Here is a 57671-nt window from a genome sequence, read left to right as displayed (position 1 = left end):
ACTTGACCTTGATGGTCCAGTTCTGGGAATCGGAGGTATCGATCGACTCTGCCAGAGCATTGACAGGCTTGCCGCTGGGGTCGTAGGCACGAAGGCCTTCAAACAGCAGCTCGACGACGCGACCGCCATACACCTCGTTGGTGTTGGCCGGCAGCAGCGGATTCTGCGGTTCATTGCTGTATGCGGTGATGACCTTGTTGGGATCGGCTGCAGCAGAGCTGTTCGTGTTGCTGCCGGAGCCGCCGCCGCAACCGGTCACTGCGAGGGCGATTATCGCCGCTACGCCTAGAGCTTTGGAAGTGCGCGAGAAACGCATTCCGCCTCCTATGAGTCGTGGAGTTGATCAGGGGAAATTTGTGATGACCCCCAGGCGCAGACGCAGTTTTCCTACTGTGACGTTGCCTACATGTGTGTGTAAGCCTACCCACATTGTGTCCGGATGTTGGGACTCGCTGGCCAAACTGTAACCGTTCCGCAACCTCCAGATGCCTAAACTGGCGGGAATTTCAAGTCAAAAGCTACTGGGTGGTAATATTCGCTGTCTGACAGCAGGACAAGCCTGTTTTTGGGCAAAAAAAACCCCGGTTGAGGCTGAAGGCTCAGCCGAACCGGGGTTCGTGGGCGAGTCGAGCGTCTAGTGCAAACCCGCCGACTGTTCAGGCTGCAGTACGCGGGCCAGGCATTGCGAACGAGGAGGAACTCCACGGGTCACCGCATTTAGAATTCGATCCGGCTGACCAGGTCCAAACACTTTCCGCAACCAGCGGTAGAGCCAGCATTGTTCCCTACCCGATCAGGTAGACCATGCCGCGGCCCGCGTCCGCGAGATTGGTGACGAAAACCCGCGCCCGTCGAAGATAGCCAACGGAATACTGGACGTCCGAGGCCCTATCGATGTGCGGCGAAACCGGCAGCCGCAGACTTAACTCAGCCTCAGAGATAATGTTCAAGTCCTGAGCAATAGCCACCACATCGGACGGAGTCAGTGCCTGCACCCACGGCTCCCAACCGTCGTCATGCATAGTCACACTTCCTTCAAACATACGAAACGCAGGTCTCGCCACCACTACAGACCCCAAAGGGGCAGTGAAGGCCTGCAGTTGCCGCCACGCCTTGTCCAGGTAGAGCATGTCGCGCTCAGGCACCGATTGCTCGAAGGTGGTACTACTGACCCCAGCCCCCGGTTCAAGACCCCAAGCATCAGCTAACGGATCCGCCGACAAGACACTGGACGGGTCGGACAGCACCTGGTCAGTGATGGCGCCGTCGAAGGCGTATGCGTAGTATCTGATTCCCATTCTCCAAGTATCGCCAGGGCGCCGCCTGCAACGAGCAGGCCCGTGGCGTTATGTGGACAACTCGTGAAATACCCATGTTATCGGCGTGTTGAAGTGGATCGGGCACAATGGGTAGCCCGCTTGGCTGCCCTAGACGTTGAAGCGGAACTCCACCACGTCGCCGTCGGCCATGACGTACTCTTTGCCTTCGATGCGGACCTTGCCGCGGGACTTTGCCTCAGCCATGGAACCGGCGTCGATGAGGTCCTCGAACGAGACAACCTCAGCCTTGATGAAGCCGCGCTGGAAGTCGGAGTGGATCACGCCGGCGGCCTGGGGTGCGGTGTCGCCCTGGCGAATGGTCCAGGCCCGGGTTTCCTTGGGGCCAGCCGTGAGGTACGTCTGCAGGCCGAGGGTGTGGAAACCAACGCGTGCCAACTGGTCAAGGCCGGATTCGCTCTGGCCGTTCATTTCCAGCATTTCGCGGGCTTCTTCCTCGTCCAGTTCAACGAGGTCGGATTCGAGTTTGGCGTCGAGGAATACGGCATCTGCGGGAGCGACGAGGGCACGCAACTCGTCCTGCTTTTCCTGGTCACCGAGAATGCCTTCATCGGCGTTGAAGACGTAGATAAAGGGCTTTGCAGTGAGAAGTCCGAGCTCCTTGAGGTGGCCCATCTCCAACTTGTCGCTCTTAATCGAAGAGAAGATGGTGTCGCCGCGTTCCAGCACAGCCTGGGCAGCCTTAATGGCAGCGAGTTCCGCAGCATCGCGCTTCTTGATCTTGACTTCTTTTTCGATACGCGGGATCGCGTTTTCGATGGTCTGGAGGTCTGCCAGGATCAGCTCGGTATTGATGGTCTCCATGTCGGAGCGCGGATCAACCTTGCCGTCGACGTGGATGACATCAGGATCGTCAAATACCCGAACAACCTGAGCGATGGCCTCTGCCTCGCGGATGTTGGCCAGGAACTTATTGCCCAGGCCTTCGCCCTCGGACGCACCCTTCACGATGCCGGCGATGTCCACAAAGGACACAGGAGCGGGAAGCAACTTCTGGGAACCGAAGATCTCCGCCAGCTTGGCCAGACGGGGATCCGGCAGGCTAACGACACCGACGTTCGGTTCGATCGTTGCGAAGGGATAGTTCGCAGCAAGCACCTGGTTGCGGGTCAGTGCGTTGAAAAGAGTTGATTTGCCGACGTTGGGCAGTCCGACGATGCCAATAGTAAGAGCCACGAGCATTTATTCTACCCGTTGCCGCGATGACCATGCTTGTTCGCTCCTGAAGCCAACGCCGTCGACTGCCCTGCGCTAAAACTGTCGGACCCCTGTGACAGGGTTGCCACATGGATGGATTTGGATTTGTTTTGGCATTGCTCATGTTGCTGATCGGAGCGGCGGTGGGACTCAGCAGTGCATATGTGGTCTTTCGACGCCGGACGGCCGGGTTGGAGGAGGACTTCGACGCCGTTTCGTCGCGCCTTTCGGAGGTAACTGCCCAGCTCGCAGCAGCCGACGCCGAACGCCGGCTTCTGTTCGCACAGAACCGGGAGCTGAGTGATTCAAGGACCTCAGACGGCAGCGTGCTGCGGGCCTTGGGGCCCGTGGCCGAGAAGCTCACTGCGGTACAGCAGCAGGTCTCGCTCCTGGAACGCGACCGGGTGGAGCAATATGGTCAGCTGGCACAGCAACTTCAGGACGCCAGGTTGTCCGACGAACAGCTTCTACGCTCCACACATGCCCTCGCTTCTGCACTCCGATCCAATAGTGCCCGCGGTCAGTGGGGCGAGGTTCAGTTACGCAGGGTTGTCGAAGCCTCCGGGATGCTCCGCCACGTGGACTTCCACGAGCAAGTGCACTCCGGCCGGAGCGAGAACACCCTGCGTCCGGACCTTGTGGTGCAATTGCCGGGCGGCAAGCAACTTGTGGTGGATGCCAAGGTCCCGTTGGCGTCCTATCTGGCGGCGCAGGAACAGGTACACGGTGAAGGCTCAATGGGTGAATCGGTTGGGCCAACGGCCAACCAGGATTCCAAGACGCTCCTGGCACAGCACGCCAAGGCACTCAAAGCCCACATCGATGCCCTCGCAGCCAAGAAGTACTGGGACATTCCGGGCAACTCCCCGGAGCTCGTCATCTGTTTCCTCCCCGCGGAGTCGATTTTGGCTTCAGCCCTTGAAGCCGATCCCGCTTTGTTGGAGTACGCCCTTTCCCGGAACGTCGTCCTGGCCTCTCCGGGAACACTGCTGGCGGTCCTCAAGTCCGTCGCCTTCACGTGGCGGCAGGATGTCCTGACGGACAGCGCCCACGAACTCTTCGAACTGGCCAAGCAGCTCTACGAACGGATGGGCACACTGGGCGAGAACGTCGGGAAGCTCGGAAGTTCGCTGAAGACATCTGTGGATCGCTATAACGCGATGGTCGGGACACTGGAAGCACGCGTACTTCCCACGGCGCGAAAACTCAACACCATGGACGACGCCGGACTCGCCACACCCATGTCCGTGGAAGCAGTCCCCCGGGCCTTGGCTGCCCCCGAGCTGCTCGCCATGGACTCCCAGGATTCAGCAGCCCAAGAGGAGTCTGCGGCTTAAAAGGAAAGGCCCGCTGTCGCAGCTTCCCAAGGGGAGGCTGCGACAGCGGGCCTGCTAAATCCATCGAGGATAAATACGTCTAGGAGGTGGGACGGTTCCCGCGGCCACCAAGGGCCCGACTCACGTCGCCAGCCTCCTTCAGCGTGGCCCGAAGCTCCTTCGGCAAAGAGAAGAGAAGGTCTTCCTCGGCCGTGACTACTTCCTGGACTTCGCCATAGCCGTAGTCCGCCAAAAGCCGGAGGACGTCCTGCACGAGCACTTCGGGGACGGAAGCTCCGGAGGTCACGCCCACCGTGGCTACGCCCTCGAACCAGCTTTCATCCACCTCGTTCGCGAAATCCACGCGGTATGAGGACCGTGCGCCGTACTCAAGTGCCACTTCAACGAGGCGCACCGAGTTGGACGAGTTGGCCGAACCCACCACAATGACCAGGTCAGCCTGGGGAGCGATCTTCTTGATGGCCACTTGGCGGTTGGTGGTGGCATAGCAGATATCGTCGCTGGGCGGGTCCTGCAACGTGGGGAACCGGTCCTTAAGCAGGCGCACGGTCTCCATGGTCTCGTCCACGCTCAGGGTGGTCTGCGAGAGCCAGATGGTCTTCTCGGGATTCCGCACGGTGACTTTGTCTACCTCGTGAGGGCCGTTGATGATCTGGATGTGCTCCGGGGCCTCGCCGGCCGTTCCTTCGACTTCCTCGTGGCCCTCGTGGCCGATGAGCAGGATGTCGTAGTCCTCCTTGGCGAAGCGCACCGCTTCACGGTGGACCTTGGTAACAAGGGGGCAGGTAGCGTCAATGGTGCGAAGACCGCGGTCTTCGGCGGACTGGACTACAGCAGGAGACACGCCATGTGCCGAGAAGATCACCAGGGCGCCTTCAGGAACCTCATCCGTTTCTTCGACGAAAATGGCGCCTTGCTCCTCGAGGGAGCTGACGACGTGCACGTTGTGGACGATCTGCTTGCGGACATAAACGGGAGGTCCATAGTGTTCCAGGGCTTTCTCAACAGCAATGACAGCCCTGTCCACGCCGGCACAATAGCCCCGGGGAGCCGCCAGCAGAACCTTCTTGGGTCCAGTAACCGGCGCCGCCGCCTGAACCTCTTCCGGTGATCGCCGTCTGCGGGGCACCGTGGGCATCGGAATGGAAACTGCTGTGCTGGTCATCCCTCCATGCTACCGGCCCGGCCCCGGCCCGCTGGCAGAAGGTGACCGCCGTCTCGCCGACAGGATCCAGCCGATGACACCCAATGCCAAGACTGCACCGGACACCACAGCAGCGATGACGATCCACTCACCGAAGCCTGTCCGGACGGCCGAAAAGAACTCCTGCTTGAACAGTTCTGCAACACCGTTACCGCTGGAGAGGCTTCCCATGAGTCCGCCCGCCAGATCCACCATCGCGGACCACAGCGCAACAAGCACCAAGCCGCCGAGTCCGAGGGAGACCATCACTATGGAGCGGCGACGTGCTGCAGCGAGGGCCAACAGGACCGACACCACTGCCCCCAACGCGGCGAGCCACCAGAGCGGTGCGAAGGCCGCCAGCCGCTCAACCAGTTGCTTTTGGGACGGTTCACCCATGGTCACTAAACTTTCTGCCGGGACCTCAATCTGTAGTCCGCTGGCGGAGGACAACCGGTCGCGGATAAGCCTGATGAGTGGGCCAATGTCCAGGAGCAGGGCTGTATGGGATACCGTCTCCTCCGCCTGCTTCCCGCCTTCGAAGTTCAACCGATGACTGTTCCTGGCCGTTTCTTCCCAGGCTTTGGGATATTCAGGCCATGACTGCATTCCGGAAGCGGCTTCCCTGAGGGCATCCGCCGCCACTGATTTGAGTGGTTCCGGAAGATTTACGGAGGACTCGAAGTTCCCCACTGCAGCTGTAGCAAGTCGGCTCTGGAACTCGGGATCCTTGCCCAACGCGCCGGCCAGGTGGACGAAGCCGTCCTCCTTGACCACGTTGACGTCCGCCCAAGCGGCCGGAACTGCGACGGCCGTGAGCATCAAGGCGAGGACCACTGCCACCGCGGAAATGAAACTGCGCAAAAGTCATCCTCGGGGTAAGGGGCCAGTGCCACCATCCTAGGTCTGTCCACAGGATAGAAAAAATGTCGGGCTTCACTGCTAAAGCTATGGATAGAGTTGGAAGGCCGGCCCAGGGACCGATTGGCCGCGACCACGGCCGCACAGCTAGCGAGGATATATACACATGCAGGTAAACGCACGGATAACCCATGGCAGCTGACGCGACCCCGGAATCGACACTGCCAGGTACCGCTGCGGAGACCAGCCCGGATAACCCTTGGCCCCTGCAGTTGCTGTCCAGGAAGCTAAAGGCCCACATCGAGCGCGCTCCCGCGGCGTGGATCGAAGGTCAGGTCATCGAACTCAACCGCCGTGGCGGGAACGCCTTCCTGACACTCCGGGACGTCGATGCTGAGATTTCCCTGCCGGCATCCGTATGGTCCACGGTCCTCGATCGCCAGAAGATACCCCTGGAACGTGGTTCCCGGGTGGTCGCCCTGGTCAAGGCCGACTTCTGGGTCAAGACCGGACGACTGAATATGTCCGTCAAAGACATCCGGCCCGTGGGCCTGGGTGATCTCCTGGCCAGGATCGAGCGGCTGCGTCAGGCCCTTGCCGCGGAAGGCCTGTTCGCCGACTCCCGCAAACGGAAGTTGCCCTTGCTCCCCCACCGGATTGGGCTCATCACAGGGCGGGATTCGGATGCCAAAAAGGACGTCCTCCGCAATGCGGCACTGCGCTGGCCAGCCGTTGAGTTCGACGTTCGCGAGGTAGCTGTCCAGGGCAATACGGCCGTTGCACAGATCATTGCCGCGCTCCGTTCATTGGATGCCGATCCACACGTGGACGTCATTGTCCTCGCCAGGGGTGGCGGCGCTTTGGAAGATCTTCTGCCCTTCAGCAATGAAGACTTGATCAGGGCTGTGGCTGCGGCAACAACGCCGGTGGTCAGCGCCATTGGCCACGAAGCTGACCGTCCCATCCTGGACGACGTAGCTGACCTGAGGGCTTCCACACCCACCGACGCCGCTAAACGCATCGTTCCTGATGTCACTGAGGAACTGGCCATGGTCCGCCAGGCCCGGGACCATCTTCGTCGGAGCATTGGCAGGATGGTGGACAGGGAGACGGACAGGCTCCACGCCTTAAGGTCGCGGCCGGTCCTGGCAACGCCGGACACCATCGTGGCAGTCCGCTCAGAGGACATCACCCGTCTTCAGCGGAGGTCGCATGCTGCCGTCAGCACAGCCGTGGTCCGCGCGCTTGACCAGGTCCACCACCTGCGTGCCCAGGTGCGCGCGTTGTCTCCACAAAAGACCTTGGACCGGGGCTACGCCGTTGTCCAGATCGTGGGTGAAGACCAAGCTGGACACACAGTGGTCAGTAACCCGGCGCAGACTCCGGACGGCACGCCGCTGGCCATCCGTGTCGCCGAAGGCCGCTTCAGGGCTGTGTCCACTGGACAAGCACAACTCGTCGAGCGCTGATTTCACGGCAGCTGCACGCCACAAACACTGCTTGGCACAAACACTCACCATCGAACGCGAAGGACCACCATGACAGAGAACAATCCCGCAGCACCTTCACCGGATTACTTGGATTCCCTCAGTTACGAGGAAGCCCGAGAACAACTTGTGGCGGTGGTCAGCCGGTTGGAAGCAGGCGGAGCCAGCCTTGAGGAATCGCTGGCGCTGTGGGAGCGGGGCGAGGCGTTGGCAAAACGTTGCGAGGACTGGCTTGAGGGCGCCCGTAAACGGCTGGCAACAGCCAGGGACGCAACCAACGACGGCGGAGCTGCCGCCAGCACAGACTAGACGGCCCAGACTAGACGACACAGACAAGCCGGCTCTGGGATCAACCGGCTCCGGAGCTACCCGCCTCCGGGCAACCAGCTCACCCGACGAAAACGACAGCTCTGCCGTTCAGGATTCCTCCACAAGCGCACGTTCAGTAGCGACGTCGAAATCCGCCTTCGGCCACTCCAGGGACAAGCCCTCCAGGGCGTCCAAAAGCAGCTGCTGGACTGCGATCCGCGCGTACCACTTCTTGTTTGCCGGAATAACGTGCCAGGGGGCGATGTCCGTGGACGTCTTCTCAAAGGCCGTGTTGTAAGCATCCATGTAGTCATCCCAGAACGCCCGCTCCGCGAGATCACCCCGGTTGTACTTCCAGTGCTTGCTGGGATCATCAAGCCGCGCGAGAAGACGCTTCTTTTGCTCGTCCTGGCTGATGTTGAGCATGACCTTGACGATGGTGGTTCCCTGCTGGACCAGCCTGGATTCGAAATCATTGATAGCGGCATAGCGCCGTTCCAATTCCCTGGCGTCCGCCCATGCATGGACTCGGTGGATCAGGACGTCCTCGTAGTGGGAGCGGTCGAAGACTCCCACCATTCCAGCGGCTGGCGCCTCTTTCTCGATGCGCCATAGAAAGTCGTGCGACTTTTCCTCGTCAGTGGGTGCTTTGAATGCCGTCAACTGCACGCCCTGTGGATCCATGGCGCCCACGACGTGGCTGACGATCCCGCCCTTGCCGGCCGTGTCCATGGCCTGAAGAATCAGCAGCAGCCGCTTATTGCTGCCGAACTTACCCTCCGCGAAAAGCTTCTCCTGCAGTTCAGCGAGCCTGGCGTCCTGAGCAGCCAGCAAGGACTTGCCGTCGGCCTTTGCGCCGACAAAGCCCGGCGTGGCCTTGGGATCCACGCTGGCCAAGGAAAAACCGGGCCCAACCCTCAGTTCATCGGCTGGACTCTTGGCGAACTCAACTGCGACGGACATGGCTTGCCTTTCTGCCTGGACGCGACCTCATGACGCGGCCATGGACCTCAGGCTAGTTCCCCGGGTACCTCGACAGGAAGTCCGCCATGCGGCCAATTGCCTCTTCAATATCCTTGACGTTGGGCAGCGTCACCATCCGGAAGTGGTCCGGCCGCACCCAGTTGAAGGCACGCCCGTGGGAGACCAGGATCTTCTGTTCCTTCAGCAGGTCCAGGACGAATTTCTCATCATCCCGGATGTGGTAAACCTCTGGATCCAGTTTGGGGAAAAGGTAGAGGGCGCCCCTGGCTTGCTGCGTGCTGACACCGGGGATCGCGTTCAGGAGATCGTACGCTTTGTTGCGCTGCTCCAGGAGCCTGCCACCGGGCAGGATGAGATCGTTGATGCTCTGGTAGCCGCCAAGCGCTGTTTGTATGGCGTGCTGTGCCGGGACGTTGGCGCATAGGCGCATATTGGCCAGCAGGTTGATGCCTTCAAGGTAATCGGCAGCATCCTTCTTCGGACCGGAAATGGCCATCCAGCCAGCGCGGTAGCCGCAAACACGGTAGGCCTTGGACAGTCCACTGAACGTCAAGCACAGGACGTCGTCCCCAGTCAGTCCGGCAAGGTTTACGTGGACAGCGTCTTCGTAAAGGATTTTCTCGTAGATTTCATCGGCAAAGAGGACCAGGCCGTGCTTTTCGGCCAAAGCAACGATCTGTTTGAGCGTGTCCTCGGGGTAGACGGCGCCCGTGGGGTTGTTCGGATTGATGACCACGATGCCCTTGGTTCGGGGCGTGATCTTGGATTCGAGGTCCTCGAGATCAGGTTGCCACCCCGACTCCTCATCACAGAGGTAGTGCACGGGGCGACCCCCAGCCAGGGCAACGGAAGCCGTCCACAGGGGGTAGTCCGGCGTGGGAATCAGGACCTCGTCGCCATCTTCAAGGAGGGCCATGAGGGACATGGTGATGAGCTCGCTGACCCCGTTGCCGAGGTAGATGTCATCAACGTGGATGTTCTGGATTCCGCGGGTTTGGTAATACTGGGATACCGCCGTCCGGGCGGAGAAAATGCCCCGGGAATCGCTGTAGCCCTGGGCATTGGGCAGGTGGCGGATCATGTCCACCAAAATGGCGTCGGGCGCTTCAAAGCCAAAGGGAGCCGGGTTTCCGATGTTCAGTTTGAGGATCCGGTGACCCTCCGCCTCCATCTGCTGGGCGGCCTGAAGAATCGGTCCACGGATGTCGTAAAGGACATTATGAAGCTTGGTGGACTGCTTGAAATTCGCCATTCCTCAAATATGCCACACCGGGGATGGACTTCAGTTGAGACTTAACTCACAGATACGACGACGGCGGTGACAGCCCCGCACGGGTCCGTCACCGCCGTCGTACGCGGTTTGCGTCGATCGCTACTTAACGATGCCCTTGTCTTTCAGCCATGCGGCTGCGGCATCCTTGGGGCTCTGCTTTTGGTCGCCGCTGACTGCGCGGTTCAGGTCCACGAGATCATCGGTGGTCAGGATCTTGGACACGTTGTTGAGTGCGTCCTTGGCCTTGTCCGTCATTTTGGCCTTGTTGTAGAGCGGCAATACTTGCTGGGCCTTGAAGTTGTTTTTGGGATCTTCCAGGACCACGAGGTCGTTGTCGGCGATCGAGGGTGTGGTGGTGTAGATGTCAGCCACCTGGACCTTATCCTCCAGCAACGCCTGGAGCGTCAGGTTACCGCCGCCGTCGCTGAATGGCTGCAGGCCCTTGAGCTCGCAGTTGTAATTCTTCTTCAACCCCGGGAATCCGTACGAGCGGGTCTCGAACGTGGCCGGGGCAGCCATGGTGAAGTCCTTGCACACCTTGGCCAGGTCCTCGATGGACTTCAACTGATACTTCTCGGCTGTGGCCTTCGTGACCACCATGGCGTCCTTGTCCTCTGCCTTGGAAGCGTCCAGTACCGCCAAACCGTCCGGAAGCTTGCCAGGGAGCGCCTTGAAGACGTCCTCAGCCGAGACCTCCGTGGCCTCTGGATCCACGAAGGAGAGCAGGTTGCCGGAGTAGTCCGGGACCAGGTCCACGGACCCATCCTGGACAGCCTTGAAGTAGATCTCGCGCGAGCCGATGTTCGGCTTGGTAGTGGCCGTAACACCGGCCGCGTTCAACGCGCCCGCGTAGATCTCGCCAATCACCTGGCTCTCTGGAAAGTCGGCCGATCCAACAACAAGCGGACCGCTGGATCCGCTGGATCCGCCGGAAGCAGAAGTGGATGGAGTGGCCAAAGGGCTGCCGCCGCACGCGCTCAAGGCGAGGGCCATACCGACGCCAGCCGCGAGGCCGCCGAGTCCACGGCGCGTAAGGGTCATGGGAACGGGATTTTTCATGGTGTACCTCCTTGAACGGCAGCCGCGGCGGGAGCTGGGGCTGTGAGATCGTCGACCGCCGTATGGCGTCCGCTTGAGTCGAGGGTGAGGCCGGGCGAGAGAACCAGCCTCTGTAAGGCGGCCAGAACGAGGTCCACCGCAATGGCAAGGGCAGCGATCAGGAGCGATCCACCAAGCATCCGCGGAAAGTCCTGCAGGACAAGCCCATCGAATAAATACCGTCCCAGGCCACCCAGCGGCAAGTAGGCGACTACCGAAACTGTGGCAATCACTTGCAGAACAGCCGTCCGAATGCCACCGAACATCACTTGGAGGCCGTTGGGCAGCTCAACGCGGAACAGGATCTGAAGCTCCGTCATGCCCATGGCACGGGCCCCGTCCACCACTGCGGCATCCACGCTGGAGATACCCGCGTACGTCCCGGCAAGCAACGGTGGAACCGTGAGGATGACCAGCGCCCACACCGGCGGCATCAAACCGCTGCCCGCCAACAAGGCAAAGAGGACCAATAGACCCAGGGTGGGCAGGGCCCGCAGGGCACCGGCGAGGGCCACCGCAATCACCCTGCCTCGTCCTGTGTGGCCAATGTAGAGTCCCACAGGCACTGCAATAGCCGCAGCAATGAGGAGCACCAGCCCGCTGTACTGCAGGTGCTCGGCCAGCCGGGTGGGAATGCCGCCGCTCCCCGTCCAGTGAATGGGGTTCGTCAGCCAGCCGATGGTGTCGGTAAAAACGTTGCTCATGCCGATGCACCCGGGTCCGGCCGCACTGGGGCATGGGGCAAGGACGGTCCGGCCTTCGGCTCAGTGAGCAAAGCCGTGCCGTTCCTGCGGTCGGTCCGTCCGCCAGCTGCCGCACGTGTCCACGGAGTCAGGAGGCGCTCCAGCACTACCAGGACTGCATCCATGATCAAGGCAAGGACAAGTATGGCGATGATGCCAACCACAACTTCGGTAACGAAGGTCCTCTGCAAGCCATCGGTAAACAGGATTCCAAGATTGCCGACTCCCAGCAGGGCCGCAACGCTGACCAGCGAGATGTTACTGACCGAGACCACGCGGAGCCCGGCAAAAAGAACCGGCAGGGACAGCGGGAGGTCCACCTGGAAGAACCGGGCCGAGGGCTTGAATCCCATGGCTACGGCAGCATTTCGGAGATCGTCGTCAACCGAGTCAAACGCATCCATGGCAGCACGAACCAGCAAGGCCACCGCATAGATCGTCAATGCGACCACGACGTTGAGGGGATCGAGGATGCGTGTGCCCAGGATGGTGGGCAGGATGATGAAGAGCGCCAGGGACGGGATGGTGTAGAGCAAGGAGGTAGCCGTAGCCACTACAGACCTCGAGGTGCTGTTGCGCCGGGCAAGCTGCGCCAAGGGAATTGAGATCAGCAGCCCAAGAAGCATCGGAATGAGTGCGAGCACAAGGTGCTGGCCGGCCAAGCCGAACACCATGCCAATGTTCGCCAGGAACCACTCCATCAGGTGGCGTCCTCCCTGTGGCGGCGGACTTCCTCAATCAGGGCAAGGACTTCCGACGCCTTCAAGACACCGGCCACCCTGCCGTCGTCGTCCACTGCAACGCCCAATCCCGACGGCGAGGACAACGCCGAATCCAGCGCCCGGCGCAAAGTGTCTCCCTTGTGGAAGAGAGAACCACCGGGGACCAGCCCGGCACCGTCCCGAGGTGAGGACCACCCGAGGGGGCGTGATTCGTCGTCGACCACCAACGCCCACTCCCCCGTCCGGCGTCCGGCGTTTTGCCCCTCGGTTGGTCCCACCATGGTTACAGGGTGGAGCCGGACGGAATCTGCGACGTCGAAGGCAAGGTGGCGGAAACCACGGTCCCTGCCCACGAAGGAGGCCACGAAATCGTTGGCCGGTGCCCGGAGGATCTCTTCCGGGGCGGCATACTGGGCCAGCTTGCCGCCAACAGCAAAAACCGCCACTTTGTCGCCCAGCACCGTGGCCTCGTCAATGTCATGCGTGACAAAAACGATGGTTTTCGCCAGCTCGCGCTGCAGGCGCAGCAGTTCCTGTTGGAGTTCATCGCGAACCACCGGGTCCACGGCGCTGAAGGGCTCGTCCATCAGAAGCACCGGTGGATCCGCTGCGAGCGCCCGCGCCACGCCGACGCGCTGCTGTTGACCGCCGGACAGTTGCGAGGGATACCGCTTGCCGAGCACCGAAGCCAGCCCAACGACGTCGAGGAGTTCTGCAGCACGTTTGCGCGCGTCCGCTTTGGAGACGCCGTTGAGCCGCGGAACCGTGGCGATGTTATCCAGAACGGACCGGTGCGGGAGCAGCCCGGAGGACTGCATGACATAGCCCATGGAGCGGCGAAGCTGCGCTGCCGGCACTGTGGAGACATCCTTGCCTGCCACCGTGATGGTGCCCGAACTCGGCTCCACCATGCGGTTGATCATGCGCAGGGAAGTCGTCTTGCCACAGCCCGAGGGACCGACGAGGACGGTGATGGCTCCCTTGTCGATGGACATGGTCAGGTTGTCGACGGCCGGCTGGCCGCCTTGGTATCGCTTGGTCACGCTCTGGAACTCAATCATGGCTTCAGCCATACCCGGGCCTATCTTCGGCGGACGATCTTCACCCAGCGTAGTCAGCACCACCGACGATGTCAGCGACGCCACGTATTCCGTAATGAATCGGCAATGTTCAGCGTTTGCGTCCTTTGCCGCCCTTTGCTGCGCGTTCCTCGGCCTGATCGTGCCGGTGTCGTTCCGCGGCGCGCTGTCCCCTGTCCGCGGACAGTACCTTTTGATGCCATTCGCGCTGATAGGCACGCCTGGCTGCGGCATCGTGTTTCCGGTTCAGGGCCGCCAGTTCGCGTTGCAGTTTGAGGTAGCTTGCCCAGCGGCGCGGGTCCAGGCTTCCATGGGCGAGCGCCTCCTGCACGGCACACCCCGGCTCGGCTTGGTGGGAGCAGTCGGCGAATCGGCAGCTGGCGAACAGCTCCTCAAGGTCGCCGAACATCTCTTCCATTCCGTCCTCGGCGTCGAACAGTCCGAACCCGCGAACACCCGGAGTGTCCATGAGCACGGCACCGCCTTCGAGCGGCACCAGTTCCCGGGAGGTGGTGGTGTGCCGCCCCTTACCGTCACCGGCGCGCACCTCGCCAGTTTCCTGGAGATCTTGTCCGGCGAGGGCGTTGATGAGCGTTGATTTGCCGGCACCCGACGGGCCGAGCAGCACCAGCGTGGCCCCTTTCGGGATGTGCTGCCTGAGCTCCTCGAGGCCGTCGCCCTGCTCGGCGGACGTGGTGACCACCTCTACTCCGGCAGCTTGAAGAATGACTTCGCCTACGACGTCGTCTGCCAGGTCAGCGAGGTCGGCTTTGGTAATGACGACCAGCGGGGTTGCCCCGGAATCCCAAGCGGCCACGAGCGTCCGCTCCAACCGGTTATGGGTAAGAGGCCGGTCCACGGGCACTACTACCGCCACGATGTCGATGTTGCTGCCAAGGATTTGTTCCTCGGAGGATGCCTCGAAGGCGCGCTTGCGACTCAATGCCGAATGCCGTGGAAGAACCTCGACGACGGATGGCTCACCTGCGCCGTTGTGCCCCAGCCACACCCAGTCCCCGGTGGCGGGAACCAAGCCATGCCCTGGATAGGGCATATGGAGCAGGCCGCTGTTGGACGCCACGAGCACCCGATTCCTATCGAGACGAACTACCCGTCCCGGAGTGTTGTCGCTTGTGTCGCCGCCCGTAGCCGGGTTGGTGCGGAAGAGTTCAGCGGTGCTTTCGGTATAGCCGTAGTCTGTTGGGCCTTTCAGGTGGTTGCCGTCGCCGGCGCTGCTGAAACTGATTTTTGGGTCGCTTGAAGAAGCGTAAGTTTTCACGTTGGAACCTCTGCTGAGGCCCGGCCGCCTAGTTTTGGCAGGCTGATGCCGGGACAGGAATGGTGGTGTGATGATGGTGCGCCGCGTTTGAGTGCGGGGCGCGCAGGATTATGGCAATCATCATTTCCACCTCCTCGGCATCCAGGCCGGCAGCTGGTGGGCCGGCAACGTTCTACAGCGTAGCCAAGCCAGTGGGCTTTGGCTAGGTCTTTGAAGTCGCTACTAGTTGAGCTTCCCGTCAGCAGGCCGCTCATTGCGCAGCCGCAGCGCAACGTCCACCAGGGACACCCGGTTGAGTTTGCAGATGTCCTCCAGGGGAATCCACGCCGCATGGGTGGTGCTGCCGTCCACCTCGTGCGTCAGCTCGCCACCGACGATCGTAGCTTCGTAGACCAACCGGAGTGCCTGGAAGTCCCGCAGCGTACCGTCCCCCAGGGCTTCCGCGGGCCAGTGTCCGACGTCGATGCCCAGCATGAAATCAATCCGGGCCTCGTAGCCGGTTTCCTCAAAGACCTCGCGGCGGCATCCGTCCACGGGATGCTCCGCAAGGTCCAGTCCCCCGCCCGGCAGCGTCCAGCCTTCCTTGCCGTCCTGCTTCCAGTAGGCCAGAAGAATCCGGTCCTCCTGAATGATGACGGCGTAGGCAGCAGGGCGGGTGTCGAACTCCAGGGTCATGGTGCCAGCTTAGTTGGCAGCTCAGTTGTCAGTCAGTCGGCAAAGGCGCTACGGCAATTCGGCCGCCGCTATCGGCCCCGCCTCTTCCGGGCCAAGGTCCGGCCCGTCGCGGAGCTCGACGACGGTCCCGGGCTTGGCGAGCTCCAGCACCTTGATGCTGTTCAGGCCACTGTTGATCAGAGGTGCAGGGGCGTACAGGGTGACCTGCGGCCCTTTGTCCCAGTAGCGACCCAACAAGAAGCCGTTGAGCCAGACGAATCCCTTTCCGGAATCAGGGAGTGCAATATACGTATCTGCCGGTTCCCTAACTTCGAACTCCGTCCCCGTCAGCCCTTGAAGGTCTTCGGGCGCCCATTCAGCCAAGGCCACGGGCGTCTGTGTCCAATGGAAGGTGTAGCGCTGGTTGATCAGGACGCCGCCAAGGATGCCCTTGCAATGTCCGGTCAAGGGCCCGTAATTGATGCGGCCGAGGTTCTCCACCAGGATCTCCAGCTGGGCCGGGACGCCGGTTCCCGTGACAGCCAACCCTTCGGCCCCATTCACATCGTCCAGGACCCCGGCAAACTGTCCATCCACCCAGATGTAGGCGCGGTCATTCAACCCTGTGATTTTGAGGCGGCTCTTGGCTGGAGCTCCGGGGAGTCCCGGGAGGGTGGCTTGGGCTGCGTAGAGGACCATGCCGGCGTCGAGCCCCAGCTGTTCAAAAGTGAGCGGTTTGACGCTGGTTACTGGCTTGCCCGAATCGCGGACGAGCTCCAACAGGTCCCGGCCTTCTGTCAGGGCCAGGGACTGCACTGGAAGGACAGGGGCGTCCGCGAGCAACTCGAGGGGTAGTTCAGGAAGGTCCTCGATGCCCTGGGCGCGGTAGAACTCCTTGCGGAAGGCGTGGAATTTCGGCGTTAGTGCTCCGTTCTCGGCAATGGGGGCATCGGAGTCGTAGCTGGTGACTGTTGGCTGGAGCATGGTGCCATCGTGGTTGCTGCCCGATCCCAGGCCGAAGTTCGTACCGCCATGTGCCATGTAGAGGCACACCGATCCACCAGCATCGAGCATCTTCCGTGCTTCTGCAGCGGCGTCACTGGCATCGCGGCGATGGTGGTGTTCGCCCCAGTGGTCAAACCAGCCACCCCAGAATTCGACGTTGAAGAAGGGTTCGTCGGGCCGTCGCCTCTTCCAGGTTTCAATTGCCTCATCGCCCCGGCTTCCCAATGTGGCTGTCGCCCACGTTCCATCCACGGAGCCGCCGTCGAGGAAGTAGTCGGTTCCGCCGTCGGCTGTGAAGAGCATCTCAGTGATCCCTCGCTCTTCCAGGGCACGGCGGTTCCAGCGAATGTAATCGTGGTCGTCGCCGTAGCTGCCATATTCGTTCTCAATCTGAACGGCGACCACGGGACCACCCGCCGATGCCTGCCGGGATGCGATATGCGGGAGAAGGTGATCGAACCACTCCTCGATCGCGGCCGTAAACTGTGGATCCATGCAGCGCAGGCCAATGCCGGGGATTCCGGTGAGCCAGGCCGGGAAGCCGCCGTTGTCCCATTCCGCGCAAATGTAGGGGCCTGGCCGGACAATCACGTCCAAACCTTCCTCAGCGGCGAGGTTTATGAAACGGCCGATATCCCGCCAGCCTGTAAAGTCCGGTGCCTCTTCGCGCTTAGGCTGGTGGAAGTTCCAGGCAACGTAGGTGTCCACAGTATTGGCGCCCATGGCCTTGAGTCGACGCAGCCGGTCCTGCCACAAATCAGGGTGAACGCGGAAGTAGTGGATGGCTCCGGCAAGGATGCGATACGGTTCACCCGAACGGTAGAGGACGGCGTCGTGGTAGCTCAAAACGGCGTTGTTCACACGGAACAGATTAGCTCAACTTCCAACATTTATGCACAGGTGATGAATACATGACCAATCTTGATACTTCCCCGGCGGAGCAAGTCTGCCCCGCTGCCCCTGAAGGACAAGGCCCGTGCGTGCAGTTATGGCCTGAGCGTGAAGTTCCCCTGGGCGGAGTCCGGGCCATGAACGTGTTCCGCACGTTGCCCCAGCGCGGCTTGCCCACCGTTGGCGCCTGGTGCTTCCTGGACAGTTTTGGTCCGGACCGTGTGGCAATGAGCGTTCTCCCCCACCCTCACAGCGGCCTCCAAACCGTGACATGGCCGCTGGAAGGGGCCGTGCGGCACCGCGACAGCGTGGGAAGCGGTGTGGTAGTCAAACCGGGTGAACTGAACATCATGACCGCCGGCCATGGAATCTCTCATTCCGAATTCTCGGTCCTGCCTGCAGCTACGCTGGCCGGGGCGGATGACGAGATTCCCATGTCGCGGGGACTCCAGTTGTGGGTTGCACTCCCTGACGAACACCGGCACCGCGAACCCTCCTTCGAGCAACACACCGAGCTTCCAGTGGCTGTTGGCGAGGGCTACACAGCAACCGTGATGGTGGGCGAATTTGCCGGTCAACGCTCCCCGGCCACAATGTTCAGCCCCATCGTCGGCGCTGACATCACCGGCGCAGGTACACTCCAGCTTCCGTTGCTTCCGGAGTTTGAGCATGCCGTGTTGGTGCTGGACGGCCACTTGAACATCGACGGCGAAGACATCGAACCAGGCCCCCTGGCCTACCTCGGCGCCGGCAGGCAGAACCTGATCGTAGAGGCCCGAACGGAGACCCGTTTCATGCTTTTGGGCGGCGAACCGTTCGGGGAAGACATCTTGATGTGGTGGAACTTCGTGGGACGTACCCATGAGGAAGTGGAAAAAGCGCGTTTGGAATGGGAAGCCGAAGGCCTGCTCGACGACGACGCTGCCGCCACTTCACGCTTCGGGTTGGTCCAGGGCCATGGTCCAGACGCAGGGCCGGAAGCCGGACGAATCCCTGCGCCGCCGCTTCCGGGCGTTAAGCTGCGTCCCCGTACCCGAGGCTGAGGTCCTCGGACACGGGGCTGATGTTCAAACCGCTATGCCCGCTGTTCGGCCACAAGCATAGGGACGCCGAACACTGGGTCCTGCTGGAGAATCCGGACATCGACGATGCCCCGCTCGGCCAGCCGCGCCTTGAATGATTCCTGCAGGCGGCGGACGTTCATGCCCAGTCCGCTGCCTAGGATTACGGGACCATCCAAGCCGAGTTGTCGAACGGCCTGTTCAGCCAGGTCAGCCAAGTCCCTACCCGCTTGGTCCACCAATCGGGCGCTGGTTTCATCACCGGCATCCGCAGCTTCGACGACGAGCCGCGCTTGTTGTGCCCAATAACGGCGACCGGTTTCCGGGGAGTGGAACAAGGCGATCAGTTTGCCTGGCTCTTCCACTCCACAGGAATCCAGCAAGGCACGGCTCAGGGTGTCCGGCTCAAGTCCCTGGTTCATCCGCCGCAAGCTGTGGCGCACCGCTTCGCGGCCCAGCCAGTAACCGCTCCCTTCGTCGCCCAGAAGATAACCCCAGCCTCCGGCCCGGGCTTCCTCGCCCGCCGCGTTCCTACCCCAGGCGGCAGAACCGGTTCCTGCAATCACGGCGACGCCTGTGCTCGCTCCTCCCGCGGCCAGGAGCAGCCGGGAATCGTGAACCACCGTGATGCGTGCCCCGGGGACATGCGGAGAGATAAGGTCGGCGAGCGCTTGCGCGTCCTCATCGGTATCAATTCCTCCGGCACCCGCGTAAACCTCGTCAATGTCACCGCCGCCGATCTTTCCGAAAAGCTCGGCGAGATTTGCCATGGCCTCTTCGCGGCTTACGTTCTGCACATTGGAGCTTCCGGCACTTTCGTCCAGGACGGGAACGCCGTCTTCGAACCTCACACCCCGCGTTTTCGTGCCGCCGATATCCAGCCCTATCACGGTACCGGTGAGTGCCTCCGGGGACGCGTGGGAATGCATGGCAGAGTCAAGATTGTTCACCGTGAAAGACTAGCTTGGAGCGCCCCGAGGAGAAACCGCAATGTCGCATTCCCTGTTTGATACGCCTTTCATTGCAGCGCCCATGGCTGGTGGAACGTCCACTGCCGCCCTGGTGCAGGCAGTTCAAGCCGGTGGCGGTTTGGGTTTTCTCGCCGCCGGCTATAAAAGCCCCGAGGCCATGACGGCCGAGATCGCAGCTGCGCGTGCAATGGGCATCCGATTCGGAATGAACGTTTTTGTACCGGATATGGCTCAACTCTCCCCGTCCCCGGCGGCTCGCGCGAGGATGGAGGCCTACCGGACGGAACTTGAAGCAGAGGCGGCCCGCTACGGCGTGGCAGTCCCGGCCCTCCGATTTGATGACGACGACGCCTGGCAGGACAAAATCGACGCGTTGATCGCGGGTCCTGTGGAGTTCGTCAGCTTCGCCTTTGGGCTGCCGGGACGCTCTGTGGTCAAGGCCCTGCAGAAGGCCGGATCTGCTGTCATCACCAGTGTCACGAGTGTTGCCGAGGCCCTTGCCGCCGCGGAGGAAGGCCCGGATGCCCTTGCGGTGCAGCATAGTTCCGCAGGAGCACACACGGCGGCGTTCCTCGCCGCCGGCCCAGGAGAAAGCACCACGACGGCGGGTCTCATCGCCCAGGTGCGTACCGCCGTCGACCTTCCCTTGATTGCAGCCGGCGCGATCAGCGACGGTTCAGCGCTTCGCGAAGTCCTCGCCGCTGGTGCGGCAGCCGCGCAAGTTGGTACGGCGCTGATACGCACGGAGGAAAGCGGAGCCCGGCAAGCGCATAAAGACGCCCTCGGCGGTCCGCGCTATACCGAGACGGCCAGGACCCGGGCCTTTACGGGGCGCTTCGCCCGCTCTCTGGTCAACGAGTTCGTCCGCGACCACCCCAACGCACCGGAGGGTTATCCGGCAATCCATCATCTGACGGCGCCGATCCGGGCAGCAGCATCGGCGGCCGGTGATCCTGAGCGCCTCAATCTGTGGGCGGGCACCGGTTGGCGATCAGCAAAGGAAGGATCTGCGGAGGATGTCGTCAGGAGTTTCCTGAACGTGCTCTGACAAGCTCGGCCAGCAACGCTTCGCCCTCCCTGACCACCAGCTCACGGAAGAGCCTGACGGCGTCGGGTTCGAAGGTGCGCTCCCGCCAAGCCATGCCGATCTGCCGGAAGGCAAGCTCGGATTCGATGGCAACTTCAACAAGTCCCAACTCGGCCCCCGGCAGGAATTGGCCAGTTCCGGAGCCCGGCCCGGCGGGAGGCAGGATGCTGAAGCCAAGTCCGGCCGCGACCAGCCCACGGACAGTGTGGGATTCCTGGACTTCAAAGGCGGTCCGCGGACGGAAACCTGCTTCGCGCAACAACGCTTCACCCAGAGCCCGGAGGCCGACGCCGGCGGGCAGCGTCACATAGGGCTCGTGGCGCAGCTCGGAGAGGTGCACGCTTGAGCGGCTCGCGAGTGGGTGCCGATAATGCAGCACTACGCGCAGCGGCTCCCTGTAGAGAGGCAGGGAGTGGATGCCCCTGCCGTCCGGGGCGATCGGTGCAGTGAGCGCGAAATCTGTATCGCCCCTGGCCAGTTCGTCCAGGCAGTCGTCACGCGGACCCTGCCGGAGCTCGAAGACCGTATGCGGATGGCGGCCGCGGTACGCGCTGATGAGCAGGGGCAGCGTCGCTTCCCCAAACGTGTGCTGGAACGAGACCCGGATCCGTCCCCTGACCACGTCCGACTCGTGGCGAACCCTATCCAATCCGGCTTGGAAGTCTTCCAGCGCCGCTTCGATATAGGGCAGCAATGTTCTTGCCGCTGGAGTCAGGCGGATGCCACGCCCATCACGAACAAGAAGATCCATCCCCACAATCGCGCTTGCCCTGGTCACTGCACGGCTCACCGTGGACTGGGGAACGCCGAGGAGCTCAGCCGTTTCCGTCATATGCTCCGTCCGGCCCAATTCTGCCAGGACGGGTAGGAGCGGCAGGAGTTGCACAAGCTGTTGGTGATCCGGTTCCATGCGCCTGCCGTTCCGCTCCAGCATCAGTACGAAAGTCATGCATTCCTGCATGAATCATAAGCGAATCATGCATTGGAACGCACAGTCCAGGAAGCCTAGTCTGGGCCAGTGACTAAAACAGCTGTGAGCGTTACACCATGGGACGGGCATGCCAAGGGTTCCCGTGGCTACCGACGCGTGCTTGCCGCATTGGCCTTGGCCGGCGTGGCTACGTTCGCCCAGCTGTACTCAACCCAGGCGGTCCTGCCACTCATGGCAGCCGACCTCCGCATCTCGGCAGCAGAAGCCGCACTGAGTATCTCCCTGGCCACCGTGGGACTTGCCGTCAGCGTCCTGCCGTGGTCATTTGTGGCAGACAGGATCGGCCGGGTTCGTTCAATGGCCATGGGCATCGGAGCAGCAACAGTGCTGGGGCTGGTTGTTCCACTGGCACCGACCGTTCCACTGGTCCTCGGACTGCGCGCTCTTGAAGGCATGGCCCTGGGCGGAATCCCAGCCATAGCCATCGCGTACCTCAACGAAGAAGTCACCAAGATCCACACCGCACTGGCGGCCGGAAGCTACGTTGCTGGAACCACGCTCGGCGGACTTGCCGGACGCTTGGTCGCGGGTCCAGTGGGAGAACTGTGGGGGTGGCGGACAGCTGCGCTGGCAGTGTCCCTGCTGGCCACCGTCTCCGCGGTCCTGTTCCTGGTGCTGGTACCCAAACAGCGACGCTTCATGCCCGTACCGCCGAAGGGATTCCGCGGAGCCTTGCGCACACTGCGAGGCCATTCCACGAATCCCAAGCTGTTCTCCCTTTACCTTCAGGCATTCCTGCTCATGGGCGGATTTGTCGCGGTCTATAACTACCTCGGATTCCGGCTCCACGATGAACCATTCGGACTTCCCACCACGCTGGTGAGCCTCATTTTCCTGGCCTATCTGTCAGGTACCGTGAGCTCCCGGTGGGCGGCCGGACTCACGACGCGCTTTGGGCGGCGCAATGTCCTGCTCTTTGGGAGTCTCATGATGATTGCCGGACTCGCCCTCACGTTGGCAGAGAACCTCGTGGCAACGTTGATCGGCCTCGTGGTGTTTACTGGCGGCTTTTTCGCGGCCCACAGCGTGGGTTCCGGTTGGACCGGCGCCATCGCCACAACAGGCCGCGCCCAAGCGGCATCACTCTATAACCTCTCCTACTATCTGGGGTCCAGTGTCATCGGCTGGGCGGGAGGCCTGGCTTTCCAGGCGTTCGGGTGGCCGGCTTTGGCGTGGAGCGTCATGGCCCTTGCCGTCACGACGGCGGTAGTCACCGCCGTCGTACATCGCTCACCACAGGCGCAAACCAGGGCGGTTTCGACACCGGAACCCCTACAATCGGAGGCATGACAGAGGTCACAAGTTCCCGGGAGCTGTCCTCGCCGGAGCGGCTGCAGGCATTTACCGACGCCGTGGTGGCGATCGCTTTGACGCTGCTGATCCTCCCCCTCATGGAGAGCGTTGGTGAACTGGCTGATCATCACGGCACCACAGCCCAGTGGTTCGCCGAGGAGCGATATCCCCTCCTGGGATTCGTCCTGAGCTTCGTCCTCATCTCTGTTTTTTGGGTTCACCATCACCGGCTCTTCCGCAACGTCCGTCTTGTGGACTCAGTACTCTTGTGGCTGACTATCGCCTGGATGTTCACCATCGTGTGGATGCCGGTGGCAACTGCACTGTCAACGCAAATGCATGCAGATTGGGCGCAGCCGCTTGTCTACATAGGCACGCTTTTCGCTACGAGTTTCCTGCTGCTGCTGGCCCGCGTCTATCTTCGCTCGCACCCGCACTTGCATGACCTGGACGAGGCGGCCACGAGGTCCGGGATCCAGGCCGGGACCATCGTGGCGGCGCTCTTTCTCGCCGCGCTGATCCTTGCTCTCATAGTTCCAGACTTGGGAAACCTGCCATTGCTCCTCATGGTGCTCAGTGAGCCACTCCAACGGCTCGCCCGGCGTCGGAGCCTCAAGAACAGCGAGCGACAGCCCTTGGACCCAACCCCAAAATAATCCACGTAGTACCCGCGCCATCACGGACAAATATTCGGGAAGTACCATCTGGAACGAATGGTTAGTCAGGATTTCAGTGATTATGATGAATGAAAGGCAATTTCAGGAGGATCCGTGAGCAACCCCGCGAAGAATGTTCGGCCAACGTCAGGCAGCGCCGAGCCGCTGGACGCCATAGATGAACGGATCCTTGCCGCCCTGGTGGAGGACGCCCGCATCTCCAACAAACAGTTGGCAGAACTCGTGGGAATCGCTCCCTCCACTGCGCTGATGCGCACAAGGGCCCTGTCCGAACGCGGGATCATCGAAGGCTTTGAGGCTGTCCTCAGCCTGCCGGCAATTGGCCGCTCGGTGCAGGCGCTCATTGCTGTCCGTCTCCGCGCCCACGATCGGGACCAGATCGATCGCTTCACTGCACGCGTCCCTAAGCTGCCCGCAGTGATCTCCACGTTCCACACCACAGGTTCCGTGGACTATCTTCTGCATATTGCAGTCGCCAACACCGACGACCTCCGCAACTGGCTGCTGGATAACCTCGCGACTGATCCGGTGGTTGGCCACACGGAGACCACAATGGTCTTCCAGCACATCCCCGGCAATCGCGGTCCGCTCCCCGAGTAGCGACTCTCAGGCGCGCCTGGCACCCCGGAGTGACGCCGCGGCAAGTGCCAGCGCTGCAACCCCACACAGCACGGTAAAACCAACGACGGCGGTCTGCAAGCCAAATACCGAGACCGCCATTCCCAAACCAATCACCGGAACTGCGCTCCCCAAATAGGTGATGACGTATACCGTGCTGATGACCTGCGCATGCCGGGCTGCCTCGACCTTCCCGGCAACGTCGTTGAACACCTGACGGAAGGCGATGCCCTGCCCTGCACCCGCAGTGGCGCTGGCTGCAACCAGCAACAACGGACTTGACCAAGCTGCGGCAGCTCCCACCAGGACTATCGAGATGCCCAACACCGCCAGGGCAACGGGGACCAGGTAGCGTCCGCGTACTCCTACCAGCTGGCTGAGCGCCGAAGCACCCAAGGTCACCCCAGCCAGCAGCCCGATAAGGGGTCTGGAATCAGCATGCACCACCGTTGCGAAATATCCGGGAGCCAGCGACAGGCAGAACCCAAAGACTGCGAAGCTCAGGAAGCCCACTGCCGATGCCATCCAAAAGGCACTGCGGGCGTGACTGGAAATGGCGGGTTTTCGTGGAGCGAGAACCTTGAACGCCGGCTTTCCTGCAGCGGGCGCAATCGCGGGCCTTGCCTTGAGTAGCCACAGTGGAATAAGCGTGGCAAGCAGCACCCCGGAATGGATGTAATAGGGCGTCCGCGTAGGGTCCGGAAGCAGCGACAGGAGACCACCGATGGCGGGTCCGGCAGCCACGCCACCAGCCGAGGAGAGCAACGTGAAGCGCGAAGCCCAGTCAGGCCGCTGGGGCAACAGTTCACGCAGGGCTGCGGAACTGGCCCCAGTAGCCAGCCCTACTGCCACGCCTTGGAAGGCCCTGCCGAGGGACAACATGCCAAGACTGTCCGCATTCGCGAAGATGATGCCGCCCACCAAACCCATGACGACGGCAAGCACCAGTGCCGCCCGCCTGCCAATGTGATCGGACCAGTGCCCCGCCACGATGAGAGCCACAACAAGCGCCAGCACGTAGCTGGCAAAGGCCATCGTGACGTCCAAGGAGGACATACCCAGGCTGGCCTGCAGCAAAGGATAGAGAGGTGTGGCAAGGTTTGCGCCCACAAGCAGCGTGAACATCACTATGCCGGCCAGGACCAGCCTTGCAGTGGTGGTGGCATCCCAACTCCAGACGCCGGCTTTGGCCGGACGCATGCGGAGTTCGCTCAAGACAGTCATTTCCGTGCCTTTGATTCGGGGCTGCGCGGGGTTCCTTGTGGGATGGAGGGCACAGCCAGGTTTCGGTAGCAACAGATTGCCGCAGTACTGCGCTCAACGCAGCAGGAACGTGGGAAAATTGAGCACAATACTCAAAGTAGTGTCGTCAAAGTAAGCCGGAGTGACCATTTGAATACCTTGGACCCCATGGACTTGAAGATCCTGCTGGAACTCATCAAGGACCCCCGCATCCAGATCGCCGAGCTCAGCGATTCCCTCGGCATTGCCCGCAATACCGCGCAGAGCCGCCTTAAACGGCTGCTCCGGTCCGGGGTCCTTCAGGCAGCAGGCCGCGAAGTGGACCTTGAAAAGGTGGGGTACGACGTCGTCGCTTTCATCACCATTGAAGTAACGCACCGCGAACTCGACGGCGTCATCGGCGCCTTGCGGCTGATTCCACAGGTGCTGGAAGTCCACGAAATCTCAGGCCGCGGAGATCTGTGGTGCCGCGTGGTGGCCACGGACACGCACAACCTGCAATCTGCGCTGAGATCCGTCCTTCGTACCAAAGGCGTCATCCGAACAGAAACTGTCCTGGCCCTACACACGCATATCCCCTACCGCACGGAGCCTTTGATGGAAAGGCTGGCCGGTTCCACCAACACGCGGTCAGCATGAGCGTTTGAACGCGGTTCCAGGCGTCTCACCCGATTAGGCTTTTGACCATGGATTGGCTCTCACACATATTGCAGATCAACTGGCTCGCTGTCCTCCTGGCTTTCATTTCAAGCATGGTGATCGGGTTCGTTTGGTACATGCCAGCCGTCCTGGGGCGCCGGTGGATGCAAGCGATCGGCAAAACCGAAGAGGACCTTAAGAACATCGATGGTGGCGCGGGCATCTGGATTCCCATGATGCTTGCCGCGGCGCTCACCAGCATTCTGCTGGCCATCCTGATCAGTGCCCTGGAGCTCAACACTTTCCTTGCCGGCGGACTCTTCGCCTTGATCCTGGCTTTGGTGTTCCGTGCCGGAGGACATGTCATCCACAATGGTTTCGCGGGGCGTCCCTCTGAGGTGACCGTTATTGATGCGGGGCACGACATCCTCGCCATGACCATTGCCGGCGCCATCATCGGTGCCATGCAGTAGCGTTCACTCGTGACCATCATTGATAACGCCGTCTATGTAGAGGGCGTACGCACAGCCACCCCACGTAACCTTGAGCAGACTTTCGAGACTCTCTCGGAGCAAGGTGGCATGGCGTGGATCGGGCTATACAGGCCCACCCGGGACGAGATGGCCGCCGTCGCCCACGAATTCGGCCTTCACGAACTCGCTGTGGAGGACGCTGTTTCAGCGCACCAGCGGCCAAAGCTGGAGCGTTACGACAACAACCTCTTCACGGTCCTGCGGCCCGCCCGCTATCTGGATGCTTCGGAGACGGTGGAGTTTGGCGAGCTGCACATCTTCACTGGTCCCAATTTCGTGGTGACCATCCGCCATGCCGAGACCGGCGGAGTCGCTCGCGTCCGGCACCGTTTGGAGCAGCGCCCAGACCTTTTGCGGCATGGACCCGAAGCGGTGCTGTATGCCCTCCTGGACCAGGTGGTGGACGATTACGCGCCTGTGGTGGCCGGACTTGAGAACGACATCGACGAAATTGAGGACCAGCTCTTCAGCGGCGACACCGCGGTTTCTCGACGGATCTATGAACTTGCCCGTGAAGTCATTCAATTCCAGCGGGCCATCCAGCCTCTTCCGGACATCATGGTCCTGCTGGAGAAGGGCTTCGAAAAGTACGGCGTGGACATCGAACTCCAGCGCTCCCTCCGCGACGTAGAGGACCACGTCCAGCGCGTTATCTCCAGGGTGAACTCCTTCAGGGATCTCCTGCAGAACGCCCTGACCCTTGACGGCACCCTGACAGCCAACCGCCAGAACGAGGCGAGCGCTGCGCAGAACGAGCAGGTCAAGAAGATTTCCTCGTGGGCTGCCATTCTGTTCGCTCCCTCGTTCGTGGCGGGCGTTTATGGCATGAACTTTGACCACATGCCGGAGCTGCACTGGGACTTCGGCTATCCAATGGCCATCGGGCTCATGGTCGGAGCAGCACTGCTCATGTATCTCATTTTCAAGCGGAAAGGCTGGCTGTGACGCCGCTATTCCCGCAACCAGGAAACCGTACCCAACGAGGGCAAGGCAACGGGGAAACCGTCCTGGCGCTCTTGGAGGGCATCTCGCACGACGCCGGACGGTCAGGTTTCCAGCTTGAGTCCAGCCAGCATGAAGCAGCGCAGCGGTTGGCAGCCTTCGGTGCAGCGGTAACGGGCCGTCGTCGTACGCTACAGCAGAGGACGCCACGAAGCATCTACCTTCACGGACCTGTGGGTCGCGGCAAAACGTGGCTGATGGACAGTTTCCACGACAGGCTCCGGGCCCGGAAACGTCGCGTCCACTTTCATGATTTCTTCCGCAGGCTCCACGCCGGAACGCACCGTTCCGTTTCCGCGGATGGAACCGCGATACAGCATTCGGTGGATGCGCTCCTGGCGGACATCGATGTCCTGTTCTTCGACGAATTCCATGTCCATGACGTTGGGGATGGAATGTTTATCGCGCGATTACTGCGATCCGCGGCGCAGCGCAGGATTCCCTTGGTGGTGACGTCCAACTACGCCCCGGACGATTTACTGCCCAATCCCCTGTGGCACGACCATTTTGTGCCCACCATCGAAGCCATCAAAGAGATGATGGAGATTGTGGAGATCAACGGCCCCGCCGATTTCCGGCGGTTTCCTGCAGCAGGTACAGAACCCGGCGACGCGCCCAAGGCCTTCAGCTCTGGCCGGATCATCACGCCGGGCACGCCCAAACAACTAGGGCGGTTGGGGCTCTTCCGTCCATCCGCGTCCCAAAGCCGTGTGCTGACCCCAACAACGCAACCGATCGTGGTCAAGAACGCAGACCCGGACCTGCTCTGGGTGGGGTTTCCGGAATTGTGCGCGGGGCTGACATCCACAGCGGACTTCCTGGCCTTGGCGCACAGTTTCAAGACGTGGGTCATCGACGACGTTCCCTCCCCTGCCGTGGGAGACCCTGCTTCCGCACCCGCATGGCAGCGGTTCAGCAACGCGGTGGATGTGCTTTACGACCAGGACATCACCTTGTTCCTGATCGGCAGGGGACCCCTGGAGTGGGATGCAGAACCCGCCGGCAATGTCCTGCCCGTGGATCTGGCCCGGATAGCCAGCCGCCTGTCCCTGTTGGGCAGGTCCGACCACGACGATGCCCCGGCAATCGAAGAGGCCGCCGGAAGCTGAGCTTCGGGCGGCCTCGGGACCTGTTTTCGGCCTGGGAATTTCGACCTCGGGACGGTGTTGGCCCTTTGGATTTTTTGCCGCTAGATCACGCCACCGGCAGCAGACGGCGCACTTGAATCACGCCCAGCATCGCCAACGCTCTCACGGGCAACGTAATTCTCGATGTCGAAGAGGTTTTCCGCCCGCTCTGTGATGTTTAGAAGCGTGGTCATGGAGGCAACTTCCTCAACCTGTTCCTTCAGGAACCACAGCATGAACTGTTCGCCCAGGGCGTCGCCCTCTGCGCGGGCGGCGCGGAACATCTCCTCAATGTTGCGCGTGACTTCCCTTTCCTGCTCAAGCGCCAAAGCGATGGGTTCCTTGGCGTTGGCGAAGTTGTTGCGAACCGGGGCGATGCCGGGAATCTCGACGGGTACGTTACGGTCCAGCATGTACTGGACCATCATCATGGCGTGGTTCCGCTCCTCGAGGGACTGGCGGTAAAAATGCCGGGCAAGTTGCGGCAAGTCCTGACCGTCAAAATACACGGCTACTGCAATGTATTGCTGGGAGGCCGCGAACTCATTGGCGACCTGAACGGACAACAGCTCATTGAATGTCTTGTTAGCCATGGCACCGATCCTACAGCCGGGCTAAGACAGCCAGGCAGCGACCTGTTAAGCCAGCAGCACAGCGAACCAAACACCGGCAGCGGCAGCCCCGACGCTGACAGCCATGGAACCCAAGCCGTTGACAAGCGCCAGCCCCATCCGCCCGCTCTGCACCAGCCGGATGGTCTCCAGGCTTGCCGTGCTGAAGGTGGTGTAGCCACCCAGGAAACCAGTGCCGAGGATAAGTTGAAGGGATTCGGGGGCCTGCCCTTCCATCACCAGGCCAGCCAGGAACCCGAGGAGCAACGAACCGGAAACATTGATGACGATGGTGGCCCATGGCAGGGCAGCGCGTACGCGTGCCCGCATGAGCCCGTCCACGGTGAATCTAACAGCCGCACCCAGTCCCCCCGCCAGGGCCAACATGAGGACGGTCATGTCGCCCGCCGGTGGTGCCATGCAGCGAGCCAGATTCCGGTTGTGGTTGCCACCGCCCCACCCAGCAGGCTCACACCCAGATAACTTGTACCACCAGTCGTGTCTCCTGCGGTAAACAGGTGAACCGCATCCAATGCGAGCGTGCTGTAGGTGGTGTAGGCACCCAGAAAGCCCGTACCCAAGGCGAGGCGCAGCATCCGGCGACGTCCGACGTCGGGCCCCCTCCTCGCCAGCCCCTCCAGCAAAGCGCCGAGCGCCAAGGCGCCGGAAAGGTTGATGAGGAGGGTGGGCAACGGCCAGGACCCTGGCGCGGGAATCAAGAGTCCGAGGCCGTAGCGGGCGAGCGCCCCCAGGACGCCGCCTACGGCCACCATTCCAATGAACCCCCAGTGAAGATGGACCGGACGCCTGATCTCAGTCATCATCCACCGGTACCCGTGGCTCAACGGGTACAACGAGCACAGGACGGTCTTGGCGGTGGAAGAGCTGCCGGGCAATGGAGCCCGCCGTCAGTTCTTTGATGGCTGAACCGAGCTTGCGGTCCCTGGAGCCCACCACAATCATGGACGCCCCGATATCTTCTGCCTCACGGGCCAACGCCCGTGCCGGCTCCCCTGCCAGGGAAACGATGGACCAGTTCAGATCAGCTTCGGCCAACTGGGTGGCAATTGCTGTCCGTACGGATTCCGGGGCGCTCTCGACATCGTCATCCACGCCGTCGGGATCAATCGGGGCCGACGGACCGCCCGTGGTGCCGTCCACGGGATAGGCCGTCACGTCGACGAACGCGCACACCAGTGGGAGCCCGGCGCTCAGCGCCACCTCAGCGGCGCGCTCGACGACGACGGGCCGCTGCCCGGGCATGACACCTACCAGGATGGGGCCGGCGAGGCCTTTGGGTGCTGGGATCCCGGTCATGGTGAAGTCCTCCTGTCAGACTTTCTTTACGACGCTGGACTTGAGCTGCATGGGGCCGAATCCGTCCACTTTGCAGTCAATATCGTGATCCCCCACCCCGTCGACGAGGCGGATATTCCGCACTTTGGTGCCCACCTTGATGGCCGTGGCGCTGCCCTTGACTTTGAGGTCCTTGACCACCGTGACGGTGTCGCCGTCGCTCAGAATATTGCCCACCGCGTCTTTGATGACGTGCGCCTGCACTTCACTCTCGGCGGTGGGTGACCATTCGTGGGCGCACTCAGGGCAAACGAGCAGCACGCCCATCTGGTAGGTGTATTCACTGGAGCATTCGGGGCACGGAGGCAGGGAGTCGGTCACAGGGTAATTCTAGAGGGCCATCCACTGCCGCCGGCTCTTCAACCACAGCCCGATCGCGTGCCTCCGTCACAACCACATTACGAAGGCGCGCCGCCGAATCTGTTGCCCCATGTCGGATCGACACATAGGCTCAATAATGTGAGTGGCGGGGACGGTGATCCGACAAGCGGTACCGACCAGCGACCCGTGAAGGAAAAACAAGCATGGCTACAGGCACAGTAAAATGGTTCAACGCTGAAAAGGGCTTCGGATTTATTGCCCCGGACGACGGTGGCCCGGATGTATTCGCCCACTATTCCGCAATTACCTCCAGCGGATACCGTTCCTTGGACGAGAACCAGAAGGTCCAGTTCGACATCACCCAAGGCCCCAAGGGACCTCAGGCGGAGAACATCCAACCCCTCTAAACTCCCACAAGAAACCGGCCAGGCACGTTGTGCCTGGCCGGTTTTGTTGTAAACGGAAATCGTGGAGCTAAGGAGATTCGAACTCCTGACCTCTTCGATGCGAACGAAGCGCTCTACCAACTGAGCTATAGCCCCTGGGCACGGCGTCTACGGCCAGGCCAGTGTCCCTAGGCTACAAAGTTTCCCGGCGCTTTTCCAACCACGACACGAACGTTTCAGTGCCATACCTTTGCTCGGGCATGAGGTTGAGTCCTGCGCGCAGGTAGGCGCCCATGGCACCCGGCAGTGGGACTTCCAGAACCTTGCCTCGTGCGCCAGTAATGGCTTTCCACGAAGCCGCCATGTCCTTCATGGCCAGGACCTCGGGGCCGCCAACGGTTCTGACACGGTGCTGCTCTGGAGAAGGCGGTTCCAGCGCAGCTTCGAGCAATGCAGCTGCGGCTTCCCTAGGTGAGATCGTCTGGAACCGCACTCCCTTGAACACCGGAATCAACCGTATCTTTGCACCTGCACTAAAGATCATTTCGACCAGGCTGTGGAATTGCGTGGCTCTGATAACCACCGTTTCCAGTTCGGCCCTCGCGTAGACCCGTTCCTTTGCCGCTTTGGAGACATAGTAGGAATGGGCGCTCTTGTCGCAGTTGATAATCGACAACGCCACAGCCCTGCGAACACCTGCCTGGTGAGCCACGCCAAGAAGACGCTCGCCGCCATCGGCAAATTCCTTTTGGGGTTTCCCGAACCGGCCCTCACGGCAATCAATGACGACGTCGGCACCCGCCAGCGCAGCTGCCAGGCCATCGCCTGTGGTGACGTCGCCAGCAAAGTAGGCGGCGGCGTCGTGATGCTTCGCCGAACCGGGAGGCGGCACGCGGCGACTCAGGACGGATACTGTGTGCCCGGCGTCGAGCGCCTGGCGAACAACTTCACGGCCTGCCTGTCCGGTGCCACCCGCAACACAGAGCGTGGTCATGCCGGGCTAGGCGCGGCGACGCTGCAGGACATCGTCCAGGTTGCTCAAGGCACTCTGCCCCTTGGATGCAGTGCGCACCTGCGCAGCTGCTGCGGCCTCCGCCTGCTCAACACTTTGCTTCAGCACCGGCTTGCCCACAGGCTTGGGAGCGTCAGGAAGATCCAAAGGCTCCGGAGCGGGGCGCGGCGCCTTCGCGGCACCAACGTAGGTGGGCTTGGGAACCTCAACCGGTTCCCAGCTGGCATCCTCGGAACCAGCGGCCGCTTCAGTGGACCTGTCACCGGCGGACTTGTCACCAGCAGACTTGTCTCCGGCCGCTAAGGCAACAGCCAAGGCAGCCTGGCGTAGTTCCACGGCCGAAAGGCGTGCGGCTTCCAGCTTTCCGGCCTCAGCATCGAAAACCGGGGTTTCCTTGGCTTCGACAGGCGCTTCCTTTGGCAAGTACCGTGCCGGGGTTTGGATGGGCACCACTGGTGCAGCCCGCCGCGCACGGCGTTCACGGAGATCCCGGAGGGCGAGTCGCCGCAAAGTCACTACGGCAAGTACCGAACCCACGAACGACACCAACGGCAGCCAGACATTACCGGTGCCGAACAGCCGCAGTACGCCCGAAACAATGGCAGTCAACAATAAGGCCAGACCTGCCAGGGCCAAAGTGAGCCGGGCATAACGAATCGTAAAGGGAGTTGCGGGCGGCTTCCTGGCCGACGACTCAGCCACGCTGGATTCCTGGGGCGACGCCGGTGCTTTGCTGTGCATGGTCTCCATCGGTTTCTCCTGCCGGGGTGCCAAAGTCAGTACCACCCCTGCCTGCGTTTCGTCTGGTTCGTCGTCAAATGCCTCTGCTGAAACAGTGGCCGCCTGGACCTGCTGCCGTCTGTTCCGAAGAACGTAAGGAGCGACCCATACCATCCAAAGCGCGACAGTGATCACAAGTATCACTGAGCTGCTGAGAGGGAAGTCCACATTCAAAACCGTAGAAGCAAATCATCAGGGGCGGCGGCATTGCGGTCGGTGTGTCGTCGGCGAGTCCGCAAATGAATGGAGATACGGCTCAAAAGGGCCTATGACCTGCCTGTTCTTCCTCTGAGCCACGCGTCAAGGAGTCCCTGCGGAACTTCTTCCGAGGTGAGCGCGAAAGAGCGATGATCCGCCCACTCGCCATTGATGTGCAGATACCTCAGCCGGTAGCCCTCGTCCCGGAATCCGAGCTTTTCCACCACCCGGAGACTGGGCGCGTTTTCCGGCCGGATATTGATTTCCATCCTGTGCAGGCCAAGGGTCCGGAAGCAGTGGTCCGTAGCCATCGCAACTGCAGTGGGAGCAATACCGTGTCCGGCGCGTTCCTTATCAACCCAGTAGCCAAGGGTAGCCATCATCGCCGAACCCCACACGATGGATGAGACCGTCAATTGCCCCACAATCTGCGGCTCACGGAACCCCTCGGTCCGCTCCGTGATGAGGAAGGGCAAAGCCGTGGACTGCCGGGCTTGGGCATTCAGGGATGCCACCATTTGACGGTAACTGGGCAGGCGCCCACCCGGCGCAGGATTGGACGCCTCCCAAGGTGCAAGCCATTCACTGTTCCGCGAACGGACTTCAGACCACTCCCGCTTGTCGCGGTAACGGATGGGCCGGAGCACCAAGGCTCCGCTTTCCAGCGTTACCGGCCAGATCGCAGAGCCGTACACCGGTGTTATTTGGGAAGACCGGCAGTGAAGGTGGGCAGCCACTCGCGGAGCTCGGGGCCCAGGTCATCGCGTTCGCATGCCAACTCGATGCAGGCCTTCAGGTAGCTCAACTTGTCACCGGTGTCATAGCGGCGCCCACGGAAGACAACGCCATAAACGCCGTAGCCTTCACCTTCCCCGGCAGCCAGAACCTCAAGGGCATCCGTCAGCTGGATTTCTCCGCCGCGTCCGGGAGCAGTGTTCTCCAGGACGTCGAACACTGCCGGGTGCAGAACGTAGCGACCGATCACCGCGAGGTTGGATGGAGCTTCTTCGGGGGACGGCTTTTCCACCAGCTGCTTGATGCGGACGTAGCCGTCTTCACCGTTTTCCTCGACGTCGGCGCAACCGTAGGCGCTGATCTTCGAAGGCTCAACTTCAATGAGGGCAACAACGGATCCACCGGTTTTTTGCTGGACAGCGATCATTTCGCTGAGCAGGTCCTCGCGGGGATCGATCAGGTCATCGCCCAGCAGAACGGCGAAGGGCTCGTACCCGACGTGCTGCTTTGCGCGCAGGACCGCGTGGCCGAGGCCGTTGGGGTCGCCCTGGCGGACGTAGTGGATGTCGCCCAGGTTGGTGGCGGACTGGATGGCTTCCAGCTTGGCAGTATCGCCCTTCGCTGCCAGCGTTGCTTCCAACGCCGGCACACGGTCAAAGTGATCTTCCAGGGCGCGCTTGCTGCGCCCGGTGATCATCAGGACGTCGTGCAGGCCAACCTTCACCGCTTCTTCGACGACGTACTGGATGGCTGGCTTGTCAACCACGGGCAGCATTTCCTTCGGCATCGCCTTTGTGGCGGGGAGGAACCTGGTACCAAGACCCGCTGCGGGGATGACGGCCTTACGGACAGCATTGTTATCGAGAGTCACCGGACTAATGTAACGGAAGGAATACATCAACGGGTAAACCCTCGCCGTGGCAAGACGCAGAAACAGCCCTTGAACTGGAGCGGATTTGCTGCTTTACGTAGACGACGGTAGCCCGCGCGAATCTCATGATCGGACAAAAATGGCATCGAAGGAAGACATCCGCAGCAGCCGACGCCTCTACAGGCGTGGCCTCACCACCGAGCAACTAGCCCAAGCCGGCGAATCAATTGCCCGGCACGGCTTGGCCTGGGCCGAGAAAATCTCGGCCGGATCCCCCAGGACCTTCGCGATCTACGTCGGCGTCTCCCACGAACCCCCAACCATGCCCCTGATCGCAGGCCTCCACAACGCCGGCCACCAGGTGCTGCTTCCCGTCTGCGAAGCTGGCCGCCAGTTGAGCTGGGTCTACTGGACGCCGGAGACAGCTTTCGTCCGGTCCGACTACGCACCCATCGACGAACCCGAAGGCGAGCGTTTGGACAGTGCTGTTGTGAGCGCTGTTGCGGGCATCTTCATGCCGGCCACCGCTGTGGACCGGGATGGCAACCGCATCGGACAGGGCGGCGGCTACTACGACCGCCTCCTCCAACGGCTGGACAGTTCCGGTGGGCGGCCGCCCACCATTGCAGTGGTGTACGACGACGATGTATTGCCTTCCGGAGCTATCCCCGCCGAGCCTTTTGACCGTCCCGTGCCGGATGCATTGACGCCCTCGGGAATCATCACGCTTGGCGCCGGAGAGTGACCTCGTTGACGCTACGTGAAGCCGTGCACCTACGTGGAGTTGGCAGATAGCGAATGAGCGGGATGCTGATGATAGAATTGGCACTCAGGCCCTGCGACTGCTAATGCGGAGATTCTCCGCCACGGCTCCACAGGACCTGAACCTTGTCCTGAAGGAGGAACTCAGTGCCCACATACGCATACGCCTGCAAAGACTGTGACCATGCCTTTGACATCGTCCAGTCCTTCTCTGACAGCTCCCTGACGGAGTGCCCTGAATGCCAGGGCGCGCTCCGCAAGAAGTTCAACAGCGTCGGCGTTGTCTTCAAGGGCTCGGGCTTCTACCGCACGGATTCGCGCGATGCCAAGGGCAGCACCGTCTCCGCTGCGCCCTCCTCCCCGGCGACTCCGACCCCGGCTGCCACGCCTGCACCAGCGGCTGCGGCCGCAGCAAGCTAGCAGCACTTTTCCACACCAGCACTTTTCCACATAGGGCACCCGGGCGCTGTTGGGCGGCCGAGCCCGGTGGCTAACGTGGCCTCATGCCACTAAAGTCCACCACTTCGCCACTCCCCCGCCGCGAACATTCAACTGCCCCTGCCCGGGGCCGTGGTCGCTCCCGAAACCAGCCAACCAGCACGGCTGGCTCGTTCCTCCCGCGGAAGCAGGGGCCACATCGCCAAGTGAGGCTGGGCCTCAGGCAGAGCCTGAACTTCTGGGTCTCCCGGAATCGTCGGCTGACAGTTGCACTGTTGCTCTGCCTGGCCACGGGCATTACAGTCCAACAGCTAACCCCTGCCTCTGAGCAGCGCGTCAGCATTCTCGTCGCTGCCCATGATCTTGCCGCAGGCACCAGCCTCACAGTGGCCGACTTCACCACTGTTGGGGTGCCGCCCGACCTCGCGATTTCCGGAGCCCTGGAGGATCACGTTTCGCTGGTGGGGCGCCAGCTTGCCTCGCCCTTGACCAAAGGGCAGATTCCCACTGAATCCAATCTTCTGGGGCCGGGTCTTCTCACTGGTGCACCTGTAGGTTCAGCTGCGGTCCCTCTTCGCATGGCTGACCCTTCATCCATCCAGCTTCTGTCCCCGGGACAGCTGGTGAATGTAGTACTCACTGCTGCAGGATCATACGACGAGTCCCGGCAAACCGAAGTCCTGGCCGCCTCCGTCCCTGTTCTTTGGACGTCTGCCCAAGGGGGTAAACCTGGCCAATGGCTTGGCACCAGCGACACCGACGGCTTGATGGTGGTAGCTGCAGATCCCCGGCAAGCAGAAAAGCTTGCCGGCGCATCCACGCAAGGCAAGCTTTTCTTCGTTTTGGTCAATCCCTAGGTTTTGGTCAATCGCTGGGGTTTTGGTCAATGCCCAGGTTTCGCCAATCCCTGATGCAGGGCTTGGATTCGGTGATCTCATCAGCCCCAATGTGGGGGCTTCTGCTCCTTCAACCACTGCTCATGGTCATAGTTGCCTTCGTCGCCCCAACGCCGGGGATCGTCTTCAGCGGCCTTGGTAGGCAAGATTCCACCGGAAGCTTGCTTCGTCGCTGGCGTCTTTGACTCTGTCTGCTCTTCAGCGTTTTCGGCGCCTACAGCTGCGGTCTGTTCGTCAGAGCCGCTTTCGTTGCCGGTTCCCTGTTCATTCACTGGTACTTCAGTCCCATCCTCTGGATCACTGGGGGTTGGATTGCTGGCTTCTGCGTTGCTTGGTTCGCCATCCGCCCCCCTGCGCCTGTTCACATCTGTCTGTCCGGGCTGCTGGGATTCCAGCGATGCCTGGGGACTTCCCGGGCTTTGCCGATGCGAAGCCCGGGTTGCGGAGGAACTGCTGTACGAGGAGCTGTTGTACGTGGAGATCCCATATGAGGAGCTGGAATACGAGGAACCTGCATACGAGGAGCCAGCATTATCCAGATTCAATTGTTCAACATCCATGTCCAGGAAGCCATGCTCCGCTGGCGGGGCGGCCTGGGGAACATGGTTCTCAAGTCCCAAATAGGACCCGATTCGATCTGCGCAGGACGAAGGATCCGTGAACACTTCGATGGTCCACAGGGACATGTAACGCCAGCCCATGCGTTCCAGCAGCTGGGGCCTCAGACGGCTGCGTTCACGGACACTCATGCGTCGGTAACGCTCCGTGCCATCGGACTCGATTGCCACCGGCGTGGGAATCTCGGCGCCTTCCCGTCCAATGGTGTGGACGGGATCGGCAGCGGCGGCAATGTCCAGGACACCGTCGTAAAGGTGCCACACCCGGGCACCCCTCGCCCGCAACCTCTCGCCGAGATCGGCAACCAGAGGGTCCTCCCCCAAAGCCTGTTCGCTGGCAACGGCGCGCGAGGCAGGAGTTCCAAGGTTGCTGTTCCCGGACAGTTCCCGGTCCAGCAGTTCGTAAAAGTCCACAGCTCCGTGCGCCAAGCGGTCCAGATCCAGATCTTCCGGGCGGAAGCAGCTCAGGACGTGCATAGAACGGCGGGCACGGGTCATTGCCAACGCAAAGCGGTTTCGTCCGCCCTCGGTGGACAGGGGTCCGAACGAGTGCAAGGCGCGGCCGTGGGGTGTCCGTCCATAGCCCAGGGAGAAAATGACATGGTCGCGCACCAGGCCTTGGGCGCGCTCGAGGTCCACAACGCGGAAAGACTCGGGGCCGGCGCCGAAGAAGGCGGACAACAAGGGGTGGTTGGGCAACTGAAGCCGGATAGCCTCGCCGATCCGCGCAGCGTGGCGCAGGCTGGCCGTGACCACCGCCAAGGACGTGCGGGGCCGGAGTCTGGCATGCTCGAAAACAAGATCCACCACGCGGTTGACCTCCGCCGTAACGGACTCAACGCCCTCATGGTCCGCGCCGGGGAGGCCGGTTCCATCGGGGATGTACTCCACCAGGATCGAACGATCCAGGCCAGTCACCGAATTGCCATCAGGCAAACGCCGGAGGCCGCCGTCGTAGTAGTTCTTGCTCAACTGCAGGATCAGGTCCTCATCGACCGCCCGGTAAACCCAGTTCAGCTGCCATGTGGGCAGGACGCGTGCCAGGGCCTTGAACGCACTGTCCACGGCCTCATGGCTGGCCACTCCCGCCACTGGGGGTTCGACGGCAACGCTGAAGGTGCGGGCGTTCGCGACCTTCGCATCCCCGAAGGCTATGACTTGCCGGGCCCGTGCAATCGCCGGGAGGACGGCCTGAAGTGAGGTCGATTCGGCGTCGATGATGATCACGGCGTCAAACTTCTGCTCCGCCGGAAGAACTCCCGTCAACAGGTACGGGCTCACCGACCACACCGGAACAAGCAGGGGCACGAGGTCAGGGGCCTGCGCACTCAAAGCGGGGAGCGTCACCCGACCATCCTTCAGCAGGGCACGCAGCAACTCGGCTTGCCGGGGGTGCTCCACTATCCCTTGGCCCCACTTCCGGGCCAACTGCCACCGCAAACGCGCAGCACCACTGGCAATGTGGGCTTGGTCCGCGAGGCGGTACTCAGCTTCAAGACGGCGGAGGGAGTCGCCGTCGGACATGGCGAGGTAATCATCACCACTGATCATTGCTTCCAAGGCAGACTGCCACCAGGCAAGGTCCAGCTCGGCTGCCACCGAAGCGGCCGGAACTTCACGGGCGGCAAGGTCAGCGAGCAGCTCGCCGAGTCCGTGCTCGCGCATCTCCTCAATCAGGAGTGTGCGCTCCGGAAGTGTTTCAAGCGTGGCTGTATCTGCTACCAGCCGTTCGAGCCGCTCCATCAGTTCCAGATAAGGAGTCTGGTGCAGCGAACCACCGGCCGAAGTGTGCTTGAGTGCCTCACCCAGACGGCGAAGCTCGCCATCGAGTTCGCGGTACAAGGACCCGAGGTCGGCGAGCCCCGACGGCACGGCCGGGTGACGTTGGGTGGTTGCATAGCCCGCCCACAGGGCACGCTGCTCCTGGACCAGGACCAGGGAGCTGTGCAGGTCCGCGATGTGAACGCCAGGCCGCACATACTCCTTCGCAACCCGCCGCAGCCTCGAACGCTGCATGGAGGGCATCTCCAGGTTCCGCTCCCGCCTCCACGCCGAGCTTGCAGTTGCAGAGATGAGGTCGTGCACCGGGCGATCAAAAATATCCGGAGTGAACTTGTCCAGGCTTTCGCGCACGGCAATCAGCAATTCAAGCTGTGCGCCCCACTCCGTGAAGGTGTCCGCCAAACGGATCTCGGCGTGATCCGAAACCTGCTTCATGCGTTCGCGCAGGACGGGAAGTTTCTCCTCGGCGATGCGGGCAAGCTGCTGGGCCTCTTCGGTCTCCTTGCGGGTTACGAGCCGGGCACCGTACCAAGGGCTGGAGGTGGAAGCCCGGCTGAAGCTTCCCAGCTCGGCAGCACGACGCAGGCGCCCAGCCAGTTCTTCACGGTCCTTGATGTTGTCCAGCACACTGCGCTTCAGGCGCACCGTGGTGGACGGCGCCGGGTGGATGGACGTCAGCTCGGCCAACGATTGCATAGCCTGGTACGGCGAGCATCCCCAACGTTCGCGGACATTGTGGAGCGAGGCAACATGGTCCCTCAGGGCATGCCGGTGTCCGATCAGCGTCTGATGGAGGTTCCCGAGTTGGGGTTCCAGCGCCTTTTCATTGCGCATGATGGCACGGACCAACTGGCCCTTTAGCTGCTGCGGTGTGGTGCCGTTGCCCGGACGGAACAACATCGAATCCAGGCCCAGCGATTCCAGGTGCGCAGAGAGTCCCGCCAGGCTGGACTGCCGGTCTCCCACCACGAGGACGGATCTGCCTTCGCTGACCAAGGCGCCAATCGCATTGATTGCCGTCTGGGTCTGGCCGCTGCCCGGTGGGGTGCTGACAACAAGCGAATCTCCGGCGCGAACAGCGTCCACAACATACTGCTGGTCCGTGTCAGCGTCGAGCAAGAGGAGTTCGTCTGCCGGGTCGCGTTCATCAAGGCTGGGGAACCGCCCTGCTTTGATGGGTTCGGGCTCAATCTCGCCACCATTGGCAGCAGTTGCCAGCGCAGCCACGGTGGGGTTGTTCATGTTGATCCACGGATCATCCAGGTTTCCCGAAAGATCAGCCAAAGTGGTCACGAGCAAGTTGAATTCAACCTCGGCGCCGTGAATGGGCTGAACCAGGGTAGCCAGGCGATCCAGGACCGGTTGGGGGTCAAGCCGGGCCGTGTTGTAGGCCATGCGGGCTACTGCATTGACGTCGAACACGATGCCGTGGACGGTCTTCAGGTGACGTACCAAAGCCGGGTTCATGCGTGCTTGCTCGGTGAGCTGCAACTCGAAATCGTCCTCGCCCGGGCGAACGGTCAGGATAATGGAGGTCAGCATGACAGGGGCGGAAACCCGCTGGGGTTTGCCGCCTACGGCTGAAGTCCACACCACCGTGCCGGCGGAGAGGTATCCGGCCTCGATACCGCGATCATTGCTGAGCTCAAATATTTTGGAGCGAATGTTGCGTGCGGCCCGTGCCGCCACCAGATATTGCTGCCGGTCGCGGATAAGCGTGGACAACCTCGTTCTACGCCCAGCCAGCAGCTGCGCGAGGCCCGACGGATGTGCGTTGCTGAGATCGATGGCGCCTTCGGGCGTCTTCACGAAACGCAGCATCGTGTCCGCCCCTGTAACGGGCTTAAGTCCGGACAGCCATTTGCGGAGCTCTTCGGAGCCCTCTTCCTGGCCTTGACCTAATGACACAACTGCTGCCTTCTTTTCTGTACTAGCTTTAGACGCCTTGGACCATACCGGCATACTTTCGAGGGTAGCGGGAATAGTCCTTCAGCCCGCTCCGCAACACTGTGGCAATGCGAAATTCGCCGTCATTTCACAGCTGAAAGAACAGTGGCCGGCCTCCCAGGGGRGGCCGGCCACTCAAAATGCTATTCCCACTCGATGGTTCCCGGCGGCTTGCTGGTGACGTCCAGCACCACGCGGTTAACTCCATCCACTTCGTTGGTAATGCGGTTGGAGATGCGCGCCAGGAGGTCATACGGCAAACGCGACCAGTCGGCCGTCATTGCGTCCTCGGACGATACCGGACGGAGAACGATCGGGTGGCCGTAGGTACGGCCATCGCCCTGGACGCCGACACTGCGCACATCAGCCAACAGAACCACCGGCATCTGCCATACATCGTTGTCCAAACCGGCAGCAGTCAGCTCGGCACGGGCAATGGCGTCAGCCTTACGGAGCAGGTCGAGACGCTCCTTGGTGACTTCACCGACGATCCGGATACCGAGGCCGGGGCCGGGGAACGGTTGGCGGCCGACGATTTCCTGAGGCAGGCCAAGCTGGGCACCGACCGCGCGGACTTCGTCCTTGAACAGGGCGCGCAGAGGCTCGACGAGCTCGAACTGCAGGTCCTCAGGAAGCCCACCCACGTTGTGGTGGCTCTTGATGTTCGCAGCGCCCTCGCCGCCGCCGGACTCGACGACGTCCGGGTACAGCGTGCCCTGGACTAGGAACTTGATCTTCTCACCCTCGGCAGCCGCCTGGGCGATGATGGCCCGCTCCGCTTCCTCGAAGGCGCGAATGAATTCACGGCCAATAATCTTGCGCTTGGTCTCGGGATCGCTGACTCCGGCCAACGCAGACTGGAAGCGCTCTTGCTCGTTGGCAACATACAGATTTACGCCTGTAGCTGCCACGAAGTCGCGTTCAACCTGTTCTGCTTCGCCTTCGCGAAGGAGGCCGTGATCCACGAAGACACAGGTCAACTGGTCTCCAACGGCCCTCTGAACCAGGGCTGCGGCAACGGCCGAATCCACACCGCCGGAAAGACCGCAGATGACCTTGGAGTCGCCGATCTGCTGGCGGATGCGATCCACCTGCTCTTCGAGGATATTGCCCGTGGTCCAGTTAGGGCTCAGGCCCGCGCCCTTGAACAGGAAGTTCTCCAGGACGTGCTGGCCGTGTACGGAGTGCTTGACCTCCGGATGCCACTGCACACCGTAGAGGCGCTTTTCCTCGTTGGCGAAGGCGGCTACCGGTGCGCCGGCCGTGGTGGCCAGCACTTCGAAACCCTCGGGAGCTTCCTGGACGGAATCGCCGTGGCTCATCCAGGTGTTCTGTGAGGAGGGCACGCCATCAAGAATCGAGCGGGCATCGCCAACCACCAGTGCTTCGGTGGCGCCGTACTCCCGGAGGCCCGTCTCGGCCACCTTGCCGCCCAGTGCGTTGGCCATGGCCTGGAAGCCGTAGCAGATACCAAAAACGGGCACCCCGGCTTCAAAAAGGTCCGCTCCAACGCGCGGAGCACCTTCTGCGTAGACGCTGGAAGGTCCGCCGGAAAGGATGATGGCTGCCGGGTTTTTGGCCAGAAGCTGCTCGGTGGTGAAGGTATGCGGAACAATTTCCGAATACACATTCGCTTCGCGGACGCGGCGGGCAATCAGCTGCGCGTACTGGGCACCGTAGTCAACAACCAGCACCGGCTTCTGGGAAGTCTGGGGTGCGGTGGGAGTAGTCACCAACCAAGACTACTTTGCCGGGTCGCCCCGGTGCACGTTGGCAGCGGCCCGAAGAGGTCAATTACGCGGTGGTGGTTAGGTATCTCACACCCTAACGCCTCTTGGGCTGGCCCTGACGCCGCTAGTAGCGCTGTGAGGCCTGCGGGTTGGCTGCCAGTTCGGCCTCAACCTGAGCGTGGAACTTCTTCTCGACGATGAACGACATCAGGGGTACGACACCACCCAAGGCCAGCAAGACCAGCTTGGAGAAGGGCCAGCGCATGAGCGACCACAACCGGAAGTTGGACACCAGATACACCACGTACATCCAGCCATGGACGATCAATACAGTGGTGGAGATGTTGAAGCCACCGATCACGCCCTTGGGCTCAGACTCAGCGAATCCGAAGCCAAACGGCTTACCGGTCACGGCGTCCGTGCCACCGGCAAAGAGCGATACGCCGAAGCCATAACGGGCAATCAGCTCCGCGCAGAGCAGCAGGAGCATGGCACCGGTCAGGTAGGCCATGACTTTGTAGAACTTCAGCGCCGAACGGATCTGGGCTTCCGTTCCACCAAACTTGCGCTTCTTCGGCTTGGGTCCGGACTGCTCGGGCTGGATGGCCGGCTTGGGCTCAATCATTACTGCACCTTTTGTTCTGGCCCAGGTTGCTGGGGTTCAGGGCTTGTTGGTTCGTTGGGGTGGTGATTATCTTCGTCGAACTCGTCGTCTTCGAGCTCGCGACGGTAGTCGTCAGCCACCATCCGCCACCAGATGTACAGGGCGAATCCTGCGAAGACCACCCACTCAACGGAATAGAAGAGGTTCAGCCAGTTGATCTGTTGTTCCGGCGGCTGCGCAGGGATGTTGAGGGGCTTTACCGCGTCATTAACGACGACGGGAACACCTCCGGCTAGTTCTGATGTTGCGGCAACGAAGCCTTGGTAGCTGGAGACGTCCCAGACGTTGATGAGTTCGGCAACGGCCACCGCAGACGCCCGGCCTGGACCGGCGTCGACGTTTGGCAGCGGCGCTTCAGAGGGCAGCAGGCGGCCGGTCAGCGTGATAGTGCCCGACGGCGGCGGAACGGCTTGGGCGGCGTCGGCCACCCAGCCCCGGGCTACTGGAATCCAGGTCATGGGCGAGGCCGCGACACCGCTCAGCTTCGGAGCATTGTCCACAGCGAACGCCGAGACAATCCAGAATCCCTTCTGGCCGTTGTACAGGCGGCCCTCCACGAGGACCTGCTTGGCGGGATCGTAGGAGCCGGTGGCCGTGACCATCTGGTCGGAGACAGAACCGGGGAAGAACTGCCCCGGCTGCAGGACGTCCACCAGCGGCTTGACCTCTTCAATGCCGGGCGATACGGGAGCTTCGTGCTGGGTGGACCGGCTGAGCTGCCACTGGCTGAGCAGCACAAAAACCGCGGACAAGAGAAGCGCAAAGACGAGTCCTGCGATCCAGCGGGGTTTCAGCGCGGTTTTCAACACCCCTTAACCGTACTTCGTCCCGCTGTAGAACAACGAAACGAACGGTAGAACCTTAGCCCTGGAACGGGTCCGTGGCGGCCATCTCAATAATCGAATCTCAGTGGTCGAAGAACACCAGGCTGGAGTTGATGAGTTCGGAAATGACCTCGGTATCGTGCGCCCGGCGCAGGGACTCCCGGAATGACTCCTTGGAGAGCGAACGCGCCAACGTAGCAAGGACTTCCAAATGATCCGAGAAGGAGCTGGCAGGGGTGGCAATGAGCAGGATCAGCGTGGCGGGACCATCAGTGGCACCAAAATCCAGGGCATGGCCGAACTTCGTGACGCCCACTGCAATGGAAATCCGGTCTACGAATTCACTGCGCGCATGCGGCAGTCCAATGCCACCGGGAAGCCCGGTGGCCAGCTGGTGTTCCCGGGAATGGACCTGCTCCAGGAAGCCCTGGAGGTTCGAGATCCGGCCAGCCGCGTGAAGCCGTTCCGCAAGTTGTGCCGCAGCGTCGATTTTGTCCTCGGCAACGAGCTCCAGGATGACGGTGTCTGGCGTCGTCAGTTCCGCGTCATACCGGTCAAGTGGTTCAGCCAAGTCGTGTTCCCTCCAATGTGGCCTTCCGGCCGCAGGTCCTGTGTTTGCTCAGCGAAGGGGAACGATGTCATCGACTCCCATGCGCGCGGCGTCAGCTGATTCGTCATCGGGTTGTTGCTGGCTAAGCCGCTCAGCTTCCACCCGGGCCAGATAATGCTTTATTTCGCTTTCCCGCTGTGCTTCGCTCCAGCCAAGGATTTCTCCCATCAGCTTAGCCACTACTGGCACTGCTGACACACCCCGGTCCCAGGCTTCGATCGAGATTCGGGTGCGGCGCGTCAAAACGTCGTGAACATGACGGGCGCCCTCATGGGTGGTGGCGTAGACCACCTCTGCGGCAAGGTAATCGTCCGCACCGGGAAGCGGTTCCCCGAGTTCGGGTTGCGCAGCGATGAGATCCAGCACTTCCGAGGCCATGGACCCGTAGCGGTTGAGCAGGTGTTCCACGCGGGCAACATGGACGCCGGCTTCTTCCGCTGAGCGGCCGCGGCGGTTCCAGGCGGCCTTGAACCCCTCTGCACCGAGCAACGGGATCGTTTCGGTGCAGCTGGAGGGAACCCGTTCATCCATCGCCCGGGTGGCTTCATCCACCGCATCTTTGGCCATGACGCGGTAAGTAGTGAACTTCCCGCCAGCCACCACCACCAGCCCTGGCACTGGATGAGCCACCACGTGTTCGCGGGAGAGTTTGGCGGTGGAGTCGTTTTCCCCTGCAAGAAGGGGGCGGAGTCCTGCGTAGACGCCTTCTACGTCCTCACGGGTGAGGGGCCGCTTCAGGACCTTGTTGACGTGCTCCAGGACGTAGTCGATGTCCTTGCTGGACGCGGCGGGGTGCGCCTTGTCCAGCTTCCAGTCGGTGTCCGTTGTCCCGATGATCCAGTGGCGGCCCCAAGGGATCACGAAGAGCACTGACTTCTCCGTGCGCAGGATCAGCCCAACTGTGGATTGGAACCTGTCCCGCGGTACCACCAGGTGGATGCCCTTGGATGCCCTGACCTTGAGCTGGCCCCGATCCGTAACCATGGCCTGGGTTTCGTCCGTCCACACGCCTGTGGCATTGACTACCTGCTTGGCACGCACTTCGAAGACGCTGCCGTCTTCCTGGTTTTCCAGCTTGGCCCCCACCACGCGTTCGCCTTCCCGGAGGAAGTCCACCACCCGCACCCTGTTCACAGCATGGGCGCCATAGTGGGCTGCGGTGCGAACAACGTTGACCACCAAACGGGCGTCGTCCACTTGGGCATCGTAGTAGCGGATGGAACCCACGAAGGCATCGTCCTTGAGGCTGGGAGCCGCCCTGAGGGTGCCGCGCCTGAAGAGGTGTTTGTGCATGGGAACACCGCGGCTGTGTCCGGAAGTGAGACCCAAGGTGTCGTAAAGCATGATGCCCGCGCCCACATAGGGGCGCTCCCAGAACCTTCGCGTCAGGGGGTAGAGGAAAGGGACAGGGCGGACCAGGTGGGGTGCGATCTGCTGGATCAGCAAACCACGTTCCTGCAGGGCCTCCTGGACCAGCCCGAAATCAAGCATTTCAAGGTAGCGGAGGCCGCCATGGATGAGCTTGGATGATCGCGACGACGTCCCTGAAGCCCAGTCCCTTGCCTCAACTATGCCCACCGTGAGGCCGCGGGTCACGGCGTCGAGGGCTGCTCCAGCCCCCACCACTCCTCCGCCGACAATAAGGATGTCCAACTGCTTGCCGGGTTCGGCAGTGGCTTTCAGGACTTCAATGGATGCGGCACGGGATTCCGGGCTTAATGCTCCCGGAGAATTCACCTGCGGACCGCCTGCGACATTGCTCATCGGACCCCTCCTCAAACGCAACTGCTGGTAGTCCCCTACCCTACTTGTTGACTGGTCCGATTGGCAGAAGTCCTAGTTGCCCGAGTATGGGGATACTACGACGTCCACGCGCTGGAATTCCTTGAGGTCGGAGTACCCTGTGGTCGCCATGGACCGACGCAGAGCGCCAATGAGGTTGGACGTACCGTCGGTGTGGTGCCCGGGCCCGAAGAGGACTTCCTCCAGGGATCCCACCGTGCCAACGTTGACGCGGTCGCCACGGGGTGATTCGAGATGATGCGCTTCCGGACCCCAGTGCCAGCCGCGGCCCGGAGCTTCTTCGGCGCGCGCGAGGGCGCTGCCCAGCATTACTGCGTCCGCTCCCATCGCGATGGCCTTGACGATGTCGCCCGAGCGGCCCATGCCGCCGTCGGCGATGACGTGGACATAGCGCCCACCGGACTCATCCATGTAGTCGCGGCGGGCCGCGGTGACGTCCGAGATGGCCGACGCCATGGGCGAATGAATACCGAGCGCACGGCGCGTGGTGGTGGTAGCACCTCCACCGAAGCCAACGAGGACACCTGCAGCACCCGTGCGCATGAGGTGCAGGGCCGGCGTGTAACCAGCTGCTCCACCAACGATCACGGGGACATCGAGTTCGTAGATGAACTGCTTAAGGTTCAGTGGCTCATGGTTTTTGGAGACATGCTCAGCCGAGACGGTGGTTCCACGGATGACGAAGATATCGACGCCGGCAGCCACCACGGTCTTGTAGTGTTCCTGGGTGCGCTGTGGGGTCAGGGAGCCGGCCACGGTGACGCCGGCGGCGCGGATCTCGGCCAGGCGGGAGCTGATGAGCTCTGGCTGGATGGGTGCCTGGTACAGGTCCTGCATTCGGCGGGTAACGGCCGGGCTGCTGGTTTCGTTGGCCAAGCCTGCGATCTCGTCGAGCACCTTCTGTGGGTTTTCGTACCGGGTCCAGAGGCCTTCAAGGTCCAGGACGCCAAGACCACCCAAACGGCCCAAAGTGATGGCCGTGTCCGGGGACATCACAGAGTCCATGGGGGCGGCAATCACCGGCATGTCGAACTTATAGGCGTCGATCTGCCAGGAGACAGAGACGTCCTTCGGGTCACGCGTCCGACGATTCGGAACGATCGCGATGTCATCCAGGGAGTAGGCACGACGCCCACGCTTGCCACGGCCAATCTCAATCTCATAAGTCACTGCTCGAGTTTATCCCACCAAAACCAAGCCACCGTTTTGTTCCGACCTGCTCTTAGGGGGTGTTGTGGCTGGTCTCTTCCACAGTGAGCTGGGATTCGAACATCCGGAAGTAGCGGCCCCTCAACGCCACCAGCTCCTTGTGCGTTCCTTGTTCGGCAATCCGCCCGTCCTCCAGCATGTACACAACATCTGCCTTTTCGATGGTGGCCAGCCGGTGGCTGATGGCAATGATGGTGCTGTTCCGGTCCGCGAAAAGCCGAGTGAAGATCCGGTGCTCAGCCAAAGCATCGATGGCTGACGTCGGTTCGTCCATGACCATGAAGGAGGCATCCCGGTAGAAGTTCCGGGCCATGGCCAATCGCTGCCATTGCCCACCTGAGAGCCCACTCCCCTTGCGCCCGCGTGGATCCTCCATCCAATTGCTCACATGGTTTTCCAGGCCGTTGGGCAGCTTGTTGATGAATTCCATGGCCTCGGCATCTGAGGCTGCCCTCCGGATGCGTTGCTCGTCCCGGGGTTGATCGACATCGCCCAAATAAATGTTCTCCGCGGCCGTAGCGAATTCATACTTCAGGAATTCCTGGCTCAGGACCGCAAGGTGCCGGTGCCAACTGGTCACGTCGATCCCGGTGAGATCGACGCCGTCGAGCAATACTCGGCCCGAATCGGGCCGGTACAGTCCGGCCAGAATCCGGATCAGCGTGGACTTTCCTGCGCCATTCTCACCAACTATCGCAATGTGCTGGCCTGCCCTGATGGTCAGGGAAATGCCCTTGATAACTTCAACGTCACTCCCCGTATAGCTGAAGCGGATGTCCCGCATTTCCACAACGGACGGCGACTTCACCAAGGGAGGTTCGTGGCCGCTGGGCACCGGAAGCGCCATGAACAGCTCGTAGTCTTTGAGGTTGGCAAGGTCTTCGTCAATGGAACTCAGCGACGAGACCAGGTTGCTGGCGGTGGACAGGGCCCGGCTGACGATCTGTTGGATGTAGAGGAACTGCCCTACCGCCTGTGCCCTGGCAATGATTTGTCCCACCACCCAGATCAACGACACTACTTCGGCCCCATACTGCAGGGCGTCCGCTGCGAGCTGCTTGGGGATGTAGCGCTTCTGGAAGTCCAGCCGCCGGCGCTCGTCAGCGTCGCGAAGGCGCGAGCGCAGGTCCATCAGATAACCCACAATGCCATAGAGCCGCATCTCGGCAATGTGCTGGGGCCTCAGGAGGTTGGTCTCGATCATTCGCCGTTGACGCCGGGAATCCACTTGGGTATTCCAATGGGCTATTTGCTCTCGTGAGAGTTTGAACTGCAAGTAGACGCTCGGGACGATCGCTATAAGGACAATGACAGCGATCCACCAACTGACCAACAACAGCGCACCGACTGCCAGGATGACCGAAACCAACTGCGTAAAGATGGCCGCGATCCGGTCCAGGACCCGCGCATAGGAATCGGAGAACCGCTTGGCGCGATCGTAGAGGTCCACCGTTTCTTTGTCGTCATAGCGCCAGAACTCCAGTGCCAGGAAGCGCTCGTACATCATGTCGCCGACGATCGCGCCTACTTTGAAGCTCATCAACTGCTGGATGTATCGGTCGACGCTGCTGAAGGCGCCCCAAAACAGTCCCAGCGCGGCAGTAATGATGACGTACAGTACCGCCCGCGGACCGGCGTCGGGATCTCCCGCGTAACCGGCCGCCAACGCAGTGGTGGTCAACGCGGCGAAGTAGGTGGTTACCAGCGGCAGCGTGGCCGAAATCAGGGAGCCAGCCACTTTCATGATGACTGCAATCGGCGATGCCTTGAAACTCACCTTCAGGACCTGCCCGACGGCGCGTGCGTATGGCCGGAGGGCAAGCTTGCGGGGCGCTTTGCCGGGTTGGACTGAATTCAGCCGGACTGACTCCGGGTGCCGCGGTTGTGCGGGCTTTTCGGACATGTCCCCAGCCTATTCCTACCCACAGACATTTCCGTTGCGGCCCTTAAACAGCTGTTCCCCATGGAGGCTTCCACGGGGAACAGCTTTTTAGAAACTGATGTCAGCGGGAACCGTAGTTGGGTGCCTCCACCGTCATCTGGATATCGTGCGGGTGCGATTCCTTCAGGCCGGCAGGAGTGATCCGGACGAACTTGCCGCGTGCCTTGAGTTCGGCAATCGTGGGGGCGCCGGTGTAGAACATGGTCTGGCGGAGGCCACCGACCAGCTGGTAGGCCACCGATGCCAGCGGACCGCGGAACGCGACGCGGCCTTCGATGCCTTCCGGGATGAGCTTGTCATCACCGGACACGTCAGCCTGGAAATAGCGGTCCTTGGAGTAGGACGTGTTCTTTCCACGGGACTGCATGGCGCCAAGGGAGCCCATACCGCGGTAGCTCTTGAACTGCTTGCCGTTGACGAAGATGAGCTCGCCGGGAGACTCTTCACAACCAGCCAGCAATGAGCCGAGCATCACGGTGTCAGCTCCGGCAACCAGTGCCTTGCCAATATCGCCCGAGTACTGGAGTCCGCCGTCGGCAATCAACGGCACGCCTGCCGGGATGGCAGCCTTCGCGGATTCGTAGATGGCCGTGATCTGGGGAACGCCGACACCGGCTACAACACGGGTGGTGCAGATGGAGCCTGGGCCCACACCGACCTTGATGCCATCGGCACCAGCGTCAATCAGGGCCTGGGCTCCTTCACGGGTTGCTGCCTGGCCACCAATGATGTCCACGTGGGCAGCAATCGGGTCCGACTTCAGGCGGCGGATCATGTCCAGCACGCCCTGGGAGTGGCCGTTGGCGGTGTCCACGAAGAGTGCGTCCGCCCCGGCGTCGATGAGCTTCATGGCGCGTTCCCAACCGTCGCCGAAGAAGCCGATGGCAGCGCCTACGCGCAGGCGGCCTTCGTCGTCCTTGGTGGCCAGCGGGTACTGCTCTGCCTTGGTGAAGTCCTTGGTGGTGATGAGGCCCTTGAGACGGCCCTGCTCGTCAACGAGCGGGAGCTTCTCAATCTTGTTGGTGGCCAGCTTGTGCGAGGCTTCCTCGCGGCTGATGCCCACATGGCCGGTGATGAGCGGCATCTTGGTCATGGCATCGCTGACGCTGCGCAGCGGGAATTCAGATTCCGGAATGAACCGGGTGTCGCGGTTGGTGACGATACCCAGCAGCCGTCCGTCGGTGTCCACCACGGGAAGGCCGGAGACGCGGTAGCGGGAACACAGCTCGTCCAGTTCCTGCAACGTGGCCTGCGGGCCGATCGTCAGCGGGTTGGTGATCATGCCGGATTCGCTGCGCTTGACGCGGTCCACATGCTCAGCCTGGTCATCGATGGACAGGTTGCGGTGCACGACGCCAAGACCACCCTGGCGGGCCATGGCGATGGCCATGCGGGACTCAGTGACGGTGTCCATGGCAGCGGAAAGCAACGGCGTCTGCACCGTGATGCGCTTGGAAATCCGGGAGGACGTGTCCGCGTCAGAAGGAATGACATCGGTGTGTCCGGGGAGGAGCAGGACGTCGTCGTAGGTCAGGCCTACGAAGCCGAAGGGATCGTGTTCGGGCTGGGTCATGAGTGCGGCCTCTTACCTGGGTTCTGGGGGCTTTAACTGGTAGGGGTTGCAACTGATGACCAGCCCGTCATTACGGGACTGGCCTGTGCATAAATTGGCCTATGCATGAGGTACTGCAAGGCAAAGGTGCTTCGGGTATTGAATAAATAGTAGAACCTCGGCGGCCATCGCCATATTCCGCGGCGCCTGAGTGTGAGCAACAGCACTGGCGGAAGGTCGGCGTCGTGCGTTCCGTGCTCCCGCGAGGCGGCGAGGCTAGCGCCCGGACTGACCAGTCGAGTCGGACCAGCCCGTCGCGGCGAGGAGCCGCTCCTCGAACATCGGGATCATGCTCTGCACATAGGTCTTGGTGAGATGGTTGTCGTCCTTGTAGACGTACACATTCCCCACCACTGCCGGACACGTGCCCCGCTCGCAGATGAAGTCGCTCATGTCCATCAGGTACAACCGATCCACCTTGCCCGCGTAGTCGGCCAGAGGCGAGGACGCAGCCAGGGAATCTTCCAGCGGAGGGTTGCAGTCGGGCGAGTCAGGGCCCTTCTTCTGCACGCACTCGGGCATGTTGATGCTGAACCGCGGGTTGTCGCGGATGCCCACGACGTCGATTCCTGCATCCGTGAAGGGCTTGATGCCGTCCAAATACCCGGGCACTTCGGTCTCGAAAGGGGCCGTCACATGAGTCAGAGACGCCACAGTGAACACAGCATCGGGTTTGTGTTCCATGACATAAGCGGCACTTGCCTTGTTGAAGTCGTTGCAGTCACTGGTCCGCTCAGGCGAGTCGGCGCCGAACCGGCAGTTCCCCTTCAGCAGTGTGACCACTTCCCAACCGTGCTCCTTGGCGATGGGGCCCAGGGCCGCCATGTACTGCTGGGCGTGGGAATCGCCGAGGACCACGATCCTCTTGGTCACCACCTCGGGTTCGTCATTCTGGAGGCAACCCTGCAGCAACGGATCCGAGGGGACGTTGCCGCCAGTACAGAGGCCATCGATGTCCGCCCATTCATCCTTCATGGCGGCGGGTGCGGGAATGATCATCGCCTTGGGTGTCGGTTGGCCCGCAAACTCAGGCGAGAGCGCTGCAGCACCGGGCGTCAGTTCCTTGGGCTGATCCGCAATTGCCACGCCTTGGGCGGCGATAGCACCTTGCCAGGCGGTCATCGGCAGCGCGAGCAGCGCACCACAGGAAACAACGACGACGGCGGCCCGCCAGGACCGCGCGTCCGGCCACTGCCAGCGGCGCATGGGAACCTCGACAAACCGTGTGGTGGCAACGGCCAACGCCATCGATGCTGCCATGATGCCCAAGCCCTGCAGGAGGTTCGGGCTGGTGGTCTCCGTGACGAGCAGGAAGAACACCAGGACCGGCCAATGCCACAAGTACAGGGCGTAGGAATTGTTGCCCACCAGGACCAAGGGCTTTGAGCTGAGCACACGGTCCGCACCAAATCGGCTGTTGCTCTGGCCCGCAACGATAACCGCCGCGGCTGCGAGGGTTGGCCAGAGAGCCACGAATCCCGGGAAGGAACGGTCCACCGTCAAGATCAGGCCGCACGAGAGCATGGCGAGCAGCCCCGCCCAACCCAGGAATACCCGAAGCCGCTGTCCCGGTTTGAGGTACGGGAGTGCCAGTGCCAGCAGGGAACCCAGCGCAAATTCCCACAGCCTTGTCCGGGTATCGAAATACGCATACGCCTGATTGTGGGCAGTCTGGTCGATGGAATAGACCAGCGAGGCCACAAAGACCAGGCCGAACGCCATGAACAGCAGCTGCCGGTGTTCTATGACCTTCCGGCCCGGGAACAGCTTTGCGAGTTGCGGCTGCAGCAGGGCCACCGCTGCGAAAATCAGTGGCCACAGGATAAAGACCTGGCCTTGCACGGACAGGGACCAAAAGTGCTGCAGGGGACTCGCTCCGGAATGGTCCTGCGCATAGTAATCAACGGCAGAATCCGCGAGCTGCCAGTTCTGACGGTATAGCAGGGAGGCCCAGGCCTCGGCTAGCACATCCGGCCACCGGCTCTGCGGGATAAAGGCCCAGGTTCCGGCCAGGACTGCCAGCAGGACCACGACGACGGCGGGCAGCAGCCGCTTGAACACATGGAGCCAGTGCTGCAGGAGCCTCAGGGGCCTACGGTTTTCGAGCTTCCGCGTAAAGGACAGGGTCATCAGGAAAGCCGAGATGAGTAAAAAGACGTCTACGCCGCCGGACACCCGGCCGAGCCAAATGTGGTAAGCCGCCACCATCAACACAGCCAAGGCACGCAGTCCCTGGACCTCCGGGCGGAAGGTTCGTTCCGCCGTCGTGGTCCTCGCTGAAGTGGGCTTCGCTGTAGTGGGCTTCGCTGTAGTGGGCTTGCCACCCAAAGGTGCTGTTGCTTTCACCTGTCCGCTCATTGCGCCCACCCCGTCGCGGCAAACCACCTTTCGTCGAACATCTCGCCCATGCTGGTGACGTAGGTCTTGGACAGGTGGTTGTCATCCAGGTAGACGAACACATTTCCTATGACGCTGGGGCACTGGACGCCGTTGCAAAGGAGGTCCGTCATATCCAGGAATGCCGCATTTCCAAACTTTCCCTGTTCGGCCGCGAAGGGGCTCTCCGCAGCCAGGACGTCCTGCAGGTCAGACTTGCAGTCAGGGCTGTCCACGCCCTTGGACAGGGCACATTCTGTGACGTTGTGGTCGTAGCGTGGGTTGTCACGAATGGCCACCACCTGGATGCCGAGGTCGTTGAAGTTGGTGACCGACTGGTCAAAGCCGTACACCAACTCCTCATCCGGTGATGAGGGGGCCGCCTTGGTTCCCACCATGAACACGGAATCCGGGGTGTGGGCTGCCACGTATTTGAAAGCCGCCGAGTTGAAATCATTGCAGTGCTGGTCAGCGTCAGGGTTCTCCGGCATGAACGGACAACCGCCCAACAGGAGGGCCGTGACCTTCCAATGCTCAGCCTCAGCGAGAGGGCCGAGTGCGGCCAGCCACTGCTGGGCATGGGAGTCGCCCAGGACCACAATGCTCTTCGTGGCGTCATCGCCCACGCCGTTTTGCTGGCAGTTCTCCTGCAGAGTCTTGTCTTCCGGCTTGGAAACTCCCTCGCACGTCCCACCCAGGTGTGCCCAGTCTTCAGGCAACTGTTCTGCCGTGGGAAGTGTCTTGGCATCCTTGCCGACTTGGTCTACATAGCCTGGAAGGAGGGCATGGGCTCCAGGGTTGTCGTTGAATGCCTGCGTGTCAGCGGCCTTCTGGTCCAGATACTGCTTGTACTGGAAGCCGAGCAACGGCGCACACGCCACGGCCAGGCAGACGGCGATGGAGATGGCTGCGCGGCGACGTTTCACCTCCGGCCACTTCCACTCCCGGAATGGCTTCTCCACGTACTTCGTGGTCAGGAAGGCCAGGACCAATGCCAACGCCACAATCGCGGTGCCGGACAGCCACCCGGCGTGGTCCTTGCCGCTCCAAGCCAGGGCGATCACCAGGATAGGCCAGTGCCAGAGATACAGGGCATAGGAGTTATCGCCAAGACGTACCAGGAATTTGGAACTCAGAATCCGATCCACGCCGAATCGGCTACCGGTCTGTCCCGCTGCAATCACTGCAACGGCAGCCAGAGTGGGCCAGAGCGCAACAAAGCCGGGGAACGCAGTTTGGACCTGCAGCAGGATGCCGCAAGTAAGCATGGCGGCAACGCCGATCCACCCCATCGCCACGCGGACAGGTTTGGAAAAGTCCAGGGCAGGCAGGATCAGGGCAACAAGCGTTCCGAGGGCGAACTCCCAAAGCCGGGCGAAGGTGTCGAAGTACGCCACAGCCTGGTTGTTGGCCGTAAAAATAATGGAGTACGTCAGGGAAACGACGAAGATGAGCGCAAAAACGTACGCGAGCGAGGCCCGGTACCGGAGATCGAATTTGCGGCAGATGACCGCCATCACGGCGAAGATCACCGGCCAGAGAATGAACACCTGGCCCTGGATGGAAAGTGACCAGAAGTGCTGCACAGGACTGGCGAGGCTGTGGTCCGTGGCGTAGTAATTCACCGCGAGAGTCTGCAGCAGCCAATTTTCGTAGTAGAACAGTGAGGCCCAAGCCTGATTGACCACTTCCACCCAGCGGGTGGGAGGCAGGAAAGCAAAAGTAGCAGCCAGTGTTCCAAAGAGGACAGCCACCACTGCCGGGAGCAGGCGCCTGAACAAGTGCAGCCAGTGCCGCAGCAAGTCCATCGGGCGCCGCTGTTTGAAGCGGCTCGTGAACTGAAGAGTCATGAGGAAGGCCGAGATCAGCAGGAAGACATCCACCCCGCCTGATACCCGCCCAATCCAGATGTGGTAGCTCACAACCATGAGCACGGCGAGGGAGCGGAGGCCCTGGATTTCGGGTCGGAACGTGGACTTTACAACGGGACCGGTAGCCCGCCTGTTGGGACGGGCGGGCGGTCGGATCGTTGATGTAGTCACGTTAGGCAGTTCCTCAAGGCTATTGCACAAAGCATCCATCATACGCTGTTCCGGGCACCGACCCCAGTTGGGCCAGCCTGCGGAACCGCCTTACGAGTGTCTATTAGCTCAGGTTGGACTATGCGTTTGCAAAGATGAAACTGTGCGTTGCCTGTGCTGCGGGCACTTCTTTTTGAAGGTCAGCCACTATGCCAAAGCCGGCCGACGCTCAGCTGTGAACTGCCGGTCTGCTGTGATCTGGCGTGCCAGATAGCGGGCGTCACGGCCAACTCCTGGAAGTGTTGCCGAAACTGCCGCGAACAGAAACTCCTGGCCAAGGAAGTAGAGACCGGGCACAGATTCCACCACTCCCCTCTTGTGGGTCGGAATCCCATCGCCGTTCTGGTACGGGAGCTTCAGCCACGAGTAATCCTCCCGGTATCCCGTACACCAAATGACGTTCGCCACATCCAAAGTCCGGCCCTCTTCCAGCACCGGTTTACCTTGCTTTACCCCGGCTATCCTCGGCAGCAGTTCCACCTTCGCGTCACGCAGGTCCTTGGTGCGTGTCCGGATCAAAGGTGCCGCCATCATCTTGAATGCCGGCGCCACCTTCCGGCCAACCGGCGTGTTCAGCGTCAGGATGTGAAGGCCTGCGAATCGAATCACAGGCAGGACGAACCGGGCTGCAGCGCGTCCATGGCGAACTGGGATTTCACCACTGGCTTTGCCGGCCAGCAACGTGGTGTGCGTCCTGCTGGCTTCAACGGCAATCTCCGCGCCGGAATTGCCGAGCCCCACCACGAGGACGGGCCCGGGTTGGAGTTGCCCGGGGTTCTTGTATTCCTGCGAGTGAAGCTGCACGATGCCGGGATCCAGCTGATTGGCGAATGCCGGCCGCTTGGGCAGGCGGTATCCACCTGTGGCAACCACCACGTTGTTGGCGATCCAGGACCGATCACCGGAGCTCACAAGAAAGCAATCACCCTGTTGCGTCACCCCGTCAACACGGACTCCGTGGATCACGGGCAGACTGAACCGCCGTGCATATTGTTCGAGGTAGTCCGCCAACTCATCCTTACTGGGAAACGCCAACGGGTCCCCTGGGAAAGGTGCGCCCGGCAATCCGTCGTATTTAGCCGGGGTGAAGAGACGAAGCGAATCCCAGCGTTGACGCCACGAATCCCCGGTCCTGGCGTTCTCATCAAGGATGACGAAGTTGTGGTGTCCTTTGGCCAGCCAATAGCCGAGCGCCAAGCCGGCCTGGCCACCGCCCACGATCACGGTATCGAACTGCGGGTCACTAGTATTTTTCATGGCATTTCCTTTCTCGTTAATCCAACGCGGGGATCCTTCTATGGTTGTCAAGCGTGGCAAGGGCCGGGGTTTGGGGCGTTGAGGGTTCGGTAGATCCGCCGGGCGAGGTAGCGTTTCACGCACCGGCGGATCTCCTTTGTGGTTCGTCCCTCGGCTTTGCGTTTGCGCACG

54 protein-coding genes, 1 tRNA gene and 1 pseudogene (1 of these 56 running past the window's edge) are annotated in these 57671 nt (G+C 61.7%); 16 read left to right on the top strand and 40 right to left on the bottom strand.

The genetic code is table 11. The features are described from left to right. From AB4Z15_RS21120 to ychF, 3 genes are all read right to left on the bottom strand, one after another. Positions 1–316, bottom strand: the 5' portion of a protein-coding gene (locus AB4Z15_RS21120; protein ID WP_442018817.1) for a peptide ABC transporter substrate-binding protein. 1367 nt of this gene lie to the left of the window's left edge; 316 of the gene's 1683 nt are visible here — the first part of the coding sequence; its start codon is at positions 314–316; its stop codon lies off the left edge, out of view. Between the two features lie 469 nt (positions 317–785). Then, positions 786–1298, bottom strand: a complete 513-nt coding sequence (locus tag AB4Z15_RS21115; RefSeq protein ID WP_442018816.1) for a hypothetical protein — start codon at positions 1296–1298, stop codon at positions 786–788. Positions 1299–1427: 129 nt separating this feature from the next. Further along, positions 1428–2513 (bottom strand): redox-regulated ATPase YchF, encoded by a 1086-nt coding sequence (gene ychF, locus AB4Z15_RS21110; protein ID WP_442018815.1) that lies wholly within the window; start codon positions 2511–2513, stop codon positions 1428–1430. 110 nt (positions 2514–2623) lie between these two features. Here ychF and AB4Z15_RS21105 point away from each other — a divergent pair, with 110 nt between their 5' ends. Continuing rightward, positions 2624–3871 (top strand): DNA recombination protein RmuC, encoded by a 1248-nt coding sequence (locus AB4Z15_RS21105; RefSeq protein WP_442018814.1) that lies wholly within the window; start codon positions 2624–2626, stop codon positions 3869–3871. A gap of 79 nt (positions 3872–3950) precedes the next feature. Here the strand turns inward: AB4Z15_RS21105 and AB4Z15_RS21100 are convergent, their stop codons facing one another. Both AB4Z15_RS21100 and AB4Z15_RS21095 read right to left on the bottom strand, forming a co-directional pair. Then, positions 3951–5036, bottom strand: coding sequence for a 4-hydroxy-3-methylbut-2-enyl diphosphate reductase (locus AB4Z15_RS21100; protein WP_442018813.1), 1086 nt, complete (start codon positions 5034–5036; stop codon positions 3951–3953). A gap of 9 nt (positions 5037–5045) precedes the next feature. Further along, positions 5046–5918: a hypothetical protein gene (locus tag AB4Z15_RS21095; protein ID WP_442018812.1), complete on the bottom strand. Its 873-nt coding sequence runs from the start codon at positions 5916–5918 to the stop codon at positions 5046–5048. Positions 5919–6106: 188 nt separating this feature from the next. On the opposite strand from AB4Z15_RS21095, the gene xseA reads away from it, so the two are divergent. Further along, positions 6107–7384: an exodeoxyribonuclease VII large subunit gene (gene xseA, locus AB4Z15_RS21090; RefSeq protein WP_442018811.1), complete on the top strand. Its 1278-nt coding sequence runs from the start codon at positions 6107–6109 to the stop codon at positions 7382–7384. Positions 7385–7453: 69 nt separating this feature from the next. Then, positions 7454–7711, top strand: coding sequence for an exodeoxyribonuclease VII small subunit (locus tag AB4Z15_RS21085; RefSeq protein WP_442018810.1), 258 nt, complete (start codon positions 7454–7456; stop codon positions 7709–7711). A 108-nt stretch (positions 7712–7819) separates the two neighbouring features. Here the strand turns inward: AB4Z15_RS21085 and AB4Z15_RS21080 are convergent, their stop codons facing one another. The 9 genes from AB4Z15_RS21080 to AB4Z15_RS21040 form a co-directional block, all read right to left on the bottom strand. Beyond that, entirely contained in the window at positions 7820–8674 is an 855-nt protein-coding gene (locus tag AB4Z15_RS21080; protein ID WP_442018809.1) for a polyphosphate kinase 2 family protein, read from the bottom strand. A gap of 52 nt (positions 8675–8726) precedes the next feature. Beyond that, positions 8727–9947, bottom strand: a complete 1221-nt coding sequence (locus tag AB4Z15_RS21075; RefSeq protein WP_442003669.1) for a pyridoxal phosphate-dependent aminotransferase — start codon at positions 9945–9947, stop codon at positions 8727–8729. Between the two features lie 120 nt (positions 9948–10067). Beyond that, a complete protein-coding gene (locus AB4Z15_RS21070; protein ID WP_442018808.1) occupies positions 10068–11027 on the bottom strand; it encodes an ABC transporter substrate-binding protein in 960 nt (319 codons plus the stop codon). Then, a complete protein-coding gene (locus AB4Z15_RS21065) occupies positions 11024–11770 on the bottom strand; it encodes an ABC transporter permease (protein WP_442018807.1) in 747 nt (248 codons plus the stop codon). Before AB4Z15_RS21065 ends, AB4Z15_RS21070 begins: the two co-directional genes overlap by 4 nt. Next, positions 11767–12510, bottom strand: coding sequence for an ABC transporter permease (locus tag AB4Z15_RS21060; protein ID WP_442018806.1), 744 nt, complete (start codon positions 12508–12510; stop codon positions 11767–11769). The genes AB4Z15_RS21065 and AB4Z15_RS21060 overlap by 4 nt, the downstream gene beginning before the upstream one ends. Continuing rightward, complete coding sequence (locus AB4Z15_RS21055; RefSeq protein WP_442018828.1) at positions 12510–13604, bottom strand: ABC transporter ATP-binding protein; 1095 nt, start codon at positions 13602–13604, stop codon at positions 12510–12512. Before AB4Z15_RS21055 ends, AB4Z15_RS21060 begins: the two co-directional genes overlap by 1 nt. Positions 13605–13701: 97 nt before the next feature. Further along, positions 13702–14889 carry a ribosome small subunit-dependent GTPase A gene (gene rsgA, locus AB4Z15_RS21050; RefSeq protein ID WP_442018805.1) on the bottom strand — a complete coding sequence of 396 codons (1188 nt, stop codon included), beginning with the start codon at positions 14887–14889 and terminating at the stop codon, positions 13702–13704. A 222-nt stretch (positions 14890–15111) separates the two neighbouring features. Further along, on the bottom strand, positions 15112–15564 hold the full coding sequence (locus AB4Z15_RS21045; protein WP_442018804.1) for an NUDIX hydrolase: 453 nt from the start codon (positions 15562–15564) through the stop codon (positions 15112–15114). Positions 15565–15612: 48 nt separating this feature from the next. Next, a complete protein-coding gene (locus AB4Z15_RS21040) occupies positions 15613–17409 on the bottom strand; it encodes a glycoside hydrolase family 35 protein (RefSeq protein ID WP_442018803.1) in 1797 nt (598 codons plus the stop codon). Positions 17410–17459: 50 nt separating this feature from the next. Between AB4Z15_RS21040 and AB4Z15_RS21035 the strand changes: the two genes are divergently transcribed. Continuing rightward, on the top strand, positions 17460–18482 hold the full coding sequence (locus AB4Z15_RS21035) for a pirin family protein (RefSeq protein WP_442018802.1): 1023 nt from the start codon (positions 17460–17462) through the stop codon (positions 18480–18482). Positions 18483–18514: 32 nt separating this feature from the next. On the opposite strand, the gene AB4Z15_RS21030 is transcribed toward AB4Z15_RS21035, so the two are convergent. After that, on the bottom strand, positions 18515–19450 hold the full coding sequence (locus tag AB4Z15_RS21030; protein WP_442018801.1) for an N-acetylglucosamine kinase: 936 nt from the start codon (positions 19448–19450) through the stop codon (positions 18515–18517). Positions 19451–19490: 40 nt separating this feature from the next. Here AB4Z15_RS21030 and AB4Z15_RS21025 point away from each other — a divergent pair, with 40 nt between their 5' ends. Next, the gene (locus AB4Z15_RS21025; RefSeq protein WP_442018800.1) at positions 19491–20519 is read left to right on the top strand and encodes a nitronate monooxygenase; all 1029 of its coding nucleotides are present in this window, start codon (positions 19491–19493) and stop codon (positions 20517–20519) included. Here AB4Z15_RS21025 and AB4Z15_RS21020 read toward each other — a convergent pair. Next, positions 20494–21468, bottom strand: coding sequence for a LysR substrate-binding domain-containing protein (locus AB4Z15_RS21020; protein WP_442018827.1), 975 nt, complete (start codon positions 21466–21468; stop codon positions 20494–20496). The genes AB4Z15_RS21025 and AB4Z15_RS21020 overlap by 26 nt on opposite strands. Before the next feature lie 108 nt (positions 21469–21576). Between AB4Z15_RS21020 and AB4Z15_RS21015 the strand changes: the two genes are divergently transcribed. The 3 genes from AB4Z15_RS21015 to AB4Z15_RS21005 all read left to right on the top strand — a co-directional run bounded on the left by AB4Z15_RS21015 (position 21577) and on the right by AB4Z15_RS21005 (position 24119). Next, the gene (locus AB4Z15_RS21015) at positions 21577–22839 is read left to right on the top strand and encodes an MFS transporter (RefSeq protein WP_442018799.1); all 1263 of its coding nucleotides are present in this window, start codon (positions 21577–21579) and stop codon (positions 22837–22839) included. Next, positions 22836–23498, top strand: a complete 663-nt coding sequence (locus AB4Z15_RS21010; protein WP_442018798.1) for a TMEM175 family protein — start codon at positions 22836–22838, stop codon at positions 23496–23498. The genes AB4Z15_RS21015 and AB4Z15_RS21010 overlap by 4 nt, the downstream gene beginning before the upstream one ends. Positions 23499–23612: 114 nt before the next feature. Next, positions 23613–24119, top strand: a complete 507-nt coding sequence (locus AB4Z15_RS21005) for an Lrp/AsnC family transcriptional regulator (protein ID WP_442018797.1) — start codon at positions 23613–23615, stop codon at positions 24117–24119. Between the two features lie 6 nt (positions 24120–24125). Here the strand turns inward: AB4Z15_RS21005 and AB4Z15_RS21000 are convergent, their stop codons facing one another. Next, the gene (locus AB4Z15_RS21000) at positions 24126–25361 is read right to left on the bottom strand and encodes an MFS transporter (protein WP_442018796.1); all 1236 of its coding nucleotides are present in this window, start codon (positions 25359–25361) and stop codon (positions 24126–24128) included. A gap of 186 nt (positions 25362–25547) precedes the next feature. Here AB4Z15_RS21000 and AB4Z15_RS20995 point away from each other — a divergent pair, with 186 nt between their 5' ends. Genes AB4Z15_RS20995 through zapE form a run of 4 tightly spaced genes read left to right on the top strand, consistent with a single transcriptional unit; the run spans position 25548 to position 28662 of the window. Then, positions 25548–26018: an Lrp/AsnC family transcriptional regulator gene (locus AB4Z15_RS20995; RefSeq protein ID WP_396133431.1), complete on the top strand. Its 471-nt coding sequence runs from the start codon at positions 25548–25550 to the stop codon at positions 26016–26018. 47 nt (positions 26019–26065) lie between these two features. Next, a complete protein-coding gene (locus AB4Z15_RS20990; RefSeq protein WP_431115863.1) occupies positions 26066–26491 on the top strand; it encodes a DUF1761 domain-containing protein in 426 nt (141 codons plus the stop codon). A 9-nt stretch (positions 26492–26500) separates the two neighbouring features. Further along, positions 26501–27496 carry a magnesium/cobalt transporter CorA gene (gene corA / locus AB4Z15_RS20985; protein ID WP_442018795.1) on the top strand — a complete coding sequence of 332 codons (996 nt, stop codon included), beginning with the start codon at positions 26501–26503 and terminating at the stop codon, positions 27494–27496. Next, positions 27493–28662 carry a cell division protein ZapE gene (gene zapE / locus AB4Z15_RS20980; protein WP_442018794.1) on the top strand — a complete coding sequence of 390 codons (1170 nt, stop codon included), beginning with the start codon at positions 27493–27495 and terminating at the stop codon, positions 28660–28662. Before corA ends, zapE begins: the two co-directional genes overlap by 4 nt. Before the next feature lie 80 nt (positions 28663–28742). On the opposite strand, the gene AB4Z15_RS20975 is transcribed toward zapE, so the two are convergent. The 5 genes from AB4Z15_RS20975 to AB4Z15_RS20955 are packed head-to-tail and all read right to left on the bottom strand — an operon-like array spanning position 28743 to position 30968. Then, positions 28743–29273, bottom strand: a complete 531-nt coding sequence (locus AB4Z15_RS20975) for a ferritin (RefSeq protein WP_442018793.1) — start codon at positions 29271–29273, stop codon at positions 28743–28745. 45 nt (positions 29274–29318) lie between these two features. After that, positions 29319–29690: a fluoride efflux transporter CrcB gene (gene crcB / locus AB4Z15_RS20970; protein ID WP_442018826.1), complete on the bottom strand. Its 372-nt coding sequence runs from the start codon at positions 29688–29690 to the stop codon at positions 29319–29321. After that, on the bottom strand, positions 29687–30115 hold the full coding sequence (locus AB4Z15_RS20965; RefSeq protein WP_442018792.1) for a fluoride efflux transporter FluC: 429 nt from the start codon (positions 30113–30115) through the stop codon (positions 29687–29689). Before AB4Z15_RS20965 ends, crcB begins: the two co-directional genes overlap by 4 nt. Continuing rightward, positions 30105–30608 carry a universal stress protein gene (locus tag AB4Z15_RS20960; protein WP_442018791.1) on the bottom strand — a complete coding sequence of 168 codons (504 nt, stop codon included), beginning with the start codon at positions 30606–30608 and terminating at the stop codon, positions 30105–30107. The genes AB4Z15_RS20965 and AB4Z15_RS20960 overlap by 11 nt, the downstream gene beginning before the upstream one ends. Positions 30609–30623: 15 nt before the next feature. Continuing rightward, positions 30624–30968 carry a zinc ribbon domain-containing protein YjdM gene (locus AB4Z15_RS20955; RefSeq protein WP_442018790.1) on the bottom strand — a complete coding sequence of 115 codons (345 nt, stop codon included), beginning with the start codon at positions 30966–30968 and terminating at the stop codon, positions 30624–30626. A gap of 203 nt (positions 30969–31171) precedes the next feature. Here AB4Z15_RS20955 and AB4Z15_RS20950 point away from each other — a divergent pair, with 203 nt between their 5' ends. After that, entirely contained in the window at positions 31172–31375 is a 204-nt protein-coding gene (locus AB4Z15_RS20950) for a cold-shock protein (protein ID WP_144648155.1), read from the top strand. Positions 31376–31437: 62 nt separating this feature from the next. Here AB4Z15_RS20950 and AB4Z15_RS20945 read toward each other — a convergent pair. The 5 genes from AB4Z15_RS20945 to galU form a co-directional block, all read right to left on the bottom strand. After that, a tRNA-Ala gene (locus AB4Z15_RS20945) sits at positions 31438–31510 on the bottom strand. 37 nt (positions 31511–31547) lie between these two features. Then, the gene (locus AB4Z15_RS20940; RefSeq protein ID WP_442018789.1) at positions 31548–32348 is read right to left on the bottom strand and encodes an SDR family oxidoreductase; all 801 of its coding nucleotides are present in this window, start codon (positions 32346–32348) and stop codon (positions 31548–31550) included. 6 nt (positions 32349–32354) lie between these two features. Beyond that, positions 32355–33281: a hypothetical protein gene (locus AB4Z15_RS20935; protein ID WP_442018825.1), complete on the bottom strand. Its 927-nt coding sequence runs from the start codon at positions 33279–33281 to the stop codon at positions 32355–32357. A gap of 131 nt (positions 33282–33412) precedes the next feature. After that, positions 33413–34039, bottom strand: coding sequence for a GNAT family N-acetyltransferase (locus AB4Z15_RS20930; protein WP_442018788.1), 627 nt, complete (start codon positions 34037–34039; stop codon positions 33413–33415). 5 nt (positions 34040–34044) lie between these two features. Next, complete coding sequence (gene galU / locus AB4Z15_RS20925; protein WP_442004119.1) at positions 34045–34977, bottom strand: UTP--glucose-1-phosphate uridylyltransferase GalU; 933 nt, start codon at positions 34975–34977, stop codon at positions 34045–34047. A gap of 112 nt (positions 34978–35089) precedes the next feature. Here galU and AB4Z15_RS20920 point away from each other — a divergent pair, with 112 nt between their 5' ends. The 3 genes from AB4Z15_RS20920 to cpaB all read left to right on the top strand — a co-directional run bounded on the left by AB4Z15_RS20920 (position 35090) and on the right by cpaB (position 37007). Further along, positions 35090–35695, top strand: a complete 606-nt coding sequence (locus tag AB4Z15_RS20920; RefSeq protein WP_442018787.1) for a 5-formyltetrahydrofolate cyclo-ligase — start codon at positions 35090–35092, stop codon at positions 35693–35695. A gap of 164 nt (positions 35696–35859) precedes the next feature. Next, positions 35860–36132, top strand: coding sequence for an FmdB family zinc ribbon protein (locus AB4Z15_RS20915; RefSeq protein WP_442018786.1), 273 nt, complete (start codon positions 35860–35862; stop codon positions 36130–36132). Positions 36133–36215: 83 nt separating this feature from the next. Next, positions 36216–37007, top strand: a complete 792-nt coding sequence (gene cpaB, locus AB4Z15_RS20910) for a Flp pilus assembly protein CpaB (protein WP_442018785.1) — start codon at positions 36216–36218, stop codon at positions 37005–37007. An 80-nt stretch (positions 37008–37087) separates the two neighbouring features. Here the strand turns inward: cpaB and AB4Z15_RS20905 are convergent, their stop codons facing one another. The 13 genes and pseudogenes from AB4Z15_RS20905 to AB4Z15_RS20845 form a co-directional block, all read right to left on the bottom strand. Next, a complete protein-coding gene (locus tag AB4Z15_RS20905; RefSeq protein WP_442018784.1) occupies positions 37088–41407 on the bottom strand; it encodes an AAA family ATPase in 4320 nt (1439 codons plus the stop codon). 128 nt (positions 41408–41535) lie between these two features. Then, entirely contained in the window at positions 41536–43125 is a 1590-nt protein-coding gene (gene guaA, locus AB4Z15_RS20900; protein WP_442018783.1) for a glutamine-hydrolyzing GMP synthase, read from the bottom strand. A gap of 121 nt (positions 43126–43246) precedes the next feature. Then, on the bottom strand, positions 43247–43747 hold the full coding sequence (locus AB4Z15_RS20895) for a DUF3817 domain-containing protein (RefSeq protein WP_442018782.1): 501 nt from the start codon (positions 43745–43747) through the stop codon (positions 43247–43249). After that, positions 43747–44595, bottom strand: coding sequence for an SURF1 family protein (locus AB4Z15_RS20890; RefSeq protein ID WP_442018781.1), 849 nt, complete (start codon positions 44593–44595; stop codon positions 43747–43749). Before AB4Z15_RS20890 ends, AB4Z15_RS20895 begins: the two co-directional genes overlap by 1 nt. A gap of 97 nt (positions 44596–44692) precedes the next feature. Next, on the bottom strand, positions 44693–45181 hold the full coding sequence (locus AB4Z15_RS20885; protein ID WP_216925144.1) for a PTS sugar transporter subunit IIA: 489 nt from the start codon (positions 45179–45181) through the stop codon (positions 44693–44695). 48 nt (positions 45182–45229) lie between these two features. Next, positions 45230–46984 carry a glycerol-3-phosphate dehydrogenase/oxidase gene (locus tag AB4Z15_RS20880; protein WP_442018780.1) on the bottom strand — a complete coding sequence of 585 codons (1755 nt, stop codon included), beginning with the start codon at positions 46982–46984 and terminating at the stop codon, positions 45230–45232. A gap of 72 nt (positions 46985–47056) precedes the next feature. Next, complete coding sequence (locus tag AB4Z15_RS20875; protein ID WP_431115884.1) at positions 47057–48193, bottom strand: GuaB3 family IMP dehydrogenase-related protein; 1137 nt, start codon at positions 48191–48193, stop codon at positions 47057–47059. A gap of 52 nt (positions 48194–48245) precedes the next feature. Next, positions 48246–50135 (bottom strand): ABC transporter ATP-binding protein, encoded by a 1890-nt coding sequence (locus AB4Z15_RS20870; protein ID WP_442018779.1) that lies wholly within the window; start codon positions 50133–50135, stop codon positions 48246–48248. Positions 50136–50235: 100 nt separating this feature from the next. Further along, entirely contained in the window at positions 50236–51747 is a 1512-nt protein-coding gene (guaB, locus tag AB4Z15_RS20865) for an IMP dehydrogenase (protein ID WP_442018778.1), read from the bottom strand. 255 nt (positions 51748–52002) lie between these two features. Continuing rightward, positions 52003–54144 (bottom strand): acyltransferase family protein, encoded by a 2142-nt coding sequence (locus AB4Z15_RS20860; RefSeq protein WP_442004108.1) that lies wholly within the window; start codon positions 54142–54144, stop codon positions 52003–52005. Next, positions 54141–56243 carry an acyltransferase family protein gene (locus AB4Z15_RS20855; protein ID WP_442004127.1) on the bottom strand — a complete coding sequence of 701 codons (2103 nt, stop codon included), beginning with the start codon at positions 56241–56243 and terminating at the stop codon, positions 54141–54143. Before AB4Z15_RS20855 ends, AB4Z15_RS20860 begins: the two co-directional genes overlap by 4 nt. 147 nt (positions 56244–56390) lie before the next feature. Continuing rightward, entirely contained in the window at positions 56391–57500 is a 1110-nt protein-coding gene (locus AB4Z15_RS20850) for a flavin-containing monooxygenase (RefSeq protein ID WP_442018777.1), read from the bottom strand. Positions 57501–57547: 47 nt separating this feature from the next. Further along, a pseudogene (locus AB4Z15_RS20845) lies at positions 57548–57671 on the bottom strand (IS110 family transposase); the annotation flags it as partial.

The sequence above is a fragment of the Paenarthrobacter sp. 2TAF44 genome, assembly GCF_052114885.1.
Lineage (GTDB): Bacteria > Actinomycetota > Actinomycetes > Actinomycetales > Micrococcaceae > Arthrobacter.
This window is presented reverse-complemented; position numbering and strand designations above follow the sequence as displayed.

Bases quoted from the DNA above. Each gene is read 5' to 3' on its own strand.
- AB4Z15_RS21105 (WP_442018814.1), top strand. From the start codon at position 2,624: ATGGATGGATTTGGATTTGTTTTGGCATTGCTCATGTTGCTGATCGGA.
- AB4Z15_RS21060 (WP_442018806.1), bottom strand. From the start codon at position 12,510: ATGGAGTGGTTCCTGGCGAACATTGGCATGGTGTTCGGCTTGGCCGGC.
- AB4Z15_RS21045 (WP_442018804.1), bottom strand. From the start codon at position 15,564: ATGACCCTGGAGTTCGACACCCGCCCTGCTGCCTACGCCGTCATCATT.
- xseA (WP_442018811.1), top strand. From the start codon at position 6,107: ATGGCAGCTGACGCGACCCCGGAATCGACACTGCCAGGTACCGCTGCG.
- AB4Z15_RS20895 (WP_442018782.1), bottom strand. From the start codon at position 43,747: ATGATTGAGCCCAAGCCGGCCATCCAGCCCGAGCAGTCCGGACCCAAG.
- AB4Z15_RS21065 (WP_442018807.1), bottom strand. From the start codon at position 11,770: ATGAGCAACGTTTTTACCGACACCATCGGCTGGCTGACGAACCCCATT.
- AB4Z15_RS20975 (WP_442018793.1), bottom strand. From the start codon at position 29,273: ATGGCTAACAAGACATTCAATGAGCTGTTGTCCGTTCAGGTCGCCAAT.
- AB4Z15_RS20850 (WP_442018777.1), bottom strand. From the start codon at position 57,500: ATGAAAAATACTAGTGACCCGCAGTTCGATACCGTGATCGTGGGCGGT.
- AB4Z15_RS20855 (WP_442004127.1), bottom strand. From the start codon at position 56,243: ATGGATGCTTTGTGCAATAGCCTTGAGGAACTGCCTAACGTGACTACA.
- AB4Z15_RS20950 (WP_144648155.1), top strand. From the start codon at position 31,172: ATGGCTACAGGCACAGTAAAATGGTTCAACGCTGAAAAGGGCTTCGGA.
- AB4Z15_RS21020 (WP_442018827.1), bottom strand. From the start codon at position 21,468: ATGGAACCGGATCACCAACAGCTTGTGCAACTCCTGCCGCTCCTACCC.
- AB4Z15_RS21035 (WP_442018802.1), top strand. From the start codon at position 17,460: ATGACCAATCTTGATACTTCCCCGGCGGAGCAAGTCTGCCCCGCTGCC.
- AB4Z15_RS20880 (WP_442018780.1), bottom strand. From the start codon at position 46,984: ATGAGCAATGTCGCAGGCGGTCCGCAGGTGAATTCTCCGGGAGCATTA.
- AB4Z15_RS20860 (WP_442004108.1), bottom strand. From the start codon at position 54,144: ATGAGCGGACAGGTGAAAGCAACAGCACCTTTGGGTGGCAAGCCCACT.
- AB4Z15_RS20940 (WP_442018789.1), bottom strand. From the start codon at position 32,348: ATGACCACGCTCTGTGTTGCGGGTGGCACCGGACAGGCAGGCCGTGAA.
- AB4Z15_RS20995 (WP_396133431.1), top strand. From the start codon at position 25,548: ATGGACTTGAAGATCCTGCTGGAACTCATCAAGGACCCCCGCATCCAG.
- AB4Z15_RS21055 (WP_442018828.1), bottom strand. From the start codon at position 13,604: ATGGCTGAAGCCATGATTGAGTTCCAGAGCGTGACCAAGCGATACCAA.
- AB4Z15_RS20870 (WP_442018779.1), bottom strand. From the start codon at position 50,135: ATGTCCGAAAAGCCCGCACAACCGCGGCACCCGGAGTCAGTCCGGCTG.
- AB4Z15_RS21100 (WP_442018813.1), bottom strand. From the start codon at position 5,036: ATGACCAGCACAGCAGTTTCCATTCCGATGCCCACGGTGCCCCGCAGA.
- AB4Z15_RS20965 (WP_442018792.1), bottom strand. From the start codon at position 30,115: ATGATGACTGAGATCAGGCGTCCGGTCCATCTTCACTGGGGGTTCATT.
- AB4Z15_RS21025 (WP_442018800.1), top strand. From the start codon at position 19,491: ATGTCGCATTCCCTGTTTGATACGCCTTTCATTGCAGCGCCCATGGCT.
- AB4Z15_RS21070 (WP_442018808.1), bottom strand. From the start codon at position 11,027: ATGAAAAATCCCGTTCCCATGACCCTTACGCGCCGTGGACTCGGCGGC.
- AB4Z15_RS20990 (WP_431115863.1), top strand. From the start codon at position 26,066: ATGGATTGGCTCTCACACATATTGCAGATCAACTGGCTCGCTGTCCTC.
- guaB (WP_442018778.1), bottom strand. From the start codon at position 51,747: ATGACCCAGCCCGAACACGATCCCTTCGGCTTCGTAGGCCTGACCTAC.
- AB4Z15_RS21075 (WP_442003669.1), bottom strand. From the start codon at position 9,947: ATGGCGAATTTCAAGCAGTCCACCAAGCTTCATAATGTCCTTTACGAC.
- AB4Z15_RS21080 (WP_442018809.1), bottom strand. From the start codon at position 8,674: ATGTCCGTCGCAGTTGAGTTCGCCAAGAGTCCAGCCGATGAACTGAGG.
- galU (WP_442004119.1), bottom strand. From the start codon at position 34,977: ATGTATTCCTTCCGTTACATTAGTCCGGTGACTCTCGATAACAATGCT.
- cpaB (WP_442018785.1), top strand. From the start codon at position 36,216: ATGCCACTAAAGTCCACCACTTCGCCACTCCCCCGCCGCGAACATTCA.
- AB4Z15_RS20905 (WP_442018784.1), bottom strand. From the start codon at position 41,407: ATGCCGGTATGGTCCAAGGCGTCTAAAGCTAGTACAGAAAAGAAGGCA.
- AB4Z15_RS20920 (WP_442018787.1), top strand. From the start codon at position 35,090: ATGGCATCGAAGGAAGACATCCGCAGCAGCCGACGCCTCTACAGGCGT.
- AB4Z15_RS21010 (WP_442018798.1), top strand. From the start codon at position 22,836: ATGACAGAGGTCACAAGTTCCCGGGAGCTGTCCTCGCCGGAGCGGCTG.
- AB4Z15_RS21085 (WP_442018810.1), top strand. From the start codon at position 7,454: ATGACAGAGAACAATCCCGCAGCACCTTCACCGGATTACTTGGATTCC.
- AB4Z15_RS20960 (WP_442018791.1), bottom strand. From the start codon at position 30,608: ATGACCGGGATCCCAGCACCCAAAGGCCTCGCCGGCCCCATCCTGGTA.
- AB4Z15_RS21115 (WP_442018816.1), bottom strand. From the start codon at position 1,298: ATGGGAATCAGATACTACGCATACGCCTTCGACGGCGCCATCACTGAC.
- crcB (WP_442018826.1), bottom strand. From the start codon at position 29,690: ATGACCGTCCTCATGTTGGCCCTGGCGGGGGGACTGGGTGCGGCTGTT.
- AB4Z15_RS21000 (WP_442018796.1), bottom strand. From the start codon at position 25,361: ATGACTGTCTTGAGCGAACTCCGCATGCGTCCGGCCAAAGCCGGCGTC.